General features: G+C 47.3%; 54 protein-coding genes, 1 pseudogene and 2 other annotated features. Of the genes and pseudogenes, 8 read left to right on the top strand and 47 right to left on the bottom strand.

Going from position 1 to position 48,299, the window contains the following annotated elements; all coding sequences use genetic code 11:
- The 10 genes from B4F99_RS01120 to B4F99_RS01075 all read right to left on the bottom strand — a co-directional run.
- Positions 1-549 (bottom strand): anthranilate synthase component II (locus B4F99_RS01120; RefSeq protein ID WP_290754842.1); only part of this gene is annotated, 549 nt, incomplete at its 3' end.
- The gene (gene trpE / locus B4F99_RS01115) at positions 546-1,940 is read right to left on the bottom strand and encodes an anthranilate synthase component I (RefSeq protein WP_214855107.1); all 1,395 of its coding nucleotides are present in this window, start codon (positions 1,938-1,940) and stop codon (positions 546-548) included. The genes trpE and B4F99_RS01120, both read right to left, overlap by 4 nt.
- Before the next feature lie 49 nt (positions 1,941-1,989).
- Positions 1,990-2,239, bottom strand: a binding site (T-box leader).
- 48 nt (positions 2,240-2,287) lie between these two features.
- Positions 2,288-2,539 (bottom strand) — a binding site (T-box leader).
- A gap of 56 nt (positions 2,540-2,595) precedes the next feature.
- On the bottom strand, positions 2,596-3,864 hold the full coding sequence (locus B4F99_RS01110) for a dihydrolipoamide acetyltransferase family protein (protein WP_290754839.1): 1,269 nt from the start codon (positions 3,862-3,864) through the stop codon (positions 2,596-2,598).
- 14 nt (positions 3,865-3,878) lie between these two features.
- Positions 3,879-4,862 (bottom strand): alpha-ketoacid dehydrogenase subunit beta, encoded by a 984-nt coding sequence (locus B4F99_RS01105; protein ID WP_214855101.1) that lies wholly within the window; start codon positions 4,860-4,862, stop codon positions 3,879-3,881.
- Positions 4,859-5,872: a thiamine pyrophosphate-dependent dehydrogenase E1 component subunit alpha gene (locus tag B4F99_RS01100; protein WP_056060235.1), complete on the bottom strand. Its 1,014-nt coding sequence runs from the start codon at positions 5,870-5,872 to the stop codon at positions 4,859-4,861. Before B4F99_RS01100 ends, B4F99_RS01105 begins: the two co-directional genes overlap by 4 nt.
- 13 nt (positions 5,873-5,885) lie before the next feature.
- Positions 5,886-7,307 carry a dihydrolipoyl dehydrogenase gene (gene lpdA, locus B4F99_RS01095; protein ID WP_214855098.1) on the bottom strand — a complete coding sequence of 474 codons (1,422 nt, stop codon included), beginning with the start codon at positions 7,305-7,307 and terminating at the stop codon, positions 5,886-5,888.
- Positions 7,277-8,380, bottom strand: coding sequence for a butyrate kinase (gene buk / locus B4F99_RS01090; protein ID WP_290754834.1), 1,104 nt, complete (start codon positions 8,378-8,380; stop codon positions 7,277-7,279). The genes lpdA and buk overlap by 31 nt, the downstream gene beginning before the upstream one ends.
- Positions 8,381-8,396: 16 nt before the next feature.
- Complete coding sequence (locus B4F99_RS01085) at positions 8,397-9,521, bottom strand: Leu/Phe/Val dehydrogenase (protein WP_290754832.1); 1,125 nt, start codon at positions 9,519-9,521, stop codon at positions 8,397-8,399.
- 13 nt (positions 9,522-9,534) lie between these two features.
- Complete coding sequence (yqiS, locus tag B4F99_RS01080; protein ID WP_214855093.1) at positions 9,535-10,455, bottom strand: phosphate butyryltransferase; 921 nt, start codon at positions 10,453-10,455, stop codon at positions 9,535-9,537.
- 144 nt (positions 10,456-10,599) lie between these two features.
- Positions 10,600-12,255 (bottom strand): sigma 54-interacting transcriptional regulator, encoded by a 1,656-nt coding sequence (locus B4F99_RS01075; RefSeq protein WP_290754830.1) that lies wholly within the window; start codon positions 12,253-12,255, stop codon positions 10,600-10,602.
- Positions 12,256-12,377: 122 nt separating this feature from the next.
- Here B4F99_RS01075 and B4F99_RS01070 point away from each other — a divergent pair, with 122 nt between their 5' ends.
- From B4F99_RS01070 to B4F99_RS15480, 3 genes are all read left to right on the top strand, one after another.
- Positions 12,378-12,632, top strand: coding sequence for a DUF2627 family protein (locus B4F99_RS01070; RefSeq protein ID WP_023467590.1), 255 nt, complete (start codon positions 12,378-12,380; stop codon positions 12,630-12,632).
- Positions 12,633-13,306: 674 nt separating this feature from the next.
- Positions 13,307-13,660 (top strand): dihydrofolate reductase family protein, encoded by a 354-nt coding sequence (locus B4F99_RS01065; protein ID WP_290754828.1) that lies wholly within the window; start codon positions 13,307-13,309, stop codon positions 13,658-13,660.
- Between the two features lie 18 nt (positions 13,661-13,678).
- Positions 13,679-13,891, top strand: coding sequence for a dihydrofolate reductase family protein (locus B4F99_RS15480; protein ID WP_396202431.1), 213 nt, complete (start codon positions 13,679-13,681; stop codon positions 13,889-13,891).
- 157 nt (positions 13,892-14,048) lie between these two features.
- On the opposite strand, the gene spo0A is transcribed toward B4F99_RS15480, so the two are convergent.
- The 15 genes from spo0A to aroQ form a co-directional block, all read right to left on the bottom strand.
- Complete coding sequence (gene spo0A, locus B4F99_RS01060) at positions 14,049-14,771, bottom strand: sporulation transcription factor Spo0A (RefSeq protein WP_290754826.1); 723 nt, start codon at positions 14,769-14,771, stop codon at positions 14,049-14,051.
- A 3-nt stretch (positions 14,772-14,774) separates the two neighbouring features.
- Positions 14,775-16,481, bottom strand: a complete 1,707-nt coding sequence (gene recN / locus B4F99_RS01055; protein ID WP_290754824.1) for a DNA repair protein RecN — start codon at positions 16,479-16,481, stop codon at positions 14,775-14,777.
- A gap of 12 nt (positions 16,482-16,493) precedes the next feature.
- Positions 16,494-16,943 (bottom strand): transcriptional regulator AhrC/ArgR, encoded by a 450-nt coding sequence (ahrC, locus tag B4F99_RS01050; protein ID WP_214855085.1) that lies wholly within the window; start codon positions 16,941-16,943, stop codon positions 16,494-16,496.
- 154 nt (positions 16,944-17,097) lie between these two features.
- Complete coding sequence (locus B4F99_RS01045) at positions 17,098-17,904, bottom strand: TlyA family RNA methyltransferase (RefSeq protein ID WP_214855083.1); 807 nt, start codon at positions 17,902-17,904, stop codon at positions 17,098-17,100.
- 6 nt (positions 17,905-17,910) lie between these two features.
- Complete coding sequence (dxs, locus tag B4F99_RS01040) at positions 17,911-19,797, bottom strand: 1-deoxy-D-xylulose-5-phosphate synthase (protein WP_290754821.1); 1,887 nt, start codon at positions 19,795-19,797, stop codon at positions 17,911-17,913.
- Between the two features lie 118 nt (positions 19,798-19,915).
- Complete coding sequence (locus B4F99_RS01035) at positions 19,916-20,785, bottom strand: polyprenyl synthetase family protein (RefSeq protein ID WP_290754818.1); 870 nt, start codon at positions 20,783-20,785, stop codon at positions 19,916-19,918.
- Positions 20,782-21,003 carry an exodeoxyribonuclease VII small subunit gene (gene xseB, locus B4F99_RS01030; RefSeq protein WP_023467583.1) on the bottom strand — a complete coding sequence of 74 codons (222 nt, stop codon included), beginning with the start codon at positions 21,001-21,003 and terminating at the stop codon, positions 20,782-20,784. The genes B4F99_RS01035 and xseB overlap by 4 nt, the downstream gene beginning before the upstream one ends.
- Before the next feature lie 2 nt (positions 21,004-21,005).
- Positions 21,006-22,328, bottom strand: coding sequence for an exodeoxyribonuclease VII large subunit (gene xseA / locus B4F99_RS01025; RefSeq protein WP_035409097.1), 1,323 nt, complete (start codon positions 22,326-22,328; stop codon positions 21,006-21,008).
- Entirely contained in the window at positions 22,325-23,158 is an 834-nt protein-coding gene (gene folD / locus B4F99_RS01020) for a bifunctional methylenetetrahydrofolate dehydrogenase/methenyltetrahydrofolate cyclohydrolase FolD (RefSeq protein WP_081780391.1), read from the bottom strand. Before folD ends, xseA begins: the two co-directional genes overlap by 4 nt.
- A gap of 71 nt (positions 23,159-23,229) precedes the next feature.
- Entirely contained in the window at positions 23,230-23,631 is a 402-nt protein-coding gene (nusB, locus tag B4F99_RS01015) for a transcription antitermination factor NusB (RefSeq protein ID WP_035409747.1), read from the bottom strand.
- A 123-nt stretch (positions 23,632-23,754) separates the two neighbouring features.
- Positions 23,755-25,107, bottom strand: coding sequence for an acetyl-CoA carboxylase biotin carboxylase subunit (accC, locus tag B4F99_RS01010; protein WP_214855077.1), 1,353 nt, complete (start codon positions 25,105-25,107; stop codon positions 23,755-23,757).
- Positions 25,108-25,122: 15 nt separating this feature from the next.
- Positions 25,123-25,572, bottom strand: a complete 450-nt coding sequence (accB, locus tag B4F99_RS01005) for an acetyl-CoA carboxylase biotin carboxyl carrier protein (RefSeq protein WP_214855075.1) — start codon at positions 25,570-25,572, stop codon at positions 25,123-25,125.
- Between the two features lie 168 nt (positions 25,573-25,740).
- The gene (gene efp / locus B4F99_RS01000) at positions 25,741-26,307 is read right to left on the bottom strand and encodes an elongation factor P (protein WP_023467577.1); all 567 of its coding nucleotides are present in this window, start codon (positions 26,305-26,307) and stop codon (positions 25,741-25,743) included.
- Between the two features lie 35 nt (positions 26,308-26,342).
- The gene (locus tag B4F99_RS00995; RefSeq protein ID WP_023467576.1) at positions 26,343-27,407 is read right to left on the bottom strand and encodes a M24 family metallopeptidase; all 1,065 of its coding nucleotides are present in this window, start codon (positions 27,405-27,407) and stop codon (positions 26,343-26,345) included.
- Complete coding sequence (gene aroQ / locus B4F99_RS00990; protein ID WP_214855073.1) at positions 27,404-27,850, bottom strand: type II 3-dehydroquinate dehydratase; 447 nt, start codon at positions 27,848-27,850, stop codon at positions 27,404-27,406. The genes B4F99_RS00995 and aroQ overlap by 4 nt, the downstream gene beginning before the upstream one ends.
- Before the next feature lie 156 nt (positions 27,851-28,006).
- Between aroQ and B4F99_RS00985 the strand changes: the two genes are divergently transcribed.
- The gene (locus B4F99_RS00985) at positions 28,007-28,939 is read left to right on the top strand and encodes a DUF1385 domain-containing protein (protein WP_290754814.1); all 933 of its coding nucleotides are present in this window, start codon (positions 28,007-28,009) and stop codon (positions 28,937-28,939) included.
- Between the two features lie 20 nt (positions 28,940-28,959).
- On the top strand, positions 28,960-29,361 hold the full coding sequence (locus tag B4F99_RS00980) for an SA1362 family protein (protein WP_023467573.1): 402 nt from the start codon (positions 28,960-28,962) through the stop codon (positions 29,359-29,361).
- Between the two features lie 57 nt (positions 29,362-29,418).
- Here B4F99_RS00980 and hpt read toward each other — a convergent pair whose 3' ends face one another.
- The 3 genes from hpt to B4F99_RS00965 all read right to left on the bottom strand — a co-directional run bounded on the left by hpt (position 29,419) and on the right by B4F99_RS00965 (position 31,375).
- On the bottom strand, positions 29,419-29,946 hold the full coding sequence (hpt, locus tag B4F99_RS00975) for a hypoxanthine phosphoribosyltransferase (RefSeq protein ID WP_035398306.1): 528 nt from the start codon (positions 29,944-29,946) through the stop codon (positions 29,419-29,421).
- Positions 29,947-30,097: 151 nt separating this feature from the next.
- Positions 30,098-30,520, bottom strand: a complete 423-nt coding sequence (gene mntR / locus B4F99_RS00970) for a transcriptional regulator MntR (RefSeq protein ID WP_035398709.1) — start codon at positions 30,518-30,520, stop codon at positions 30,098-30,100.
- Between the two features lie 24 nt (positions 30,521-30,544).
- Complete coding sequence (locus B4F99_RS00965; protein WP_074668436.1) at positions 30,545-31,375, bottom strand: lipoate--protein ligase family protein; 831 nt, start codon at positions 31,373-31,375, stop codon at positions 30,545-30,547.
- A 138-nt stretch (positions 31,376-31,513) separates the two neighbouring features.
- On the opposite strand from B4F99_RS00965, the gene B4F99_RS00960 reads away from it, so the two are divergent.
- A complete protein-coding gene (locus B4F99_RS00960) occupies positions 31,514-31,894 on the top strand; it encodes a rhodanese-like domain-containing protein (RefSeq protein WP_023467569.1) in 381 nt (126 codons plus the stop codon).
- Positions 31,895-31,960: 66 nt separating this feature from the next.
- On the opposite strand, the gene gcvPB is transcribed toward B4F99_RS00960, so the two are convergent.
- The 12 genes from gcvPB to B4F99_RS00900 all read right to left on the bottom strand — a co-directional run bounded on the left by gcvPB (position 31,961) and on the right by B4F99_RS00900 (position 40,765).
- The gene (gcvPB, locus tag B4F99_RS00955; RefSeq protein WP_290754810.1) at positions 31,961-33,430 is read right to left on the bottom strand and encodes an aminomethyl-transferring glycine dehydrogenase subunit GcvPB; all 1,470 of its coding nucleotides are present in this window, start codon (positions 33,428-33,430) and stop codon (positions 31,961-31,963) included.
- Positions 33,423-34,769 (bottom strand): aminomethyl-transferring glycine dehydrogenase subunit GcvPA, encoded by a 1,347-nt coding sequence (gene gcvPA, locus B4F99_RS00950; RefSeq protein WP_290754808.1) that lies wholly within the window; start codon positions 34,767-34,769, stop codon positions 33,423-33,425. The genes gcvPB and gcvPA overlap by 8 nt, the downstream gene beginning before the upstream one ends.
- 13 nt (positions 34,770-34,782) lie before the next feature.
- Positions 34,783-35,865: a glycine cleavage system aminomethyltransferase GcvT gene (gene gcvT, locus B4F99_RS00945; RefSeq protein WP_214855059.1), complete on the bottom strand. Its 1,083-nt coding sequence runs from the start codon at positions 35,863-35,865 to the stop codon at positions 34,783-34,785.
- Between the two features lie 184 nt (positions 35,866-36,049).
- On the bottom strand, positions 36,050-36,364 hold the full coding sequence (locus B4F99_RS00940; RefSeq protein ID WP_214855057.1) for a hypothetical protein: 315 nt from the start codon (positions 36,362-36,364) through the stop codon (positions 36,050-36,052).
- Positions 36,361-36,846, bottom strand: coding sequence for a shikimate kinase (locus B4F99_RS00935; protein WP_214855055.1), 486 nt, complete (start codon positions 36,844-36,846; stop codon positions 36,361-36,363). The genes B4F99_RS00940 and B4F99_RS00935 overlap by 4 nt, the downstream gene beginning before the upstream one ends.
- Positions 36,839-37,111: a hypothetical protein gene (locus B4F99_RS00930; protein ID WP_251137904.1), complete on the bottom strand. Its 273-nt coding sequence runs from the start codon at positions 37,109-37,111 to the stop codon at positions 36,839-36,841. The genes B4F99_RS00935 and B4F99_RS00930 overlap by 8 nt, the downstream gene beginning before the upstream one ends.
- A gap of 282 nt (positions 37,112-37,393) precedes the next feature.
- Entirely contained in the window at positions 37,394-37,753 is a 360-nt protein-coding gene (locus B4F99_RS00925) for a type II secretion system protein (RefSeq protein WP_290754803.1), read from the bottom strand.
- Between the two features lie 5 nt (positions 37,754-37,758).
- Positions 37,759-38,220 (bottom strand): prepilin-type N-terminal cleavage/methylation domain-containing protein, encoded by a 462-nt coding sequence (locus B4F99_RS00920; protein WP_290754801.1) that lies wholly within the window; start codon positions 38,218-38,220, stop codon positions 37,759-37,761.
- Entirely contained in the window at positions 38,189-38,500 is a 312-nt protein-coding gene (locus B4F99_RS00915) for a competence type IV pilus major pilin ComGC (protein ID WP_023467559.1), read from the bottom strand. Before B4F99_RS00915 ends, B4F99_RS00920 begins: the two co-directional genes overlap by 32 nt.
- 17 nt (positions 38,501-38,517) lie before the next feature.
- Positions 38,518-39,459 carry a type II secretion system F family protein gene (locus B4F99_RS00910; RefSeq protein ID WP_290754799.1) on the bottom strand — a complete coding sequence of 314 codons (942 nt, stop codon included), beginning with the start codon at positions 39,457-39,459 and terminating at the stop codon, positions 38,518-38,520.
- Positions 39,460-39,473: 14 nt separating this feature from the next.
- Positions 39,474-40,316: an ATPase, T2SS/T4P/T4SS family gene (locus B4F99_RS00905; RefSeq protein ID WP_056060197.1), complete on the bottom strand. Its 843-nt coding sequence runs from the start codon at positions 40,314-40,316 to the stop codon at positions 39,474-39,476.
- A 62-nt stretch (positions 40,317-40,378) separates the two neighbouring features.
- Positions 40,379-40,765, bottom strand: a complete 387-nt coding sequence (locus B4F99_RS00900) for a Spx/MgsR family RNA polymerase-binding regulatory protein (protein WP_214854906.1) — start codon at positions 40,763-40,765, stop codon at positions 40,379-40,381.
- A gap of 224 nt (positions 40,766-40,989) precedes the next feature.
- On the opposite strand from B4F99_RS00900, the gene B4F99_RS00895 reads away from it, so the two are divergent.
- Entirely contained in the window at positions 40,990-41,253 is a 264-nt protein-coding gene (locus B4F99_RS00895) for a DUF2626 family protein (RefSeq protein ID WP_023467555.1), read from the top strand.
- Positions 41,254-41,296: 43 nt separating this feature from the next.
- On the opposite strand, the gene B4F99_RS00890 is transcribed toward B4F99_RS00895, so the two are convergent.
- Positions 41,297-41,914, bottom strand: a complete 618-nt coding sequence (locus B4F99_RS00890; protein ID WP_290754797.1) for an MBL fold metallo-hydrolase — start codon at positions 41,912-41,914, stop codon at positions 41,297-41,299.
- Between the two features lie 168 nt (positions 41,915-42,082).
- Here B4F99_RS00890 and B4F99_RS00885 point away from each other — a divergent pair, with 168 nt between their 5' ends.
- Positions 42,083-42,262 carry a DUF2759 domain-containing protein gene (locus B4F99_RS00885; protein ID WP_035409134.1) on the top strand — a complete coding sequence of 60 codons (180 nt, stop codon included), beginning with the start codon at positions 42,083-42,085 and terminating at the stop codon, positions 42,260-42,262.
- Positions 42,263-42,367: 105 nt separating this feature from the next.
- Here the strand turns inward: B4F99_RS00885 and B4F99_RS00880 are convergent, their stop codons facing one another.
- The 6 genes and pseudogenes from B4F99_RS00880 to ldh all read right to left on the bottom strand — a co-directional run.
- Positions 42,368-44,293: an LTA synthase family protein gene (locus tag B4F99_RS00880; RefSeq protein ID WP_035409136.1), complete on the bottom strand. Its 1,926-nt coding sequence runs from the start codon at positions 44,291-44,293 to the stop codon at positions 42,368-42,370.
- A 216-nt stretch (positions 44,294-44,509) separates the two neighbouring features.
- Positions 44,510-45,460, bottom strand: a complete 951-nt coding sequence (locus tag B4F99_RS00875) for an ROK family glucokinase (protein WP_214854902.1) — start codon at positions 45,458-45,460, stop codon at positions 44,510-44,512.
- Between the two features lie 83 nt (positions 45,461-45,543).
- Entirely contained in the window at positions 45,544-45,747 is a 204-nt protein-coding gene (locus tag B4F99_RS00870) for a YqgQ family protein (protein ID WP_035409139.1), read from the bottom strand.
- Entirely contained in the window at positions 45,731-46,768 is a 1,038-nt protein-coding gene (locus tag B4F99_RS00865; RefSeq protein ID WP_290754794.1) for a M42 family metallopeptidase, read from the bottom strand. Before B4F99_RS00865 ends, B4F99_RS00870 begins: the two co-directional genes overlap by 17 nt.
- Before the next feature lie 185 nt (positions 46,769-46,953).
- A complete protein-coding gene (locus tag B4F99_RS00860; RefSeq protein ID WP_290754792.1) occupies positions 46,954-47,445 on the bottom strand; it encodes a GNAT family N-acetyltransferase in 492 nt (163 codons plus the stop codon).
- Between the two features lie 255 nt (positions 47,446-47,700).
- Positions 47,701-48,299 (bottom strand): annotated as a pseudogene (gene ldh, locus B4F99_RS00855) (L-lactate dehydrogenase); the annotation flags it as partial.

Genomic DNA, 48,299 nt, shown 5'->3' with positions numbered 1-48,299 from the left:
AATGAATCGTTTAATCATCTGCTGTCCTTGTGGTGTTCCGACGGATTCAGGATGGAACTGGATTCCGAATGTCGGATGTGTCTTGTGCTCGAGCGCCATGATCGTCCGGTCATCCGTTTCTGCTGTGATGACGAGCTTCGTCGGTAAGTCGTTTCGAGCGACGATCAGCGAATGATAGCGCATGACCTCTAACGTTTCCGTCATGTCGTCGAAGAGTTGTCCCGATTGTCGAATCATCGATGTCTTCCCGTGCATGATGACTGGTGCTTCGACGACGCGTCCCCCGAATGCTTCGCCGATTGCCTGATGTCCGAGACAGACACCGAGAATCGGTACTTGCCCCGAGAATTGACGAATCAGATCGATGCAGATGCCAGCATCAGCCGGACGGCCAGGACCGGGTGAGAGGATGATACCGTCCGGTTTCATCTCGCGTAGTTCTTCGATGCTGACCGCATCGTTTCGAATGACGTGAACGTCCGTATAAACGGATGCGTATTGGTATAGGTTATAGGTAAAGGAATCATAATTATCAATTAGGACGATCATTTCCAAACCTCCAGTAGTGATTTCGCTTTGTGTAACGTCTCCTGGTACTCAAGTCGTGGAATCGAGTCGTAGACGATACCAGCCCCTGCTTGAACAGAAGCGACACCATCCTTGATCACCATCGTCCGGATAGCGAGAGCAAAATCCATATTCCCCCGAATGTCGAAATAGCCAACAGCTCCAGCGTATACTTCTCGTTTGACCTGTTCGTACTGGTCAATCAACTGCATCGCTCGAATTTTCGGAGCTCCTGTGACCGTCCCAGCCGGTAGACAAGAGACAAGTGCGTCTGCTCCAGTCTTCCCGTCTGCTAACGTCCCTTCAACGACGGAGACGAGGTGCATGACGTTCTTGAATCGTTCGATTTGCATGAAGCGTGTCACTTCGACGGTACCAATCTGACAAATCCGTCCTAAGTCGTTGCGTCCAAGATCGACGAGCATCCGGTGCTCTGCCCGTTCCTTTTCATCGTGAAGCAACTCTTCTGCTAGCCGTTCATCTTCCTCTGTCGTCTTTCCCCGGCGACGTGTGCCGGCAATCGGATTCGTCGTCACTCGATCCCCTTTGACTTGGACCAAACTTTCCGGGGAGGCCCCAAGTATGATTGCTTCGCCTAAGTCGATATAAAAGAGATAGGGACTCGGATTATCCTTGCGGAGCTTCCGGTAAAACTGGAATGGGTCACCCGTAAACGTCGCATCGAGGCGTTGCGAGAGAACCAGTTGGAAGACGTCTCCTTGGCGAATATGTGTCTTCGCTTGCTCAACTAGCCCTTCAAACATCTCTTGATCCATCAATGGTTCATAGATGACATCCTGGAGTGGTCGCTCGATATCCGTTCGTTCTCGCGGTTGCTCGAGTTGCGCTTTTCGTTCTGCTAAACGTTGACGAAGGACGTCACGATCAGTGATGCCGCCAAGTGACGTTTGAATCAAATGAACACGATGTTCGAGATGATCGAACAGGATGATTTGGTCGTAGACGGCGAGCAGCGCGTCCGGTAATTGGCGCGTTCGTCTCGGAATCGCTCCGAGTGTCTCATACGCCCGCATCATATCGTATCCGACATATCCGATCCCGCCTGCTAAAAACGGAAGATCTTCTTCGACGCCCTCCCGGAGGATCATTTGTTGCATCAGCCGTACTGGATCACCTGTTTCTTGTGTCAATCGACCTGTCTTCAACTGTTCCCGTGTCACGGTTCGTCCTTCTGCGCGGATCATTTCCACCGGATCGACACCGATGATCGAATACCGTCCATGATCCGTATGCGCTGAACTTTCAAGCAAGCATTTCTGTGTTCCACTCAGTTGTTGGAAAATCATGATTGGCGTCATCTCGTCGCCGTTTAGTTCAAGTTGTTCGATGATAAGTGTGTCTGTCTGAACCATCCCTGTTCGCCTCCTAGAATAAAAAAAGTCCCCCACACAGCTATGCTGTATGGAGGACGATGATCTCGCGGTGCCACCTCTCGATTGGAACGGTTCGACCGTTCCCACTCTGTCTGATGCGTCTAAATAAGAGACATCATAGCCTACGATAACGGGGGCATCCGTCGTGACATACTTCTTCGTTCAGCCACGCTCTCATGAGACCATTCACGAAACCTCGCCGTACGGAAGTCGCACCATTCTTCCGCTCTCTGAAACGCCGATGTTGTCTCGCTACTTAACTCACTCTACGATTTATTCGATTCGATTGTATACGAAAAGGGTCTTCTCGCCCATTCATGTAGAACATGAAGGACGGGAAGACCCGCGGTACCACCTTCGTTGACGATGCTGACACCGTCCCCTTTGAAACGAACCGGACCGTTGTCCTGATTCGTCGACCCCGATAACGGGAGGAACCCGTCAGAGCCTACTACCCATTGAAGGGATTCGGTCTGAAGCTCAGAAGACCATTCGCTTGTTGCCCGATACTGATTCGCACCACCCATCAGCTCTCTTGAATCGTTTCACAAGTTACTTCTCTTCGTCTTTGCTATCGTGTGTTGAATTGTTTCTTATATTACGATGCTTCTACTTCCCTGTCAACTGGAAAATCTCAGTATAAGGAAAGTTGGTTTGGATCGATGGATTCGAGCGCTTGTTTGACAGTTTGTAGGAACTGTCCGGCGACGAGTCCGTCGAGCACCCGGTGATCGATCGACATACAGAGGTTGACCATGTCGCGTGCTGCGAACATGCCGTTCACCCAAACTGGACGTTTGACGATTGATTCAACGGATAGAATCGCCGCCTGCGGGAAGTTAAGGATCGGTGCTGATTGGATTGAACCGAATGAGCCCGTATTGTTGACCGTAAACGTCCCGCCCTGCATCTCTGCAGACGACAACGTGCCGGCTTGTGCCCGTTTCCCGAAGTCATCAATCGCGCGTGCGATCCCTTTGATGCTTAGTTCATCCGCATTCTTGACAACTGGTACGAACAGAGCGTCCTGTGTCGCGACAGCAAGTGATAGATTGATCGCTTTCTTTTGAATGATCTTATCTCCCGCCCATGTCGAGTTCATGATCGGATGTTTCTTCAATCCTTCGACCGTCGCCTTCATGAAGAACGGCAAGAACGTCAATTTGACCCCTTCTTGTTTGAAGAACGCATCTTTATGACGATTACGTGCTTCGACCAAGTTCGTGACATCGACTTCAATCATCAACCAGGCGTGTGGCGCTTCGTGTTTCGCGCGAACCATGTTCGAAGCGATTGCTTGACGTACGCCGGCAGTTGGAATCTCGATGTCGCCTGTTTCAGTCGCTTGTGGTGCGCTGACCGGACGTTTTGGTGCGGATGGCGCTTCTGTTGGAGGCGCTACCGGAGCCATTTTCGCTTCCGGTTTTGGTTCAGTTGTTTGTGGTGTAGGAACAGCGCCGGACTCAATCAGTTTCAACAAATCTTTCCGAGTAATCCGCCCGCCGGCTCCTGTACCCGTCACTTGTTCGAGATCGATGCCATGCTCACCCGATAGTTTCAAGACTGCTGGTGAATAGCGCTTTTTCATCGAAGTATCAGCCGTCGTTGTCTCTTCGACAGCCGGTACTTCTTGTTCAGTCGCAGCGACTTCCGTTGATCCCCCGTTGACTTGCATCGTGACGATTGCGTCACCGACTTGCAACGTATCGCCTTCTTCTGCAAGAAGTTTTTCGATCACACCATCAAACGAAGATGGGACTTCTGCCGTTACTTTATCAGTAATGACTTCTGCAATCGGATCATATTTTTTGACAGTGTCACCTGGTTTGACCAGCCACATCGAAATCGTTCCTTCAGTAACGCTTTCCCCGAGTTGTGGCATCGTAAGTGTTTCAGTCTTCATCGGTCAGTTCCCCCTTAGTATGCGTGTAACGTCCGGATTTTATCTTCAATTTTCTCACTTGAGATGTTGAAGAACTTCTCCATCGTCGGAGCGTATGGCATCGCTGGTACGTCTGGACCACAGAGTCGTTCGATTGGTGCATCAAGATCGAACAAGGCTACTTCTGCAATGATCGCCGATACTTCACTCATGACGCTACCTTCTTTATTATCTTCCGTGACGAGCAAGACTTTCCCCGTCTTTTTCGCTGCTTCGACGACTGCTTCGCGGTCGATTGGATAAACAGTCCGCAAGTCAAGGATGTGAACATCGATTCCGTCTTTTTCAAGACGTGTTGCCGCCTCGAGTGCCATATGGACACACAGTCCGTAGGTAATAATCGTCACGTCTTCGCCCTCACGCTTGACGTCTGCTTTACCGATTTCAACCGTATAATCGCCTTCAGGGACATCTCCCTTCAATAGACGATAGCCCCGTTTATGCTCGAAGAACAAGACCGGGTCATTCGAACGAATGGCTGCCTTTAGCAATCCTTTCGCATCGTATGGATTAGACGGGATGACGATCTTCAGACCTGGCGTCGAGTTGAACATCGCCTCGACCGATTGGGAATGATAGAGCGCCCCGTGAATACCACCACCGAACGGTGCGCGGATGACGATCGGACACGTCCAGTCATTGTTCGAACGGTATCGAATCTTTGCTGCTTCACTGACGATTTGGTTGACCGCTGGCATGATGAAATCAGCGAATTGCATTTCAGCAATTGGACGCATACCGTACATCGCAGCTCCGATTCCGACACCAGCAATCGCACTCTCAGCGAGTGGTGCATCGATGACACGTTCTTCTCCGAATTGTTCAAGCAACCCTTGTGTCGCCCGGAAAACACCACCACGGACACCGACATCTTCGCCGAGGATGAAGACGGACTCGTCGCGCTCCATCTCTTCTTTGATTGCACTATTGATCGCTTCGATTAAACTTAACGTCGTCATTTCGTTTCCTCCTCGTCGTACACGTAACGTAATGCATTTTCTGGTGCATCGTAAGCCGCTGCTTCAGCATACGCCGTTGCTTCATCGACTTCTTTCTCCATCGCTTGTTCGATTTCAGTCGCTGTTTCTTCCGTCAAGACACCCATTTCAATCAGACGCGCACGGAAGAGTTTGATTCCGTCACGTGCTTTTAAGGCATCGAGTTCTTCAGCAGAACGGTATGATTTATCGTCATCATCGGATGAGTGTGGCACGAGACGTTCGACTTCAACTTCGATTAAGGTTGGACCTTCTCCCCGTAATCCACGTTCGCGTGCTTCTTTGACGACTTTGAAGACAGCAAGTGGATCAATACCGTCCACTGTATATCCTGGCATACCATAGCCAATCGCCCGGTCAGCAACGTGTTTAGCTGACAGCTGTTTCGAAAGTGGTGTCGAAATCGCGTATTTATTGTTTTCACAGAACAAGATGACAGGAAGCTTATGAATTCCGGCAAAGTTTGCTCCTTCATGGAAATCACCTTGGTTTGAAGAACCTTCACCGAACGAGACGTAAGCAACGAGTGGCTCCTTACGCATCTTCGCAGCCAGTGCAATCCCAACAGCATGTGGTACTTGCGTCGTAACCGGACTTGAACCTGTCACGATGTTCAAGGCACGTGAACCGTAGTGTCCTGGCATTTGGCGACCACCTGAGTTCGGATCTTCTGCTTTGGCGAATGCCGATAGCATGATATCGCGTGACGTTTGACCGAAGTGCAAGACGACACCTAAATCACGGTAATACGGCAAAATGTAATCTGTTCCTTTTTCGAGTGCGAACGCTGCACCGACTTGAGCCGCTTCTTGTCCTTGACACGAGACGAGGAAGGGAATTTTACCTGCTCGGTTCAACTTCCACATCCGTTCATCGATTTTCCGCGCACGGACCATCGTTTCGAACATGTGAATCGCGTCTTGTTCCGTTAATCCGAGTTCTACCAATTCTTTGAATTCTATCTTTTCCATCCGTAATTCCTCCTTAGGCGTGAACCGCAAGTCCGTCGACTGCAAGTGCTGCTTCTCCAAATGCTTCTGATAAGGCCGGGTGCGGATGCACGAGCTGTCCGACTTCCCATGCCGTTGCATTGAGTACGAGCGCTAACCCACCTTCACTAATCAGTTCCGTTGCTTTTGGTCCGACGATGTGAACGCCGACGAGATCATCTGTCTTCGCATCCGAGACAAGCTTGATGAAGCCTGCTGCTTCTCCTTCAATCCGCGCTTTTCCTAACCCATTGAACGAGAAGCTCCCGACCTTAACGTCCATTCCGGCACGTTTCGCTTCGTCTTCCGTTAAACCGACCGATGCCGCTTCCGGTACGCTGTAGATACAACGTGGTACGAACGCATATTCAAGTGGTGTCGTCGTTCCGTTTACGATCGCCTCGACTGCTTTGACGCCTTCTGCTGACGCGACGTGCGCGAGTTGCAAGCGACCGATGACATCGCCGATTGCATAGATATGTTGATCCTTCGTCCGGAAATGGTCATCCACTTGGATGAAGCCATTTTCGACGACGATATTTGTGTTTTCGATTCCGATACCTTCGACATTCGCCATCCGACCGATGGCGACGAGCAACTTATCCGCTTCAAGCGTCGTCTGTTCTCCGTTACGGTCGATCGCGATCGATACGCCGTCTTCTGACATACGGAACGTATCACTTTGTGCAGCTGCGCCCGTATGAATCTTGACGCCCCGCTTTTTTAATTGGCGGGCGACTTCACGACTGACTGCCGCATCTTCTGTCGGTAAAATCCGGTCGCTGAATTCAACGACCGTTACTGCGACGTCAAAATCTGTCAACATCGATGCCCATTCGACACCGATGACGCCGCCGCCGATGATGACGATTGATTTTGGCAAATCTGCCATATCGAGCGCATCATCCGAACTGAGGATATACTCTGAATCAAAAGCAAGACCGTTCAGTGGACGTGGACGTGATCCTGTAGCGACGATCAATTGGCGTGGAAGAATCAACTCGCCTTCGCCTTCTTCCGGCTCGACACTGATTGTTCCGGGCATCGGTGAAAAGATACTTGGTCCAAGAATCGAACCCCGACCATGAAAGACTTCAATCTTTCCTTTTTTCATCAGGTGCTGAATGCCTGCCTCTAATCCATCTACGATCTCTTGTTTACGTTGTTTGACCTGTTCGAATCGTAAAAACGATTCCGGTACGTCCACGCCATATGTAGTAGCGTGTTTGACCGTCTGATAGACTGCTGCTGATTTCAAAAAGGCTTTAGAGGGGATGCAGCCACGATGTAAGCATGTCCCGCCTAATTTTCCTTGTTCTACGATTGCTACCGACTTCCCGGCTTGTGCTGCACGGATCGCGGCGACATATCCACCGGGTCCTCCACCTAGGACAACGACGTCGAATTCTCTAGCCATGTTGGTTCGCCTCCATATTCCTTAACTTCCTCTTCCCCACGTAATACACGCAACACTCCTTCTGCGAGCGCCTGCAACTCATCTTCACCAGGACTACGCACGACTTGACCAAGGTGGGCGACGCGTTCTTCGATCACACGCGTCAACCGATCACTATAAGCAAGTCCGCCTGTTAGAATGATCGCGTCGATCTGACCGAACAAGACAGCACTTTGACCTGCGATTTCTTTCGCGATCCGGTATGCCATCGCGTCATATAACAATGCCGCTTTTTCATCGCCTTCTTCAATCCGGCGCTCGATCTCAACCGCGTCAAACGTACCTAAGTGCGCAACAAGTCCGCCTGATCCAACGACCAGACGCTTCATCTCTTTAAGTTTATACTTGGTACTATAACATAGTTCTACTAGTTGACCAACAGGTAGCGACCCGCTTCGTTCTGGCGAAAACGGTCCTTCTCCATCGAGTCCATTGTTGACATCGATAACACGCCCCTCATGGTGTACGCCGACTGTAATGCCGCCACCCATGTGTGCAATGATCAGGCGCAGTTCCTCGTATGGACGTCCGATTTCCTTCGCGTACCGTTTCGCAACAGCTTTCTGATTCAAGGCATGGAAAATACTTTTTCGTTCAAGTTCAGGTAAGCCTGTAATACGCGCAATCGGTTCTAGTTCGTCAACGACAACCGGATCAACGATAAATGATGGGATGTCGAGTGTCCGAGCAATCTCATCCGCAAGGAGTCCACCGAGGTTCGATGCATGAACGCCAAAAATACCGCTGAGTAAGTCTTCTCGCATTTCTCTGTTGACCGCATACGTACCGCTGACAAGCGGTCGGAGTAACCCACCACGACCCACGACTGTAGTAAGCGCTTTCAAATCAATCTGTTCTTCAGCTAACACTTCGAGTACTACATGACGACGCATCTCCAGCTGCGCTGGAAGCGGTCCTCTGACCGCTTCAGCTGGATGGCGTAACGTCTTCGTGAACACCGGGTTTGATCCTTCGAAGATACCGATCTTCGTCGACGTCGAACCGGGATTGATCGTCAAAATACGTTCGCTCATGGATATCCTCCTCTGATCAGCCACGTGATCCTAGAATGTTTTTATCACGACGCAAGAATTGGCTGCGAGCACTGCGCATCGTTGCGATACGCTCTTCTGCCATTTTCTCAGCCGCACGATATGTCGGTAAATGATCGCGTTTTGCGATTTCAAATACTTTCGTGACCGCATCGTAGACGAGTTCAACTTTTTTCATGGCACGATCACGGTTGTATCCGTCGAGTTCATCGGCAACGTTGATGACACCACCCGCATTGATGACGAAGTCGGGTACGTATAAGATATCGCGTTCTTCGAGCATGTCACCATGACGGTCTTCTTTGAGTTGGTTATTTGTTGCACCAGCGATGATTTTGGCTTTCAATTGTGGAATCGTTTCATCGTTTAATGTCGCACCGAGGGCACATGGCGCAAAGATGTCCGCTTCGACGCTATAAATGTCTTCTGGTGCGACGATCAAGGCACCGAATGCTTCTTCTGCACGTTGCAGTGCTTCTTGATTGATGTCCGTGACGATCAGTTTCGCCCCTTCTTCATGCAAATGACGGCATAGATTGAAGGCAACGTTACCGACACCTTGGATCGCAATCGTTTTTCCACCAAGTGAATCTGTTCCGTACACTTCTTTTGCTGCTGCTTTCATACCACGGTAGACACCGTATGCCGTAACTGGTGATGGGTTACCACTTGATCCGAATGCTGGGCTGACACCAGTGACGAAGTCCGTCTCCATATGGATGTAATCCATGTCTGCAACCGTCGTATTGACATCTTCTGCTGTAATATAACGACCGTTCAGTGACTGGACGTAACGTCCGAATGCCCGGAAGAGTGCTTCTGATTTTTGTGTCTTCGCATCGCCGATGATGACAGCTTTGCCACCACCAAGGTTCAAACCAGCGGCTGCATTCTTATACGTCATCCCTTTTGATAAACGAAGCGCATCAATCAATGCTTCTTCATCTGATGCATAATTCCACATACGAAGTCCACCGAGTGCCGGTCCGAGTGTCGTGTCATGAATCGCGATGATTGCTTTTAATCCAGATACTTTATCGTGGCAAAAAACGACTTGTTCGTAATCTTCCATCTCCATTGTTTCAAAGATACTGAAGCGTGATTCTACATTTGTTTCGACCATTTTAAGTTCCTCCTCAGATTGTTTGTTTTACTTTTTTCGTCTGTTGAGCATTTAATAGCGCAAAGGCTAGTGAGTACATTTTTGCTTCTGCTGTATCGGCGCGGCTTGTCAATACAACTGGAGCCCGTGCTCCAACGAGAATCGCCGCCACCGAGGCATGTGCGAAATACATGAGCGATTTGTAGATGACGTTCCCGACTTCGATTTGCGGAACGACGAGTAAATCCGCCTGCCCTGCTACGTCTCCCGTCAAGCCTTTTTGCTGGGCAGCGGCGAGATTCACGGCATTGTCGAGCGCGAGTGGTCCGTCTACAAGGCAATCCTTGATTTGACCACGTCGGTTCATTTGCGTCAGTAGGGCAGCGTCTATCGTTGCCTGCATCGTCGGATTGACGACTTCGACAGCTGCTAAGACTGCGACTTTCGGTAATCCGTACCCTAGCGCTCGTAAGGCGGAGACACCGTTTTCGATAATTTTTACCTTATCTTCGAGTGACGGTTGGATATGAATCGCTGCATCGGTCAATCCGATCGCTGATTCACGCCCTGGTACTTCGAACAACGCGACATGCGACAGGACATTCCCTGAACGCAGACCCGTTTCTTTGTTCAAGACAGCTTTCATGAACGTCGCTGTCGGAACAAGACCTTTCATCAAGACGCTCGCATCCCCTTTACGAACGGCATGAGCAGCACGTTCTGCCGCTTCTTGTGATGAAGAGGTGTGAGTAATCACGAACTGCGACTCTCGTAATGTCCGTTTTTGAATCATCTGCTGAATCCGTGTCGCATCCCCGAACAAATGAAAACGCGCTAAATCGTTTTCAATTGCTAATGCGACAGCATCCATCACTTCTTCGTCATCCGCAGCTGCAATCGCAACGACGGAATCTTCGAGTCGAGCTGCTTGCTCGACCATTTCACTGAATCTCACTGTATTCCCCCCTTACCTGTCATACATAATTAGTAATAGCAATTTTCGTGCCAATTCAAAAGAGACGGTAGGATAAGCAAGAACGTCTTTAATTTTGCACGCTTTTGCATTTTTTGCAATATATTGCACGCAAAAATTTGCGTTTCATGAATAAATGTTAAATCGTTCCACTTTGTAATAAAGTGCCCGAAGAGAAATCCCAAGTTGTTTTGCGGCTTCTGTTTTGTTGCCGTTAAAAGCAGTAAGCGCTTCCCGGATCAACCGTTCTTCGACGTGAGACATCTCGTCGGATAAATGTTTGATTTCCTTTTTCTGTCTCGTCGTGACTTTTGTTGTTTGTGGCACGACAAGTTGAAGATGTCCTTTTCGTAACACCGTTTCTGTTTTATCCGTAAAAATCAACGCGCGACCGATGACATTTTCAAGCTCGCGGACATTTCCTTTCCACGGTTGCTTCTTCATTGCTTCGAGTACATCATCCGATATCCGTCCGACCGATCGTCCATAACTTTGATTCAATTTACGGAGTAAATGTAAGGTTAATGGTACGATATCATCCGGTCTCTCACGTAGTGCCGGTATGTGAATCGGTAAACGATTGATCCGGTAGTAGAGATCCTCTCGGAACTCATTCATGATGATTTTTTGCTCTAGATTCGCATTCGTCGCCGCGATGATCCGGACATCGACTGGAATTGCCTTTGTGCCACCGACACGAACGACTTCATTCTCTTGTAGCACCCGTAACAGTTTGGCTTGGACATCAAGTGGCAGCTCGCCGATCTCATCTAAAAACAGCGACCCTCCGTGTGCTTCTTCGAAGTATCCCGTCTTGCCGCCACGCCGTGCTCCTGAAAATGCGCCTTCCTCGTAACCGAATAGTTCACTTTCGAGTAACGTCGGTGCAATCGCCGCACAATTGACACGGACGAATTGTTCGTATTTACGTTCGCTCGCTGCATGGATCGCATGTGCGAACAGTTCTTTACCGGTTCCGGATTCACCGCGAATCAAGACGTTGACTGGCATCGTTGCCGCAAGCTTCGCTTGATCGACGACGAAGCGCATTGCTTCACTCTCGGCGATGATATCATCGAATGTATATTTAGCTTCGAGTGTCCGGATTTTTTGTCGCGCTGCCTTTAATTCTTTTGCTAGAGCCTTCATTTCCGAAATATCTCGAATGACCCCAACGGAACCGCGGACTTGTCCATCGACGATGACAGGTGCCGCGTTGACGATGATATCGCGTTGATCTTGTCCGATCTTCATACGAACATCTCGCACGTTCTCGCCCGTATTCAAGACTTTCAAATGAACGGATTCCTGCATTCCGATATCGGCACTTGCCGGTTTTCCGACGACGTCTCGCTCCGTGAAACCGGTCATGCGCGTATACGCTGGATTGATCAGCATCGTCTGTCCGTCTTGATCGGCGACGGAAATCGCTTCGCTCGTACAATGAATGATTGCTTCGAGCATTTTCTCTTTTTCAGTCAGACGCTCAAGTAATACTCTGACGAATTCACCCGGTAAGACCGCCGCTCCCGGAAAATCATGGATTAATTGTTCGAGTACGCCACTTTCTCCCGTAGCGTCAATGATGAAATCGACGTCTGCTCCTTCGAATGCTGCCCAGTTCGTTTCGATCCGAATGTCCGCGCGCCGTGCAAGCGCTACCCCAGGCGCCTCCATGTTTGGATCAACAAGACCAATGACCGTTAATAGTGGTGAACGTTGAAATGCGTGCAAGACCTCTGTTCCCCCTTGACCTGCTCCGACGACGAGTAGATGATGCATATAAATTCCCCCTTTGAAACTGCTTACATTTCTATCCTACTCGGAATAAAAAAGGGAAGCAAACCCGATTCGCAGAACGGTCGATTTTTTGATACAATACGCTTGGAAAGGAGTGGTGTCCTATGCGTATCATTGGTTTGCTCTCATTATTAATCCCTGGCATCATCGGCGCGATTGGTATTAAGCTCATGCGCGACAGTGTCTTTCTAATTGCGCAAGTGCCGTTTAAATACTTAGGCGATGCGGCTTACGTATATGTATTGCAAGGTCTCGTTGGGTTGATTCTTGCGATGGGTGGTATTGGATTTGTCGCAGGATATGTCTTTTATCGCGATCGAAAACGTGGAAAAGTCTCTGACCGCTATCAAAAAAAATAAACACAGAAAAAGGTCCCCATCTCTTGAACTCATTTCAAGCGCGGGACCTTTTACTCGTATAAAATTGGTTTCACTTACGGATGAACTCCTCTCATAGTTAGAACTATTCGTGTACTCCAAAACCTTAGGTGTTCCTCTTAATGAAGAGGTGGAAAGAAATCAGATCTGGCTATCGAGCTAACGATAGAATGGTATTTCAGTTCCATCATCTGACTGTACTCGGGACCTAGGTGGAGCGTAATGTCATCCGCTTGAAGCAGTCAAACATTCGGTTGCTAACAATCACTGCTAGACAACACTCCTTTTCACGAACTGTACTTTTCATCTTAGACGATCCGTTACCTTCCACTTTTCCCTAGCTTCGAAATCATGGAAGCTCCCATTCATTCGAGATATCCCATCTAGAATGAACAAGATACCTTGGTACGACTTCTACCAAGAGAATGTCGTCCGGCATTCTTGAGCCATTTACAGTTGGCGTTCTGAGATGATATTCATCAACGGGATTTCCGGAGTCCTCGCCGACTCGACGTTCATCTGACGTCTTGCCAAATCATTTGGTACCTTTATTATAACGAACATTTCAGTTTATGCAATATTTATTTGCAATCGCTTTTATTTTTTTGACCTCTACCGTATGCTGTAGAAAGAGTGCATTCGAAAGGAGATCTTGTATGCGAAAAATCATCGCATTCGAACATCTATCTTTAGATGGTGTCGTTCAAGCACCGAGTGGAAAGGAGGAGGATGTAAGCAACGATTTCGAACATGGTGGCTGGACCGTTCCGTTTCAACATCCTGAGATCGGTCAAGTCATTCGCGGATGGATGCATGAGGACTGCTCTTTGTTGCTCGGTCGAGCGACTTACGAACAATGGGCAAGTTATTGGCTACTCCACTCAGATGTCTGGCCGGTTGCCGATCATGCCATGAAGTATGTCGCCACGCGTCATGCACTACCTGTCCTTTGGCAGCCGACAACTTGTTTGAAGCATCCGACTTCTGAACTAAAGCTTTTGAAACAATAGGATGGCCCACCGTTTCATATCTGGGGCAGTAGTGAACTCGTTCATACACTTTATCAAGCGGATTTGATCGATGAGCTTCGATTGATCCATTATCCTGTCATCATCGGTTCCGGCAAGCGTCTCTTTCCCGATCAAAGAATGGTTCCCCTCACTTGGAACGTCATAGAACAACACACGTTTGATAACGGAGTGTCAATCATTCGCTATGAACGAAATAAGAATCAAATATAAACCGTTTATTGTATAGATACTTCCTTTTACCAGAAAGAAAGAGGAAAGAAGCGTAGCGATTCGAGATGGACAAAAAAAGTGCAATCTTTCTCGTCAAGAGAAAAACTGCACTTTGTCTTCAGTCTGGCACCGTTTATGAATTAGACGGTATATGGCTTCAACCGGATTGTTCTTGATTCATATGACTCGATACATACGAGATGAATTCCGAGTTCTTTGGACTCTTCTCCTGTTCGATCCGACCGTTGAACAACTCGTGTTGCTGCATTCCTTCGTTCCAGGCGGACTTGATGGCATGACGCATCGCTCGTTCGACGCGAGAGGCTGTTGTTTGATGTTTTTTCGCAATCGTCGGATAGAGTTCCTTTGTGATCAATCCGAGTAGGTCTTCCCGTTCAAGCACCATTAAGACAGCGTCTTTTAAATACGTAAACCCTTTGATATGCGGAGCGATTCCCACTTCTCGAAGTGTCGAGCCGACTTTTAGATCAATCGTTTCGATCGCCGGAGCTTGTCCTTGATTCGTCACGAGACGAATTTTTTGAACGAGCTGATCCATGCTGAACGGTTTAAGTAAGAAGTATGATGCTCCAAGGGTGACCGCCTGTTGTGAGACCTCGTCCTTACCGAAAGCACTCAACATGATGACAGCAGGATTCTTCTTTTCTTTCATCAATTCTTCGAGCACACCAAGCCCATCTAAATGAGGCATGATGATGTCGAGGAGCAATACATCCACCTCATGTTCTTTCATGCGTTCGAGACAACTCTCGCCATTGTAGGCGACGCAAACGACTTCCATGTCTTCTTGCGCAGAGATATGCTGGCGAATCAGTTCGACCATTTCGCGATTATCATCTGCTATCCCGACTTTAATCAATCCTTACACCCCATTTTTAAGCGATTCTTTCATCGTCTTCGCCTGATCCATCAATTCCTCGGCATGCCGTAATGTCAAATCTGTCATATGGGCACCGGAAATCATCCGTCCAAGTTCGTTCCCTCGATCTGCTTGAGACAAGACGTTGACTTGGGTCGTCGTACGATCCGTCTCCTCAATCTTTCGAATATAGAGATGTTGATCCGCCATCGAAGCGACTTGTGGTAAGTGCGTAATACAAAGCACTTGTCCGTCTACCGACAAACGATAGATTTTTTCAGCCATCGCTTGTGCAACACGACCCGAGACACCCGTATCAACTTCATCGAATATGATTGAGGCGACTCCGACCGAGCGCGAGAAGATTGACTTCAGTCCGAGCATGATACGAGATAATTCCCCACCCGACGCAACTTTTCCGAGCGACTTAAATGGCTCTCCCGCATTCGTCATGATGAAGAATTCCACATGATCGATCCCGTTCTTGCGTAGCATCGGTGTCTTTCCGTCTTGAAGAAAACGAATTTCAAACCGCGCCTTCTCCATGTATAGCTCATGTAACTCCAAATGAATCGCTTCACTTAATTGAACTGCCGCTTTGCGACGCTGTTGTGAGAGTCGACCTCCAATTTCAAACAATTCGCTTTCGAGCTGTTCGACTTCGGTTTTTAAGCGTTCAATTCGTTCATCTCGATTTGTCATCGTATCAAGTTCAATCCGAATTTTCTCACCGTAAGCAATGACTTCCTCAATCGTCGCCCCATATTTTCGTTTCAGCTGTTGGAAGACGGACAAACGTTGTTCGATCTCATCGAGTCGATTGGAATCGAACTCAAGTGTTTCGAGTTGATCTCGAATCGCATAACCGACTTCTTCTAGTCCATAAAAGGCGCTTGCGATCGCGTCACTTTGCTGAGAAAACTGTTCGTCGATGCTTGATGCTTGTTGTAGTTCACGCATCGCGTCTCCAACGGAATCGATGCCGCGCATCTCATCGTGTAAGGCGTCATAGGCTGTCTTCAACGACGCATATAACTTCTCGAAGTTCGCAAGACGATTTCGCTCGACGAGTAACTCATCTTCCTCATGTGCTCGAAGTTTTGCGCCCTCGATCTCTTCGGTCTGAAACGATAACAAATCGATCCGTTGGGCGAGTTCTTGCTCGCTTTGTGCGAGCGATTGTAGCGCTGTCCGTTTTTCTTCATACGTTTGATAACCGGACTGATAGGCTTGAAGGAGTGGCGCGATCGCCTCTTGCGCGAAGTCATCGAGAATCGCTTGATGGTACGTACTGTCCATTAAATGCTGATGTTCATGTTGCCCGTGCATATCGACGAGGACACGTCCGAACTCACGTAAAATCGTCAGTGTGACCAGCTTATTGTTGACGCGACAGACACTTTTTCCTGTCGCGAAAAGATCACGTCGCAAGATGATCAATCCGTCTTCGATATCGATGCCATACTCTTCTGCAAGATCATAGACGAGATGATCGTCTTCAATCAGAAACAATCCTTCTAGTTCCGCCCGATCTTCCCCGTATCGAACGAATTCCGCGGATCCACGTCCACCAATTAATAATCCGATCGCATCGAGAACGATCGATTTACCGGCACCTGTTTCCCCAGTCAAGACGGTCATTCCTTTTTTAAAGTCGATCTGTAGCTCGTCAATGATCGCAAATTGTTTGATCGATAATTCAGCTAGCATCCTGTCAACTCCTTACAGCATTTCTAAAATTCGTTCCGTCACTTCTTTCGCTTGTTCCTCACTTCGTGCAATCAATAGGATCGTATCGTCCCCACACACCGTTCCAAGCAGTTCGCTCCAGCTCAAATGATCTAGTAAGACAGCGACTGCATTCGCATTTCCCGGCAGGACATGCATGACAATCAGATTTTGCGCAGAATCAATCGAGATGAAGCTATCTCCGAGCAGACGCCGCAATTTCCCGAGTGGGTTGAAGCGTTGGTCGGCGGGTAAGCTATATTTATAACGTCCATCATTCAACGGGACCTTCACGAGATGGAGTTCCTTGATATCTCGTGATACCGTTGCCTGTGTCACCTTATATCCTGCATTCCGTAATTCCTCTACCAATTCATCCTGGGTTTCTACTTCTGATTGGGTGATGATCTCCCGAATCTTAATCAACCGTTGCCCCTTTGTCATTCCTGCACCTCACAGTATTCTTCGATGTTACTATTGTAATCCAATAAATCATCAAAAGTCCACGTTTCCCATTTTATTATCCGGTTTTCATCTTGTCACACAACAAGGAAGACGGACCCATGAACCGGATCCGTCTTCCTTATCATCTTTTCGTTTAAAGACTAGCATGCGCTAGCTTGACCGTCTCCGCCGCATGAACGGACGGATCAAGCCCTGGTTGACCAAGGCGTGCATGCAACAAGAACTCAATGTTGCCCTCTCCACCGGTAATCGGAGAATAGTCGAGCTGCTTGACATAGAACCCTTGTTGAATGAAGAATTCGATCATCTCATCGAGAACTCGGACATGAATCCGCTCGTCACGCACGATGCCTTTTTTACCGATATCCTCACGACCTGCTTCGAATTGCGGTTTGACGAGCGCCATGACGTCTCCTCCTTCAACGAGGATCATCTTCAATGGCGGAAGCATCAAACGTAATGAAATGAACGAGACATCGATCGTCGCAAACTGCGGCGCGACAGGGAACATGTCTGGTGTCGCATGCCGGAAGTTCGTTTTTTCCATCACCGTCACGCGGTCATCCGAGCGAAGCTTCCAGTCCAGCTGATTGGAACCGACATCAAGTGCATACATATGTGCTGCTCCATTTTGTAAGGAGCAGTCGGTAAAACCACCTGTCGACGATCCGATATCAAGACCTGTTTTACCCGTGACATCAAAATCGAATACTTGAAGTGCCTTTTCCATCTTAAAGCCACCACGCCCCACATAAGGCATCAACTGACCTTTTACGTGCAAATCGATATCGGACTTAACCTTTTCACCGGCCTTCTCCAATCGTTCCGTGCCACTAAAGACGAGTCCAGCCATGATCGACCGTTTCGCTTTTTCACGCGTTTCAAACAAACCGCGCTCGACGAGAAGAACGTCGAGGCGGATTTTCTTTACATTTTCCATGAATCTTCACACACTCTGTTTCTTTCCTTGATTGACGAAAGCGCGTACTTCTTCTGCGATTTGTCCAGGTAATAGTCCAATTTCTTCCAGTAACTCATTCACACCGCCGTGCTCGATATACCAATCCGGAATACCGAAGCGTTTGACGCGTGGGAATGCTTCCTGCTCATTCGCATGCTCAAGGACAGCTGATCCGAATCCACCTTTTAGGACGGCTTCTTCCAGTGTCACAAGCGGAATTCCCTCTGCGTAAAGAGCGTTCAGCATCTTCTCATCAAGCGGTTTGATCGTCCGGGCATTGATGATACGAACTGATAATTCGCCTGCTAAGAGATCCGCGATTTTGAGCGCGTCTTGCACTTGTGGTCCGAATGCAAGGATGGCGACATCTGTTCCTTCACGTTCAACTTCCCACGTATCGAGCGAAATTTCATGCAATGTCTCATCCATTGGTACACCAAGTCCTTCGCCACGCGGGAAACGAACGGCGATTGGTCCTTCGTATTTAACAGCTGAATAGAGCAAGTGCTGTAGTTCATTCTCATCCTTTGCCATGACGATTCGAATATTCGGCACGTGGCGCATGAAAGCAATATCGAAGACCCCTTGGTGTGTCTCTCCATCTGCTCCAACAAGACCTGATCGGTCAATCGTAAACGTTACGTCCAGATTTTGACGCGCCACGTCATGCACGAGTTGATCGTATGCGCGCTGGAAGAACGTCGAGTAGATTGATACAACGGGTTTCATGCCTTGCGTCGCTTGACCAGCTGCGAACGTAACAGCATGTTGTTCCGCGATCCCAACGTCAAACATCCGCTCTGGGAATTCTTTTTCAAAACAATCAAGTTTTGAGCCAACACTCATCGCTGGTGTGATCAACGTCAGCTTTTCATCGTCGCGTGCCATCTTCGTCAAGGTATCCGCTACCGTAAAGGAATAACTTGGTGCTTTTGATTTTCCTTTAATGACTTCGCCGGACTCCATCTTGTATGGTCCAAGACCGTGCCATGTACCGACCCCGTCAAACTCTGCCGGACGATAACCTTTCCCTTTTTTCGTGATGACATGAAGCAGGACAGGTCCTTCTTCTTTTTTCACGTAATTGAGCTGTTCGATCAAATCATTAAGATCGTGTCCATCGACCGGACCGTAATAGTTGAAACCAAGTTCTTCAAAGAACATCCCAGGAACGAGCGCTCCCTTGACGGCTTCTTTCAATTTCTCGCTTCCTTTTTCCAAACGTCCGCCAATGACCGGAATCTTTTTGATCAATGCTTCAAGCTCGTCTTGCGCAAAACGTACTTTTCGAGATGAACGAATCCGTCCTAGCATTTGATGCATCGCACCGACGTTTGGTGCAATCGACATCTCGTTATCATTTAAGATGACGATGACGTTTTGTTGCTCTGCTCCGATGTGATTCAATGCTTCGAGGGCCATACCGCCTGTTAATGCCCCATCACCGATGATCGCGACTGCCCGGTCATCCTTACCGCTCAATTCGTTTGAAACAGCAATCCCCATTGCTGCTGACAAGGACGTCGAGCTATGCCCTGTCTCCCAGACGTCATGCACGCTTTCATTGCGTTTCGGAAATCCACAAAGTCCTTTATGCTGACGGAGCGTATCAAACTGGCTCGCGCGTCCTGTGAGAATCTTGTGCACGTAGGCTTGGTGTCCGACGTCCCAGACGAACTTGTCATTTGGACTGTCGAATTCACGATGCAGTGCAAGCGTTAACTCGACGACTCCAAGATTCGGTGCCAAGTGCCCACCTGTCGTCGCTAATTCTTCAATCAAAAAGCGCCGAATATCGCCTGCGAAAACTTCGAGTTCGGAGACCGACATACGCTTTAAAAATGACGGATCCTGTATTTCTGTCAATTTCATACCTTACCGCCTCTTTTCCTTACAATCTTATAGGGTTTGTACCCTACATTGTACTAGAACAATCTATCGAGCGCCATTGTCAGCATAGAAAAAGACGACGCACGATGCGTCGTCCTGCTTAATGGTCACGCTTGACCACGAAGTCTAGCAGTTCCTTAAGTGTCGTCGCTTCGACCGATAGTGCTTCAATCGCCTGTTCTGCTGCTTCTACCTGAGCTGTCAGTGCACGTTTCGCACCTTCAAGACCGAAGAGTTTCGGATACGTCGCTTTTTCATTTTCTTCATCGCTACCAACCGGCTTGCCGATTTTTTCAGCATCTCCTGTCACGTCTAAGATGTCATCTTGAATTTGAAAAGCAATGCCGAGATGGCGACCATATTGATGCAGGTGCTCAAGATCTCTCGGACTAACTGCGGCGAGCAACCCGCCTGCTTCGACCGCAAAGACGAGAAGTGCTCCTGTTTTTCGACGATGAATCGATTCTAGCTCCGCTACATCATTTATGCCACCACGCTCACCGAGCATATCATCGAGTTGTCCACCGACCATACCAGAAGCTCCTGCCGCCGCCGCTAATCGTTCGACGAGCGCAAGCTTCACTTCTGGCGAAGCTGGTGTCTCGAGGAGGCAGCTGAATGCGTTCGTGAGCAATGCGTCCCCTGCTAAAATCGCTGTTGCTTCATCAAAAGCGATATGATTCGTCGGACGACCTCTACGGAGATCATCATCGTCCATTGCCGGAAGGTCATCATGAATCAGCGAATATGTATGAATCATCTCAAGTGCCGCAGCAGTAGCATCTCCTTTTGAGCGGTCGATTGAGAAGGCATCGAGTACTGCATAAATCAAGGCCGGACGAATCCGTTTCCCACCGGCATCAAGTGAATACCGCATGGAGTCACGTAAACGGTCGGGTGCATCGAGTCGCTCCATGAACTCTGCCATTTTGTTTTCGACTTGTGTCTTCCATTCATGCAAGGCAATCATTGTGCTCCTCCTTTTTCCCGCAGCGTACCATCTTGCTCCAGGATCTGATCGAGTTTTTTCTCAGCAACGGATAACTTTCCTTGGCAAAGAGCTGTCAGTTTGACGCCCTCTTCATAAAGAGCCATCGCTTGTTCTAGCGGAGCTTCGCCCTCTTCGAGTAACGTGACGATCTCTTCTAGTCGTTCTAGTGCTTCTTCAAAAGATTGTTCCGTCTCCATCCTTACTCCCCATCCTCTCGTTTGGCACGAATCGTTCCATCATGGAATCGGATATCGAACGAAGACGCTGTTAATGCCTTCGCGGAACGAACAATTTGTCCATCCTGTTCGACATACGTATAGCCGCGCATCAGGACATGCGTCGGACTGACGGAGTCGAGTCGCGCGAGCACATGACGCACTTGTTGTTGTTTCGATTGCAAAAGCCGACGCACGATTTCGAGTCGACGACGCGACTGTTCAATCGTTGCTCGTTGTTGTACGAATCGATCACGTACTGGTATTCGCATTAAGCGTGTGTGAAGACGCTCCACCTGCTGTCGGTTTTGGGTCACGATATACTGCATCTCTTTTTGGAGCAACATTTCCGTCCGGTCCAGTTGTTCCTGCTTTAGTCCGAGTAAAACACGTGGCGATTTAAGACCGTAACTCGCAGCTAGACGTGTCACTTGCTCCTGTTTACTCTTAAGGAGTTGTGTATACGTTCGTTCCAAACGTCGCTCTACATCCTGGACACGACGGACGAGTGCCTCTGCTTCCGGAGTGACAAGTTCTGCCGCCGCTGTTGGTGTAGCAGCACGAACGTCGGCGACGAAATCACTGATCGTAAAATCAGTCTCATGTCCGACAGCAGAGACGATTGGGATACGTGATTCAAACACGGCTGTCACGACAGACATTTCATTGAATGCCCACAGCTCTTCGATTGAACCGCCACCACGACCAATGATCAACACATCACAGGCAGCATGCTCGTTCATCAGTTGAATAGCACGACTGATTTGAGGTGCCGCGTCTGCTCCTTGTACAAGAACTGGCGCGAAGACGATGGCTGCTTGCGGATAACGACGCCGGAGTGTCGTTGCAATGTCATGAAGCGCCGCTCCTTTTGGCGATGTGATGATCCCGATCCGATCCGGAAAAGCAGGCAACGGTTGTTTGATCGCAGGATCAAACCAACCACGTTCTTCAAGATCCATTTTCAGGCGAGAAAACGCCTCGTATAACGCGCCCACACCATCTTCCGTCATCCGTTCGACATAGAGTTGCATTTCTCCAGAAGAGACGTAGACGGATAAGCGTGCCGTGACGACGACACGCATGCCGTCGCGTATGTCTGTCTTGACCCGACTCGCATCCCGAGCAAACATGACGGCTTTCATCCGTGACTGTTCGTCCTTCAACGTAAAATAAAGGTGACCGGAAGAGTGTCGTTTAAAGTTCGACACTTCTCCCACCACCTGGACTTGTTGAAGAAGGGCGTCGCCTTCTAGTTCACGTTTGACATAGTGGACTAAATCGGAAACGTGAAGAGGTTCACTCATTGCGCGGCCTCGATCGTGTTATGCAGTAACATCGTGATCGTCATTGGACCAACGCCACCCGGAACAGGTGTAATCATCGATGCAACGTCTTGTACCGTATCAAAATCAACATCACCGACGAGTTTACCATCGACACGGTTGACACCGACGTCAATGACGACGGCATCCGGTTTCACCATATCTGCAGTAATCAGCTTCGGTACACCGACTGCGACGATCAAGATATCCGCTTGGCGTGTCATCGCACCGAGGTCTGCAGTTTTTGAATGACAGTATGAAACGGTAGCCGATTCATTCAAGAACAACATACCGACGGGTTTTCCGACGATTTGACTCCGTCCGACGACAACGACGTGCTGACCCGCGATCGGTACATTCATTTCTTTTACGAGATGGAGAATACCGTTTGGTGTACATGGTAAAAATGTCGGTTCACCAATCATCATCTTCCCGACAGAGACAGGATGGAAGCCATCGACGTCCTTTTCAGGAGAAATCGCAAAAATGACCTTGCTCTCATCAATATGGTCTGGCAACGGCAATTGAACGAGAATCCCGTGGACACTCGCATCTACGTTCAGGCGTTCAATCAAATGAAGGAGTTCTGATTCCGTTGTTTCTGCCGGAAGTCGGATCAACTCTGAATCCATTCCGATTTCCTTCGCTGCCTTCTCTTTTCCGCGTACATAAGATTGACTAGCTGGATCTTCACCAATCAAGATGACAGTCAATTGCGGTTGAATCCGCTGTTCTTTCAGACGTGCGACTTCTTCTTTCAGCTTCATACGATATGAATGGGCTACCTGTTTTCCATCGATTACTACTGCCATGATTTGTCCACTCCCCCAAAAAGTTCGATTCACTCTTCTGTCTGTTTGTCTCTATTCGGTTTTAAATCGGTTTATGAATTTTCTTTGACGACGCCTTGTGCCACTTTACCAAGAACACCGTTCACAATTTTCGTCGCTTCTTCATCTGCGAACGCCTTCGTCAATTCGATGGCTTCGTTAATCGTTACTCGAACCGGAATGTTCGTTTCGAACAACAATTCGTAGACGGCCAAGCGAAGAATCGTCCGCTCGATGTTTCCAAGTCGCTCGAACGACCAGTTGACGAGTGCTTCTCGAATATGCTGATCAATTGTTTCTTTGTTCGTTTCGACACCGTTCACCAATTGCTCGACGAATGTATCGTATTCCTTACCTTCTACCGCGAATTCAATGGCCTCTTGTGCAGTCAGATCCGAAAGTTCCATTTGGAACAAAGATTGGACTGCGAGTTCGCGTGCCATGTGTCGTTTCATCATGATTTTGCGTGCTCCTTTTTTTGTCGTTCTCAATCAGTTAGTTTAGCACATTCCTCTTTTAAAAAACATAGAGAACGCCAAAAAAAGACGGGAGTTCGTCGCACAAACTCCCGTCCTGATTCAGTTTACCATCGTACCTTTTAACTCACGCTCTGCGAATTTCGTCGTAAATGTACCACGACGGAATACCGGGTGACTGAGAACCCGTTCGTGGAACGGGATCGTCGTTTTAACACCTTCGATCCAAAATTCAGCTAGCGCACGTTCCATTTTCGCGCATGCTTCTTCCCGTGTTTCTGCATGAACGATCAACTTCGCAACCATCGAGTCATAGTATGGTGGAATCATGTACCCTGGATAGACCGCGCTATCGATGCGCACGCCCATTCCGCCCGGTGTCACATATTGTGTGACACGTCCAGCAGACGGACGGAAATCATGGTCTGGATCTTCGGCATTGATCCGGCATTCAATCGAATGACCATGGAACTTGATATCCTTTTGTTTAACGGCAAGTGGATGATCGAGCGCGACTTGGAGTTGTGCTTGAACGAGATCGAATCCTGTGATCATCTCCGTTACTGGATGTTCCACTTGAATGCGCGTGTTCATCTCCATGAAGAAGAATTCTTCCGTTTCTTCGACGAAAATGAATTCGATCGTTCCAGCTCCTGTATACTGAATCGCTTTTGCTGCTTTTACAGCAGCCTCGCCCATCTTCAACCGTGTCGTTTCACTGACCGCAGGAGATGGTGCTTCCTCAATCAGTTTCTGCATCCGGCGCTGAACGGTACAATCTCGTTCCCCGAGGTGAATGACATTACCGTGCCGGTCAGCAAGCACCTGTACTTCAACATGGCGGAATTCTTCGATGAAGCGTTCTAAGTATACGTCTCCGTTTCCGAAGGCTTGTTTCGCTTCACGGCGCGTCTCACTTAGACCATTGATCAACTCTTCTTCCGAACGAGCGACCCGAATCCCTTTACCACCGCCACCTGCTGTCGCTTTGATGATGACCGGATAACCGATTTCTTGCGCTAGCGCGACCGCTTCTTCGTCCGTGACCGTTCCATCTGAACCAGGTACGACGGGTACTCCGCATTCGATCATCGTTTTCTTCGCAACGTCCTTGATTCCCATCTGACGGATCGCATCTGACGTCGGACCAACAAATTTGATCCCACACGCTTCACACATCTCAGCAAAATCGACGTTCTCAGCTAAGAAACCATAACCCGGGTGGATCATCGTGACTTGACGGTTCGTTGCGATCGCAAGGATGTTTGTAACGTTTAAGTAGGATGAAGCAGAACTTGCTTCACCGATGCAATATGCCTCATCTGCTAAGCGAACGTGTAACGCTTCCTTATCCGCCGTCGAGTAGACAGCAACGGTCTGTATTCCAAGTTCCTTTGCCGCTCGAATGATACGGACGGCGATTTCTCCACGGTTGGCAATCAATAATTTTTCCATGCTGTTCACCCCCGTTTACGGACGGATCCGGAAGAGTGGTTGACCGAATTCAACGAGATCTCCATCGGCGACAAGAATCTCGACGACCGTTCCAGATACTTCCGAGTTTAAGTTATTGAAGAGTTTCATTGCTTCAAGGACACAAACGACTTGACCGACTTCGATCTGATCCCCGACTTTGACGTATGCCGGTTTATCCGGATTCGGACGAGAATAGAACGTTCCGACCATCAAGGCATTGATCGTGACCGTATCGTCAGCGACTGCTTCTTCTTCAACAGGTGCCGCTGTTTGTTTCACAGGAGCAGGTGCCGCCACTGGAGCAGCGGGTGCTTGGTGCGAGACTGTCACTGTTTCTCCTTGTTTCTTCAACTTTAATTTATACGTATCCGTTTCGAGTGAGAGTTCATTTACACTCGACTGATCGAGCATTTCGAGTACTTGTTTCAACTGATCGATTTTCATCTGTCATTCTTCCCCCATCTATGCTGTATTCACAATTATTATACCAGGTGCTAATGCCTACTCAAATACTTATATTAACTGGTCATACCATTGGATGCAAGTCATGCCGGATGAAAAAAGACGTCTCTCGACCTGATAAAAGGTGAGAGACGTCTTGTCGTTTCAATATTATCCGTTGTAACGACCTGTGAAATCACCTGTACGTGTATCAACCGTTACTTTTTCGCCTGCTTCGATGAAGAGTGGAACTTGAATGATATGACCTGTCTCAACTGTCGCATTTTTCTTGACGTTCGAAGCTGTATCACCCTTAACGCCAGGCTCTGCTTCAACGATCGTCATGACGACTGTGTTCGGCAATTCAAGACCGAGGATTTCGCCGTTGTAAACCGCGATTTGAACTTCCATGTTTTCAAGCAAGTATGGAAGAGCTGCTTCGACTTGTGCCGTCGTCAATTCCAATTGCTCATACGATTCTGTGTCCATGAAGACGTAAGTCTCGCCCATTGGGTAAAGGTATTGCATCTTGTTACGCTCGATGTGTGCACGCTCGACACGCTCACCACCACGGAATGTCATCTCTTGGATGTTTCCGTTACGGATGTTACGCATTTTCGTCCGAACGAACGCTGCCCCTTTACCTGGTTTAACATGTTGGAATTCAAGTACTTGCCAAATCATACCGTCTGAAGTCTTAATCGTTAATCCTGTTTTTAAATCGTTTACTGATACCATGAATGGTTCCTCCTAAAATGTCCCGTCACTCTGAATTAGAGAGTGATCAGTTCTTTTGGTGAAGACGAAAGAATTTCTCGACCTGTTTCCGTGATCAAGACGTCATCTTCAATCCGGCATCCGCCAACTTGCGGCACGTAGATACCTGGTTCGACCGTAACGATCATGCCCGGTTCAAGTTTTGTCTCAGAGCGGAACGACAAGCCAGGTCCTTCATGTACTTCTAGACCAATACCGTGTCCCGTCGAGTGACCGAAGTACTCGCCGTATCCCGCTTCTTTGATGATATCACGCGTCAATGCGTCTGCTTCGATCCCAGTGATGCCTGGTTTTAAGCCATCGACACCCGCTAGTTGCGCTTGCAAGACTGTATCGTAGATTTTCTGCAATTCAGCATTGATCGGACCGACTGCGACAGTCCGTGTGATATCTGAAACATAACCGTTCAAGAGCGCTCCGAAATCAAGCGTGACGAGTTCGCCTGTCGCAATGACCTTCGAACTGGCAACACCGTGCGGCAAGGCAGAACGATAGCCCGATGCCACGATCGTATCGAAAGAAGAAGACGTCGCTCCATGCTTACGCATGAAGAATTCTAGTTCATTTGATACTTCAAGTTCCGTTCGTCCTGGTTGAATGTACGTCAAGATGTGTTGGAAGGTCGCGTCTGCGAGCTCCACCGCTTCCTTAATCATCTTAATCTCTGACGAATCCTTAATCAAGCGTAGGTTTTCAATGATTCCTGTCGTCGGAACAAGCTCGATTGCCGAAGCTTGATCGTATGCTTCAAAAGCACCGAGTGTCATCGCATCCTTTTCGACACCAACCGCGCGAACACGCGCTCCTGCCATCAATTCGCCCATCGTCTCTGGAATCGAACGTTCGATTTGAACGATCTCCATTCCTTTGACTTGGTCTGCCGCTTGCTCCGTGTAACGGAAATCCGTCACGAAGTACGCTTGCTCTTCTGTTACGAGACATGCACCGCTTGAGCCTGTGAAGCCGGAAATGTATCGAATGTTCTCTGCCTTCGTGACGAGTAATCCTGGAAGGTCCCGTTCCTTTAAAGCTGCTTGTAACGCCTCGATCCGTTGTTTCATGATTGATTTCCCCCTTGTTCCGATTGTTGTAAAGCTTGGAGTGCTTCCGTTGCCAGACGATATCCCGTCATGCCAAGTCCAGCGATGATTCCTTGGCAGACAGGTGCAATCATCGAATGATGCCGGAAGGATTCACGCGCATGGACATTCGATAGATGAACCTCGATGACGGGTGCTTCGATCGCAGCAATCGCGTCACGTAACGCGATACTCGTATGCGTGTAGGCAGCCGCATTGAAGACGATACCGTCCGCTCCCCGTTCCTCGTGAAGAACATCAATCAATCGTCCTTCATGGTTCGATTGCTCGAACCGAAACTGAATGTTCGGAAAATAAGCGCGAAGCTCGTGTTCTAAGTCAGCTAACGTTGCCGTTCCGTATGTATCCGGTTCGCGTGTTCCGAGTAAATTCAAGTTTGGTCCGTTTAATATCAAGACACGCAAAAAAACACCTCCTCGAATTCTTTTTCATTGTATCATAACCCGATTTCCGACTCCTAAAGATTACCTCTTTTTGACGAGTCGAACATAGTTTTTTTGTCGTAAATCAAGTACACTGACGATACACCTAATTTTAATGAAGACGGGATGCGTTCTATTATGAAAACGACTAATCCGCCGGTCGGTGGTCAAGCCATCGTCGAAGGCGTCATGTTCCAAAATGCGACCCATGCGGTCTCTGCGATTCGTCGAAATGATGAATCGATCGAGACGTTCGCCCAACAAAAACCGATTCGACCACGAATCGCCAAAGGCAAAAAAATCCCACTTCTGCGTGGCTTGTTCGCTTTGATGGAGTCCTCAGCGAATGGCGCCAGTCATATGAACTTCGCAAGTGACCGATACGGTGTCAAACCTGGTGAAGAAGAGCCGGAAGAGACGACTGCCAGCCCTTTGACGAAATGGCTCGGCGTAGCTGTCGTCGGGATCCTATCATTCTTCTTCGGTAAATTACTCTTTACGTTACTACCGGCTTTCCTTGCGTCACTATTCGATGTGTTCCCTGCTTTATCGGGACATGTCATTCAAAATGTCATCGAAGCAACAATCAAATTAACGCTTTTGTTCAGTTACCTCTACGTGATTTCATTGACTCCGCTCGTCAAACGACTCTTTCAATATCACGGTGCAGAGCATAAGGTCATCAACTGCGTCGAATCAGGACGCCCACTCACGGTCGAAAACGTTCGCGTCAGCAGTCGTCTTCATTACCGTTGCGGCTCGAGTTTCTTGATCTTCACCGTCATCGTCGGATTTTTTGTCTATCTGATCGTGCCTACGGATCCGCTCTGGTTGCGTCTCGTCTGCCGGATCGCCTTATTACCGGTCGTCATCGGTCTTTCATTTGAAGTGTTACAGCTGACGAATAAAGCGCAGCACATCAAAGGACTTCGCGTCATCGCCTTGCCTGGCCTATGGTTACAATACTTGACGACGAAAGAACCGGACAATGCACAGATCGAGGTTGCGATTTATGCGTTTGAAGCATTGGAAAAACAGGAACATAACCTACATGAGAATGCACTGGGTTAATCGATAACAGGGGTGATATTATGATCAGACAACGCATTGGTTCTACATTTGCACTCGTCGTGTTACTGTTCGCTTTTGTCGGCTTCGGATATAAACTCGTCAATAATCCAAGTAGTCTGTTTTCACAATTGCTGTTCTTCGGGATTACCGCCGGGATCATCTTCTTGCTCTTTAAGTTCCTGACTCGTAATCGAAGCGTCGGAACGGGCGCAAATGCTCAGTACCGAAAATCCGTCGCTCAATCAAAAAAAATGCATGGCTCTTCGAATTCTGTTCGCCGGACAGACTTTAAGAAAAAACCGGTCAAGTCCTCAAAAGCGCCGGCATCGAATAAAGTCAGACCGTTGCGCGATCGTTCAAAAGCGCCTCATCTGACAGTGATCGAAGGAAAAAAAGGCAAAAAGAAAAAACGTGCTTTCTAATTTCAGAAGTACATTAAAAAGGAGATTCGTCATGCGACGAACCTCCTTTTTTCGTGTTCAATCCGTTTCAACCCAACCGATATACGGTAGATTGCGGTATTCCTCCGCACAATCGATTCCGTACCCAACAACGAAGTAATCCGGAATCTCGAAACCGACATAGTCTGCGTCGAGTTCTACTTCACGACGTGCCGGTTTATCAAGCAATGTACATACTTTGAGAACTCCGGGTTGATGTAATTTCATGTGATCACATAAGAAATGGAGCGTCCGCCCTGTGTCGATGATATCTTCGATGACGACGACATATTTCCCTTGCACATCGAGATCGAGATCTTTCTTCAACTGAACACGCCCGGAAGAGACGGTCTTTGTTCCGTAAGAAGAGCACGCGACTGTATCAATTTGAACGCTTCCTTTGATTTCACGCATCAAATCGGCAGCAAAGACCATCGACCCTTTTAACACGACGACGAGAACGATTTGACGCCCAGCCGCATCCACTTCGATCTGTTGTGCTAATTCACGAACCTTTTCTTTCAGTTGTGACTCCGACACTAATTTTTCTTTAATCGTGATTTCCATGACAAGGTGCGAACACCCGCCACCCCCTTCGTCCATTTTCAGGCTCAGTATAGCATATCTACCTTGAAATGCGCACTTTATCATAAAAATGTAATGAATCGTTCGTGTTTGAGAACTTTTTTTTTAGCAAGGAACTATAAAAAAACAAGCCTCAATCCTCTGGATGGGCTTGTTGATAGCGATGCAGTTCTTCTTTCAAACCAGGACGTTCCGCAAAGAACTGAATCATTCCGTTAATCTTATCCAACGCTTCGATACTAATATGATGCTCGATTCCTTCGACATCCTTATAGATCAGTTCTTCATCCACACCAACGAGACGAAGAAAATCTTCAAGTAAGGCGTGTCGTTCCACGAGACGCTTTCCGATTTTGCGTCCTTTAGGTGTCAGCATGAGACCCCGATACTTTTCATAAACAAGGTACGTCTCCCGGTCGAGCTTTTGAACCATCTTCGTTACCGAGGACGGGTGAACTCCTAACGACTCCGCTATATCCGATACGCGAGCGTATCCTTTATCTTCAATCAGTTTATAAATTTGTTCCAAATAATCTTCCATACTCGGAGTTGGCACGACATCACCTTCCCATTTCATTCATTAGCGTTTCCAGTTCCACTCATCACTACGGTATTTCTCGGCAAGACGCTCAATCTCCTGCCACTGCTCACTCGTGAATGTCAACGGAACGAACGACAAATCAAGCGCCTCTTCGAAGCCTTTCGTGAACGCTTCTCGTACCTCGTCAAATGCGACAGCGCGACCTGCTAGCTCATTCAAAGCGACAGCTTTTCCTGAAAAACGCGCTTTCATCCGCTCGCGCGTCGACTCATCATCATACAAGAAACAATCAAACAATTCACCTTCATCGACAGAGAGTGGGACCGAACCGTGCTGTAAGACAACGCCTTGATGGCGGACTTGTGCACTTCCTGCGACTTTCCGTTTTCCGACAGCGAGTTCATAATACGATGCTGCATCAAAACAGACGGCTGATTTCGGCTTCCGTAATTCTTCTTTTTCCTCTTCCGTCAACGGAACGGAAAATTCGACCGGAATGCCGAGGTGATGATATCCTTTGCGAATCCCTTCCGTCAACATCCGATAACTTTCGATGACCGTGCGTGGTAAACCTTCTGTATCTTCCGGGATGACGACACTGTATGTCAACTCGTCCGCATGCAAAACAGCGCGTCCTCCTGTCATCCGACGCACGATCGGAATCCCGAGCTCTGCAATCCGCTTTCGATCGATATCACGGGTTGCCCGTTGAAAATGACCAACACTTAATCCACGTGGTTCCCATGAGTAAAATCGAAGCGTCGGTGCGATCTCCCCCCGCCCGACGAACTGAATCAATGCTTCATCGATTGCCATGTTCATTGCCGGCTCCATCGCCGGCGTCGTCAACACTTGCCACTCTCTGTTCACTTGAGCACCCCCAAAACGTTTCCGTCTTAGTGTATCAAACCCATTCTCGGTCGCGCAATCACGAGTCGATTGCCGAAATCGATTTCGTTGACTATAATGAAACAGAGGTTAAACGAACGAAGGGGTTGGAAGTCGAATATGGAAACTGGAACTATCATTACGATCGTATTATGGGTCGCGCTGATCGCCTACATCGCTTGGCGTTTCATGCCGGTCAAAGGCATCACGAAATTGTCGCAAGAAGAATTCCGTGCGAACTACCGTAAAGCACAAATCGTCGATGTTCGCGAGACACAGGAATTCAAAGGTGGACACATCGTAGGTGCCCGTAACATCCCGGTCAGCCAAATGAAGATGCGCTCGAAGGAATTACGAAAAGACATGCCGATTTACTTGTATTGTCAAGGTAGCATGCGTTCTTCACAGGCTGCAAAAGTCTTGAAAAAAGCAGGCTATACGAATCTGTATCAGTTAAAAGGCGGATTCAAGCAGTGGTCAGGAAAAATCAAACGGAGCTAATGCTTCGTTCATCGCAAAAAGAGGATCTCTCCTTCGTCGGAGAGGTCCTCTTTTTTATGAAACAGCTTATGCGTGTACTTCTTGTTTTGGTTCGTAGCGTAAGACGGGTTTTCGAGCAGCAAGTGTCTCGTCCATCCGTTTGACGACCGTCGTGTGTGGTGCGTTCAAGACGACATCCGGTGTCTCTTCGACCTCTTTTGCAATCTGGAGCATCGCATCACAGAAGGCATCGAGTGTTTCTTTCGACTCTGTTTCCGTCGGTTCGATCATGATACACTCCTCGACGTTCAACGGGAAGTAGATCGTTGGTGGATGGTATCCAAAGTCAAGCAGACGTTTAGCGATGTCAAGCGTCCGGACACCTAGTGCTTTTTGACGTTTACCCGACAAGACGAATTCGTGCTTGCAATAGACGTCGTATGGCGCGTCATACGCACCTTTGAGACGAGCCAACATATAGTTCGCATTCAAGACCGCTTCTTTTGAAACGCGAGCAAGTCCTGCGCCACCCATTGTCCGAATATAACTATACGCACGAACGTTGATGCCGAAGTTACCGTAGAATGGTTTGACGCGACCGATTGCTTCCGGGCGATCGTAGTCGAGGACATAACGCTCTTCTTCTTTTCGGACGATTGGTTTTGGCAAGTATGGAATCAAATCTTGTTTGACACCTACTGGACCCGATCCTGGTCCGCCACCACCGTGTGGTCCTGTGAACGTCTTATGCAAGTTCAAGTGGACGACATCAAAGCCCATGTCCCCTGGACGAGCGATGCCCATGATCGCATTCGAGTTCGCACCATCATAGTACAGCTTTCCGCCTGCTTCATGAACCGCTTGTGCGATTTCGACGATATCCGACTCGAATAAACCAAGCGTGTTCGGATTCGTCAACATGAGTGCCGCTGTATCGTCACCGACTTTTTTCTTTAAGTCCGCTAAATCAACAAGACCACGTTCATCCGATAAGACCGTCACGGTATCGAAACCAGCGACAGATGCCGATGCCGGATTCGTTCCGTGCGCGGAGTCTGGAACGAGAACCTTCGTCCGCTTGAAATCACCACGCGCATGATGATATGCCTTAATCAGCATCAAACCTGTCCATTCACCATGTGCCCCCGCAGCTGGCTGAAGCGTCACTTCATCCATTCCTGTGATGACCGCAAGTTTTTCTTGCAGATCATACATCAAACCGAGTGCACCTTGAACACTTTCGACTGGTTGAAGAGGATGAATGTGTGCAAACCCAGGAAGGCGCGCCATATCTTCATTGATTTTTGGATTGGATTTCATTGTACATGAACCAAGTGGATAGAATCCAGAATCCACACCATGATTACGGTTCGAAAGCGCCGTGTAGTGACGAACGAGATCAAGTTCAGACACTTCCGGTAGCGCCACGTCTCCCTTCCGTAACATCGACTCTGGTAACAATTCTTCTACTGCCACCTCATCGACAGTCGGAAGCGGCAAGCTATAGGCGATACGACCCGGTTTGGAAATTTCAAAGATCAATGTTTGCTCATTCATGTGTGAGTCCCCCTAATGCTGTCACGAATTGATCCAACTCTTCATTCGTCCGTAATTCCGTTGCACAGACGAGCATCTCATTTTGACGCGCCGCGTCATAAGCACCTAACGGTAAACCCCCGATGATTCCGTGCTCGAGCAATTGTTGACTCGCTTGTGTCGCGTCGATTGGTAATGTAACAACGAATTCATTGAAACTCGGTCCATCGTCAACGATCGTCAAGCCAGCTTGTTTCAGCTTTTGCTTTAATGCATACGCCGTTTGCAAGTTGCGTGTCGCGAGTTCTCGGATTCCCCGTTTTCCGAGTGCGCTCATCGCGATCGAAGCAGCGAGTGCATTCAACGCTTGGTTCGAACAGATGTTAGATGTCGCTTTGTCACGGCGAATGTGTTGTTCACGTGCTTGTAACGTCAGAACGAAACCGCGTTTCCCATTCTCATCGACGGTCTGCCCAACGAGACGTCCCGGAATCTTACGCATTAATGCTTTTGTCGTCGTAAAATAACCACATGTCGGTCCTCCAAAACTTTGTGGAATTCCGAACGGTTGGCAGTCTCCGATCGTAATGTCGGCGCCAAGTTTACCTGGTGCTTCTAAGATACCGAGTGCCAGTGGGTTCGCAGAAACGATGAAGAGCGCACCACGTGCATGTGTCGCATCGGCCAATGCTTGTAGTTCTTCGACACGACCGTAGAAGTTCGGATACTGCACGATGACACAGGCAACGTCTTCGATGGCATCGAGTTGATCGATCCGTGTGACACCATGCTCAAGCGACAACGTCTCGACGTTTAATCCTGGACCATTCGCATACGTCTGGACGACATCGTGTGCTTCCGGGTGAACGCCATCTGAAAGAACGATCGTCTTTTTCTTCGTATGGGAACACGCAAGCATGGCCGCTTCCGCTAACGCCGTAATACCGTCATACATTGACGAGTTCGCGACGTCCATCCCTGTCAATTCACAAATCATCGATTGGAATTCAAAAATCGCTTGTAGTTCACCTTGCGAAATTTCTGGCTGATACGGTGTATAGGCAGTGTAAAACTCTGAGCGCAGCAACATATGGTTGACGACAGCAGGTGCATAATGATCATAGATGCCAGCGCCAAGGAACGATGGATATTGTTTCGTATTCATGTTTTGGTCGGCAAGCTTCGAGAGTGTCCGAATCAAATCCGTTTCCGGAAGTGGTACACCGACTTTTTCCAATGTACCGTTATCACGGACGGATGCCGGGATATCAGCGAGTAAATCTTCAATCGATGCTGCACCGATTGTCTGTAACATCGCCTGCTCATCTTCTGTTGTCATTGGTAAATAACGAAAATCCATAGAAATATCCCCCTTATTTCGTGCGACGATAAAACGGTGTCGCTGTTCGTTTCGCTGCTAGACGTTTTCCGCGTACTTCTACTTCAAATTCTTCTTTCTCCGCCACTTCAGAAGGAACGAGCGCCCAAGCGATTGCTTTTCCGACTGTCGGCGGTAACGTACCCGTCGTCACGACACCTACGACTTCTCCGTCATGCCAAACCGGTGCATCTTGACGCGCAATCCCTTTATCAAGTAGTTCAAGACCAATCAATCGTCTCGGTGCACCTTGTTCTTTCTGTTGTAACAAGACTTCCGAACCAACGAACGATTTGACTTGTGGTTTGACCGCAAAACCCATTCCGGCTTCGATGGGTGAAATCGTTGCTGATAATTCATGTCCATACAGCGGAAGACATGCCTCAAAACGTAATGTGTCACGTGCCCCAAGCCCGCATGGTACGACACCTTGATCAAGCAATGCTTGCCAGACAGCAGGTGCGTCACCAGCTGCCATGTAGAGTTCGAATCCATCTTCCCCTGTGTACCCACTACGTGAGACGATCATTTCCACTCCTGCAATCGTCCCTCGTTGGAACTTGAAAAATCCGATCTCCGATAAAGCAAGTGGTGTCATACCGGAAAGGATGGCTTCCGCCCGTGGTCCTTGGACTGCAATTTGACCATATTGTTCCGATTGATTCTCAAGCGTGACGTCCCCTGTTAGATAGTGGCGTAAATGTTGTTCGTCTTTTTCAATGTTCGAAGCATTGACAACGAGAAGATAATCCGTTTCTGCTAAACGATAGACGAGTAAATCATCCACTGTTCCACCGTCTTCTTGGCATAAGACGTTATATTGCGCTTGCCCCACCGCAATCTTTGAAATATCATTTGATAACGTGGCTTGTAAAAATGTCAGAGCATCCGGTCCGCTGACGAACAGTTCACCCATGTGCGAGACATCGAACATGCCGACGTTCTCTCTTACTGCAACGTGTTCTTCTTTAATCGAGGAAAACAAAACTGGCATTTCAAACCCCGCAAAATCCACCATCTTACCGGTTTTCGAAACCGTTTCGAATAATGGTGTTCTTTTCAATGTCGTCTGACTCATACAAATCCCCCTATTAACGAACGTTTTCACTCTCTCTTCTCATTAATGTTCCATTTTCAAATTTATCTTACCAATTTAAATCATAATTATCTAGTATTATTCGGAAAAAGGAACATACGAAAAAGAGAGAAAGGACCCTGTCCCTTCTCTCCTATTGTTTCATATTCTTCCCATGAAAGCCATTTCAAAATTGTTTGATTCCGGCAGTTCGTTTGATTTCCTCCTGGAGTCGACGACCTTCCGTCACCAATTGGCTTGTTCCTTGCTTCACACGATTTCCTTCTTCAGTGATTCGATTGATATTTCCTTTGATTTGATCGATTCGCTGCGTCGTATGATCAATGTTCGTCTGCAAGGTTTGCTGACGAATCGTAAAGCGCTCCATCAATTGCTTTAATTGTTGAATATCCTGAGATAGCTTCTTCTTGTAAAGAATGAATCCGAACAACACAAGTCCTACGATGGACAATAAAATAATACCTAACGTAATCCAAATCATGACTTTTCCTCCAATACAGTTTCAATCGCATGAACCAACTCTTCGATTGATGTCGTTCCTTCAATGCGAACAGTGGCAACTCCAGCATACAAAGAATAGCGACGATCGAATAAATGCTTCACCTGTTCCCGTTCTGTCACGAGTGGACGATTCGAGTCAGAAGCAATCCGTTTCCAGATGACATCAAATGGCGTATCAATCCAAATGACTGTCCCTGCCTTTTTCATGAACAGTCGGTTCTCTTCTCGTTCGACGATTCCACCACCTGTGACGACTACCTCCGCTTTGCTGTTCCTCAACAATTCGCTCTCGTGTGTACGAAATCCTGCTTCGCCATGCTCAGCAAAAAAAGAAGGAATCGTTTGTCCATGTTTCTGTTCGAAGTGTTCATCCAATTCGTCGACCGTGTATCGTCCACGTAATCGATGTCCGACGGCTGATTTACCAGTTCCCATAAAGCCAATCAAATAAACCTTACTCATGTGTAACGACCGCCTCGATTCTTTGACCATTCTCTAATCTCGCTTCCATTTTAAAGCCTTTATCGGTCACTGTACAGCTGACTTGCCCGATTGGATAGCGGAGGGTCTCATCCTTCGTACAATCTGCTTTTGCCGCGCGGATGAGAGATTCGAGTTGTAGTGCTTCTTGTTCCAACTGATGATGGCGCATTTCTTCGTCAATTTGCTGACAAGAAATCAAGAGCACGACTCCCATTCCTAGAAGTAACAGTAACGTTTGAATCAAGATGAATCCGTCTTGACGCATCGGAAGGAACGTTTGCTGTCGTTCAACTGAATTGAAAGGATCTCGGCAGTGCTTGTCACAGTGTAATGTTTGACATCGCGAGCGTATGTCAGTTCACCTCCTTGTTCTTTTTTGAGGCGTAGTTGATCTTGCACACGGACGAGACGCCATTTTTCAGCCGTCTCTCCCGGATTAACGTCCATTCCGCGAATCTCATCTCCAACGCGTTCACACATCGTACTCCGCCACATGAGCCGTTCTACGGTATGAAAGAACAGTTCTTCATTCATTCGATTGACTTCTGGTGGGTGAACGAGTGGTGTCAGCGTCAAAATCGCCAACAGGAGCAACGGACTGATCCACAGGACGAACGATAGTTCGAGGAGGGTCATTCCGGATTCCGCTCGCAAGACATGTCGTTTCATTGCACCACGCTCCTTGCTTCAGAACATAGGACACTGTTCGGTTTTCAACTTGATCCGTCGCCATCTGCTCAAGCTGTTTCGTCTCTTGTTCCCAGTTGATTTGTTTCGTTCGTAAATCGAGATAAGGATCGATCGCTAGCATCACGAAGACACCCATCGCAACGATAGAGAGAATCACTTCGAGCAAAGAGAAACCCGCTTGTCGTTTGTCCTGCATACTTCTCACCTCACTTTACGGATTGCCATTTGATAGTTCCCAAGTAAGAATTTAATTTCATACTCGGCTGTTGCCGAACGGCAAGACCACGTCGCTGCATAAATCGAGTGATAACTCTTAAAGTAGATGATGCGGTTTGACGGGGGAACGGCACATGTATGCCCATTCTGGAACGTTCGTTGCCATAACAGCCGGTCATCCGCAAGAACAAGGTATCCTGTCCCGTCTCCTCGAAATCGAAACTGCATCAATGATTGATCTTGCTTTGAGTACTGCATGAGCCGAAGCGTCTGAATATCTTGTTCCATTAGACGAACCTCTTGTTCAAGCGGAATCCAGTCCGGTCGTTTTTCAAACAGTGCCGGTAATAACAAAACAAGTAAACAAGCAATGATTGTCAGTACCGCCGTCATCTCAAATAAGGTAAATCCTTGTTCACTTCGTAAGTTCGCCAGTCTTCGGATCATACGTATACGTCTCCTGATCACAGACGAGGGCATTCGGTTTATCAGCTGTTCCGCGATTGATCGTCTGAAGTGATTCTGGATACTTCTTCTCTTTGGCATAGTAAAGGTTTACTTCTGACCGAATGACTCGAATGTTCGCCTCACAACTCACACCTTTCGCCTGGTCCTTTCCACTTGTCATCGTTGGAATCAAAACGAGCAGTAATAACGAAATGATCAATAAGACGGCTGCCATCTCCAGTAAGGTGAATCCGTCCTGTCTTTTTAAGAATTGTTTCATCGTATCGTCTCCTCTGTTTAGAATGGAAGCTGCTGTATCGCTAGCTGAATCGGATAATACAAGATGAGAAACAATGTTCCCGTCATGATCGTCAATCCGCCGTACAAAATCGGCTCGATCCATAACAACTTTTTCTCTAGTTCCTCTTCCATCGACTCATGCAAGAGTGTCGCTTGTTCAAGCAATAACGGTCCAAGATCTCCACTTTCTCGCGCTAAATGGACGATTCCAATCGTCTCGGCTTCGATGATCTCATCTTCGCCAAGCGCTTCTGCAAGTGGTTCCCCTGCCTGTTGTTTAGCATGTAGACGAGCATAGAGATGCCCTTTTTTATTCGCTTGTCCTTGCTCTAGATGGCGAAAGGTCTCTTCGAGCGAAAAGCCAGCATCGATAAATGATCCTACTTCGATCGTGAATAAATAGCTGTAGTAGAGACGAATCAAACGCTGTAGCGGTTTCAGTCGTAAAATACGGTTTAATGGAAAGAAGCGAAAGAAGAAGTAACCGGAGGTTAACAAAATAACGGGAATACTTGCGAGCATATATTTCGCAGAGGGGTGAAGAAGAAGATGAAGAAATGAGGGGAGAGTTTTCGGGTCCGACATCTCGAGGAGAGATGGAAATACGTAGAGGGCGTAAAAGAAGAACAGCAGGAATAGACTGGTCGCTAGAACAAGCGGATATCGGATCATCTTCCAAAACTTCGATCGCATTTCTGTTTCGAGGTCGAGCAGTTTTACGATTTGGCGAAGAACAAGCAATGGTCGCTCTGTCCTTTCTCCAACAAAAAGAAGTCGTTTTAAGGTATTCGTTAACGCAAGCGGTTCAAGGGATGCTGCAAAGGAGTCTCCTTTTTCAAGACGTTGCTCCATTTCTCCGACCACTTCCGAGAACGGATGACGCTCGAATCGTTTTAAAATGAGTAGTGTCTCTTTCGCGGAAATTCCTTTTGATAACAAGCGATGATATCGTTTTAAGAACCGACTTTGATCGCGGCTTGTAAGTTTCTGACGGTACAGCGGACATCCTCTCCTTTTCGCTCGAGATGAATGATGCGTTGACAGACAGCTAGCTCTGACTCTTCGATACCTAAACTGCGCAATCGTAATCGCGCTTCATCAATACTACCAGCGTGTAGCGTGAACAACACGACGTGACCACTAAGGGCGGCATTCATCGTCAAACGTGCTGCCTCCCTTGTCCGCACCTCACCAAAAGCAATCCAATCTGGATCCGCTCGCAGTATTTCCTCAAAACATCGCGTAGCAGTGAAGCCTGCTTTTTCATTTAGTTCCAGTTGTAAGACGTTTGGTACCGTACATTCCACCGGATCTTCAATCGAGATGATTCGTTTTTCTTCCATTGCACTCATCAAGGAATATAACATCGTCGTCTTTCCTGCACCTGTCGATCCGGAAATGACGATACACCCATGTCGTTGTTCAGCTAACCATGCGAAGTCCAATTGATCATGTAACGTTTGTAAAGCCGTTTCTCGAGAGACTGTCGAACGATAAAAACGCCACGACATCGCATCCCCTTGTCGACTCGGTAACAACGAGACACGCATTCCCTTTTTCCCATGTGGATACAAGCCACTTTGCGGAATTCGTTCATTTTGTTCCTTTAAGTTCGCCTCATAGCGAATATGGCTGACAAGCGTCCGGTAACGTGTCAGTTCTACGTCATCTTGTTCACACAGCCCATCGCTCGTTCGACAAACGATTCGGACGCGAGTCTCGTTCGGAACGAAATGAACATCTGTTGCACCGAGTGCTTCGAATCGTTCCATGAGTTGTGTCGTCCATTCCTTCATTTCTACTCACCTCCCTACAGCAAACAATACACAAAAAAAAGAAGCCGACCAAACCGGCTTCTTTACGATACGTGTGCCATTGTCCGATGTTTACGCTTCGCTAATGTCTCAAGACCCGGTTTATCATACCCAATAACGAGTTGTTTTCCATCAGTGATGATTGGGCGGCGTAACAATTTCGGGTTATCACTCATGAGGCGTAATAACTCACTGAGTTTCATGTCTTCAATATCAATGCCGAGATCTTTGAAGGCTTGACTGCGTGTTGCGAGCAAACTTTCAATCCCGTCTGTCGATAATTTTAACAGTTCCATGAGTTCATCAACTGTTGGAGCATTTCTGAACAGATGACGTTCCTCTACATCAACATGTTCCTCTTTTAACCATGATTTCGTTTTACGACATGATGTACAGCTTGGATATGTGAAAAAGACTAACTCATTCGCCATTTTTGCTCCTCCTCTCAAAGTGTGGGGTTTCATTACAGTTACTATAGCACGACATTTTGACTTTGTACACCTTTTGTACAACTATTGTACAACTTTTTTTGAAACTTCATCTTTTGTTCACAGTTATTCCTTAACAATCACTAGAACAGGATAGACGAATGATTGTTTGCTTGGTAAAATAAGTACGTATATTGACTATCTGTCGGATTTAGGGGGTTATAGGAATGGGGAGAATGTACCGCGTACTCGGTTTCTGGACTGGTATCATCGCAGTCATGGCATTTATCGGCGCATTGGGTGGCGATGCAAGCTCAAGTGAGCATACGGATTCATTTTTAGTCATGGGCTTCGTCTTCTTGGCACAAACTGTCTTTTTTGCAGCGCTTGGTTACTTGCGTTTAACTGAAAAAACGTATGTCTATATCTTTGGAGCTTACTTAACTGTATTTTTCATCGTCTTTACGTACTGGTCGAACTTCCAGATGTAATGAAAAAAACTCGTCATCCTCTTGGATGGCGAGTTTTTTTTGCTTATAGAAACGGATTGGTTTTCATCTCTTGTCGAATCGTCGTATTTGGACCGTGACCCGGATAGACTGTCGTGTCTGCTGGTAGTTCCGCAATGAGTCGATCAAGCGAACGCATCAATACGTCTTGATTCCCACCATAAAGATCCGTTCGTCCGACGCCTTGTTGGAATAGGAGATCCCCACCGAATGCGATTCGTTCTCCCTTGAAATAGAACGTCATACTTCCTGGTGAGTGTCCTGGCGTCTCAAGTACATGCATTGAAAAGTTACCGATTGCCAATCGTCCTGGTTGTAACAGATGATCGGCTGGCTTCATGCGCATTGGCGGCATGCCGAATTTTGCCGAACCATTCCATTCTGGATTACCAAGCCAGCCTGCCTCTTCCGCATGAACGTAGACAGGAGCTTCCGTGAAGCGTCGTAACATATCCACACCACCAATGTGGTCAAAGTGAGCATGGGTCAAAAGGATTCCTTTTAAGGTTGCTCCTCGACTTTCAATTTCATCGAAAAAACGCATATCTTCTGTTCCTGGATCAATGACGAGACACTCCTTGTCCTTAAATAACAAGTAGCCATTCTCAGATGCCATACCAGAAGTGATCATGACGATTTCCATTCTATAAAACCCCTTTTCAATAGACTCTTCCCCTACTATACACGAAATTGTCGAAAGTTCCTGCAACGCCCTCTCGACTTTATCCCGAGAGTCGGATAAACTAAAAAGTGAGATTTAAGTGAAATCTTCGTGAAATTCATAATGTGATTGTTTAAGGGGGAGTACGTCATGCATTTGGATCAACCAATCGGTTGGCTTTTCTTCTTCGTCGCACTCGTCGGTGTTTGGGCCGTCGTTCGTTCACTTAAGAAACGCCAAATGTTTCCACTCGTATTCGCGGCCCTAACTGTCGTCTTATTCGGCTGGTTTGGGATTGCGACATTGATTTACGGCGGTATTCCATCGTAATCAGAGTACGCTAAAAGAGAGGTGCCTCGAGCATCTCTCTTTTTTGTTATTTTATAAAAAGAGTAGACCTACTAGAACGTAGACCTACTCTCAGTATTATCTTACTTATTTTGAAGTTTGAAGGAAACGTAGCAAGTCGCCATAGATGACTTTATCTGAGAGTCCTAATTCTTTCTCAGATTGTTTCGTAGATTGTTTACACATTTCCGCTTGTTCCCCGTCCTTCACTTCTTCTCCTGTCTTACGGTCATAACATGTTTCTTGCGTGTAGACCGTCTTATCTGTTACGACAGAACCGTCACGGAACAACGCATAGTCTTTATGTTGTTTTGAGAAGAGATCGGTACCGAACAAGATCTCATTCTTGAAATCATGACCTAACAGGTGAAGCAATGTTGGTTTGATATCGATTTGACTCGCAACATTTTCGTGTTTGACACCTTTCGTTTGACCCGGTAAATGAATGACGAACGGTACACGTTGCAGTTGCGCAACATCATATGGAGTCAACTCATCTTTGTTCATGAGTTCTGCCATCGCAGCATTATGGTTTGTTGAAATACCGTAATGGTCACCGTATACCATGAAGATCGTATCATCCCACGTACCATCTTTTTTGAGACCTTCGATGAACTTACCGAGTGCCATATCTTGATACGCTAGCGCCTGAACGTAGTGGTTCAGTGTCGTAGAACTCGTTTCTAGCGGTGGTACGAGTTCATCTTCTGGTTTTGGCATCTCAAATGGATAGTGGTTCGTTAACGTAATGAATTTCGAATAAAACGGACGTGGTAAATCTTTTAACATCGGAAGTGACTGTTCAAAGAACTTGTCATCGAGTAAGCCCCACTCCGTCAAATCTGCCGGATCCCCTAAATCATAATCCGTCTCCGAGAAGAAACGATCTACGCCGAAACTGTTGTAGACGATGTCCCGGTTCCAGAATGACTTGTTATTCGCATGGAAAACAGCTGAGTAATAGCCATCTTCTTTCAACATCTCAGGTGTTGCACGGAATTCGTTCTCTCCGTTCGTAAAGAATGCAGATCCACGACCAAGTGGATAGATCGAATTCTCAAGAATGAACTCAGCATCTGACGTTTTCCCTTGTCCTGTGTTGTGATAGAAGTTATCCCATGAATGGGATTCCTTGATCAATTTATTCAAGTTCGGTGTAATTTCTTGACCGTTTGGTGCTTTTAAACCAACGGCAAATGATTGAGCTGACTCAAACGAGATGACGATGACGTTCTTACCTTTATACTTGCCGAACATCGCCGGATTGGCTGCAGCATGCTTCGAATCGATGAAGTTTTGGACTTCTGATAACTCAGAGCTATCCGCAAGTGCTTTTTGCGCAGATGTCTTCGACTGGATGAGTGCGTCATACATATGGAAGTTAAATGTTCCGATGTTCTTAACGAGTAATTCCCGGTCAAAGGCACGTGTCAATAATTCTGGACGTTCTGTCTCAGCAAGCGTCAAGTTTCCAAGGAAGACGACGACTGCTGCGACGAATGCAAGAATCGCGCGTCCACGTGACGCGACGTTTTTAGACATATCCATTTTCCGTAAGAAAAATGGTAAGATGATCAAATCGCCGACGATCAGTAAATCAGCCCAACTTAAAAGCGATGCGAGTGAAGCTGAAACCGTCTCCGCATTCGAAGTTTGGAACAATACTGGCAACGTCAAGTAATCATTAAAGAAGCGGAAAAAAATGATGTCCGCATATAAAATGATGGTTGCGACGAACAGTGTACCGTAAATGAACCATTTTTGAACATTTCCTCGGAAGAAGAAGCTAAATCCAAACATGAAGAGCGCTGAACTAATAGGATTAATTAGTAGAATGAATGCTTGCGCGGAGTTCGTTACGGGAACGTTGAAGAAAAGTGTATACGCTAAATACGTTTTTAACCAAATCAATAAGGTCGCAATCCAAAAAAGCTTATGCTCTTTATAAGTACTGCGAACGCCTTGACCCATCTTTAGGCGCATTCGCGACCAGATGTTTGCGTCTTGCTGCATAAAAACCTGCCTCCTAATTTACATGTGCTTTCTGCTTTCAGTTCACACAACTTACATCATAATGTACATATACCCATATCACGTGAAAATTTTACGCTTAGTTTTACAAAAATGCAACCGGAATCCGGAAGATACTTAACAATCACACAATTACTATACGTTTGTAAACAAAAAAAAGATTCGCCGGAGCGAACCTTTCATTGAAATTGAATATTATCATTTTTTCAAGAACATTTGCTTAGCAAGCCATGCACAGCCGATGACTCCAGCATCGTTTCCGAGTTCAGCGATCTTGAACGTCGTTGATCCAAAGACACGGGGTAACGCAAACCGTTCAAATTGCTGACGTAGTGGTGCAAGCAGTGTTTCACCTGCTTTCGAGACACCACCACCGATGACGATGATTTCCGGATTGATACTATTTGCTAGATTCGAAATCGCAAGTCCGAGGTGGAACGTCACTTCCTCTACGACATCCGTTGCGATACGATCGCCTTTCTCATATGCTTCAAATACATCTTTCGCTGTCACTGCTTTAATGTCATTCAGTAGTGTTTCTTGTCCTTTACGTTTCTCAAGACCAAGACGGGCGATACCCGTTGCTGAAGCAATCGTCTCAAGGCATCCTTTACGTCCACATCCACATAGGACGCCACCTTCAGGCAACATCGTGATATGACCGATTTCTCCTGCCATTCCGACCGTACCGTGAACGATTTGTCCGTTCGTGATTAGACCACCACCAACACCCGTACCAAGTGTGACAGCGAGTAATTCTGTTGCGCCACTACCGGCACCTTTCCACATCTCACCGATCGCTGCTGCATTTGCATCATTTTCAAGTACTGCCGGTAAACCTGTCAAACGTTCGAATTCACCGACGAGTTCAAAATTATGCCAACCGATGTTGACCGCCTTTTCGACGACACCTGTATTGAAGTCGATGAATCCCGGCGCGCCGATTCCCGCTCCGACGAAATCCTCTGGTCGTTTATCGCTTTCTTGACACTTCTCAAAGAATGATTTTGCAATATCTCCTGGAATTTGTGCCCCATCATTCAGGATCACCGTCTCAATCTCCCATTTTTCCACGATGATGCCTTGTAAATCCAAAATTGCCATCTTCACTGTCGTTCCACCGATATCAATGCCGAGTAACCATTTCATTGCTCTGTCTCCCCTATGCTCATATAATGTCTACTTGTTCATTTTAACGGACACACTCGTATTGCGCAAAGGGTTGCGCAACCTTAAACATTATCGGATTGTGAACGTTTTAACTCATGTCGTAAGATGAGTTTTGCTGAATCATACTGACGTTGCTCTAAAACGCCTGCTTCTTGCAATTCATCAAGTTCGAGCATCATCATCGCAATATCTGATGCTCGATCTCCTAGATAGATGAATGTTCCGTACGTCTTAAGTAACTGTTGTACATCATACAGTGTCTTCATCGACCATCGGCTCCTTTACATACGCATGTAGCAAATCATAGGTCGCTTGTAATGACGTCTCATGTGTTCGCTCGTAAGAATGGCTCGATTCAATCCCCGGACCAAATAGTCCGTGTCGAACATCATGGCCCGCACGCACTGCTGCCGAAGCGTCCGAACTATAGAACGGATAAATATCAACTTTATATGGGATACTATTGCGTTGTGCTAGACGTGTTAGCTGATGACGTAACCCTAAGTCATACGGACCGGAACCGTCTTTTGCACAAATCGAGACCGTGAATTCGTCAGAGTGCTGACCATCTCCTAACGCACCCATGTCGACCGCGATATATTCTGCGACTTCTTCCGTGAATCCAGCATTTCCACCGAACCCAACCTCTTCGTAATTTGAAATCAGGATCTGGACCGTGTGTGGCAGGTCGATGGTTTTCCATTCTTTAATCAATTCGAGCAACAAAGCAACCGATGCTTTATCATCGAGATGGCGCGATTTCACAAACCCAGTTTCCGTATAGAGGAAACGCGGATCAAACGTCACGACGTCTCCTACTTCAATCCCCGCGACCCGCGTCTCTTCTGCTGTCGTCGAACGAATATCAAGTCGGACTTCGATATTATCAGCGGACCGTTCCGTTTTATTCGTCTCGCGTGACGTATGGACACTTGAATGATGGAAAACAATCGTACCGGAAATCGTTTGACCGTCCATCTTATGAATGAGACAGTTCTCTCCTTCGATCGCTGTCCAAGCATACCCACCTAACTGTGATAAACTGAGTCGCCCCGTTGGCAAAATCTCTTTTACCATTGCACCTAACGTATCGACGTGTGCCGTCAGCAATCGTGTTCGGTTTGAAGCGCCAGGCAAAGTCGCTAAGATCGCTCCCTTTTCAAGTTTGCGATACGTGATCCCGTCTGCAACCAAACGCTTTTCTACATATGTAATCGCTTCTTTCGTCGAACCTGTCGGACTTGGAATCGAGACCAGCTCTTCAATCGTACGTATGACTTCTTTCATGTTCATTCGCTCCCTTTCAATCGGACTACACCGTACTATCCGCTTTGTTTTCATGATAACAAATATTCATTCTTTGTCGGTACTGATATCCTATATGCACTACGCGAAAAAGCTGTAGCACTTTTTTGCTACAGCTTTTTGTCCACACCATATAATGAACTTAGACGTATTTTTTCATCCAAATATCATCGCGGTATGTGCCGTCTTCTAATTTTNNATTTTACAGAGTCTGGATCTTCGGCATATACTTCAAAGCCGAGCGATTCGTAAAGACTTTGCGCTGCTTCATTTCCTGACAATACGGCAAGAATGACTTGCTCAACGTCTGGTAACTTCTTCGCCTCGTCGATCAAGGCCTCCATTAGAGCACGACCGGTCCCTCCACGATATTCAGGCGAAACATATACTCCGGAAATCATCGCTTTGTGCGACTCACGTGACAGTTCGTATGGCTTGACCTGACCAAACCCAAACAATACATCGCCGTCGAACATACCGAGCCAAATCTCATCGGAGTCGGGTTCTCCTTCTAGACCTTCTCGTACTTCGCGGAGCGGGGTTTGCTGTTCATCGTCAAACGAATGACCGAAAGCATCTGGATGATTCTTTAATCCCTCAAGGCGTAGATTCCAGTATTGTTCTGCATCCTCTTTAGTTAATTTTCGAAAAGTATACATGACTGTCGATTCTCTCCTTTTTTGGGTTTCATGACGTACAAAAAATAACGGAAAAACGCTTCTATCTCTTACTTAACCTTTTTCTAGTAAAATAAAACCTAGATTTTTTCTCTTTAATTTCACTTAAATACAGTAGTGATGTTTGCCTCTTCTTTTTTCTCATAACAAAAACTCAAAGGTGGACACTAAGATACAGGATCACCATTTGAGTTTTTAAGCTCTCTATTTATGAGGTTTTCGTCATGCTTCGCGCCGTTAACCTTGCAAGACAGGTTCGAGCGTCTGACGCAATACATCAGCAGAATGATGAAACTTCTTCATTTCTTCTTCCGTCAACGCGACTTCAATGATTTCCCGCACACCTTGACGATTGATGATCGCCGGTACTCCGATGTGAATGCCGGAAATCCCGTACTGCCCATCCACATATGCCCCGACCGTCAACAAACAGTTCTCGTTCCCAAGGATGGCACGCACGATTCGAACAAGTCCAAGTCCAATCGCATAATAAGTTGCTCCTTTACGTTCGATGATATGGTAGGCAGCATCCCGAACGTTGATATAGATTTGATCAAGGTCTGCTTGAGAATAACGATTGTCCTCAGCAAGCAGTTCATCAATCGTTTTTCCGTAAATACGGCTATTACTCCAGGCAGCGAATTCCGTATCTCCATGTTCTCCAAGAATGTAGGCATGGGCATTGCGAGAATCGATGTGAAAGTATTCTCCAAGCATTTGACGCAGACGTGCTGTGTCGAGTACCGTTCCTGATCCAAATACGCGTGATTTTGGAAGACCGGAATACTTCCAAGCCAGATGTGCCATGATATCGACAGGATTGGAAGCCACGACGA

Source organism: Exiguobacterium sp. UBA3491, assembly GCF_002377745.1.
GTDB lineage: Bacteria > Bacillota > Bacilli > Exiguobacteriales > Exiguobacteriaceae > Exiguobacterium_A.
This window is presented reverse-complemented; position numbering and strand designations above follow the sequence as displayed.

Coding starts and splice junctions, on each gene's coding strand:
- efp (WP_023467577.1), bottom strand. CDS start 26,307: ATGGTATCAGTAAACGATTTAAAAACAGGATTAACGATTAAGACTTCA.
- B4F99_RS01045 (WP_214855083.1), bottom strand. CDS start 17,904: ATGGAAAATGTAAAGAAAATCCGCCTCGACGTTCTTCTCGTCGAGCGC.
- nusB (WP_035409747.1), bottom strand. CDS start 23,631: ATGAAACGACACATGGCACGCGAACTCGCAGTCCAATCTTTGTTCCAA.
- B4F99_RS00995 (WP_023467576.1), bottom strand. CDS start 27,407: ATGAAACAACGGATCGAGGCGTTACAAGCAGCTTTAAAGGAACGGGAC.
- folD (WP_081780391.1), bottom strand. CDS start 23,158: ATGGCAGTAGTAATCGATGGAAAACAGGTAGCCCATTCATATCGTATG.
- B4F99_RS01070 (WP_023467590.1), top strand. CDS start 12,378: ATGCGTATCATTGGTTTGCTCTCATTATTAATCCCTGGCATCATCGGC.
- B4F99_RS00890 (WP_290754797.1), bottom strand. CDS start 41,914: ATGGAAATCGTCATGATCACTTCTGGTATGGCATCTGAGAATGGCTAC.
- trpE (WP_214855107.1), bottom strand. CDS start 1,940: ATGGTTCAGACAGACACACTTATCATCGAACAACTTGAACTAAACGGC.
- B4F99_RS01100 (WP_056060235.1), bottom strand. CDS start 5,872: ATGGAAAAGATAGAATTCAAAGAATTGGTAGAACTCGGATTAACGGAA.
- B4F99_RS00865 (WP_290754794.1), bottom strand. CDS start 46,768: ATGAAAGAAGTCATACGTACGATTGAAGAGCTGGTCTCGATTCCAAGT.
- gcvT (WP_214855059.1), bottom strand. CDS start 35,865: ATGAGTCAGACGACATTGAAAAGAACACCATTATTCGAAACGGTTTCG.
- B4F99_RS01065 (WP_290754828.1), top strand. CDS start 13,307: ATGCGAAAAATCATCGCATTCGAACATCTATCTTTAGATGGTGTCGTT.
- B4F99_RS00985 (WP_290754814.1), top strand. CDS start 28,007: ATGAAAACGACTAATCCGCCGGTCGGTGGTCAAGCCATCGTCGAAGGC.
- B4F99_RS01085 (WP_290754832.1), bottom strand. CDS start 9,521: ATGGTCGAAACAAATGTAGAATCACGCTTCAGTATCTTTGAAACAATG.
- ahrC (WP_214855085.1), bottom strand. CDS start 16,943: ATGACAAAGGGGCAACGGTTGATTAAGATTCGGGAGATCATCACCCAA.
- gcvPB (WP_290754810.1), bottom strand. CDS start 33,430: ATGAATGAGCAAACATTGATCTTTGAAATTTCCAAACCGGGTCGTATC.
- B4F99_RS01110 (WP_290754839.1), bottom strand. CDS start 3,864: ATGAAGACTGAAACACTTACGATGCCACAACTCGGGGAAAGCGTTACT.
- B4F99_RS00960 (WP_023467569.1), top strand. CDS start 31,514: ATGGAAACTGGAACTATCATTACGATCGTATTATGGGTCGCGCTGATC.
- B4F99_RS00940 (WP_214855057.1), bottom strand. CDS start 36,364: ATGATTTGGATTACGTTAGGTATTATTTTATTGTCCATCGTAGGACTT.
- xseB (WP_023467583.1), bottom strand. CDS start 21,003: ATGGAGACGGAACAATCTTTTGAAGAAGCACTAGAACGACTAGAAGAG.
- B4F99_RS00915 (WP_023467559.1), bottom strand. CDS start 38,500: ATGAAACAATTCTTAAAAAGACAGGACGGATTCACCTTACTGGAGATG.
- B4F99_RS01075 (WP_290754830.1), bottom strand. CDS start 12,255: ATGCATCATCTACTCGTCGTCGGAGCAGGTCAAGGGGGAACAGAGGTC.
- gcvPA (WP_290754808.1), bottom strand. CDS start 34,769: ATGGATTTTCGTTATTTACCAATGACAACAGAAGATGAGCAGGCGATG.
- lpdA (WP_214855098.1), bottom strand. CDS start 7,307: ATGGCTAGAGAATTCGACGTCGTTGTCCTAGGTGGAGGACCCGGTGGA.
- B4F99_RS00935 (WP_214855055.1), bottom strand. CDS start 36,846: ATGAGTAAGGTTTATTTGATTGGCTTTATGGGAACTGGTAAATCAGCC.
- accC (WP_214855077.1), bottom strand. CDS start 25,107: ATGGAAAAATTATTGATTGCCAACCGTGGAGAAATCGCCGTCCGTATC.
- B4F99_RS01035 (WP_290754818.1), bottom strand. CDS start 20,785: ATGATTGCCTTGCATGAATGGAAGACACAAGTCGAAAACAAAATGGCA.
- dxs (WP_290754821.1), bottom strand. CDS start 19,797: ATGAAATTGACAGAAATACAGGATCCGTCATTTTTAAAGCGTATGTCG.
- B4F99_RS00980 (WP_023467573.1), top strand. CDS start 28,960: ATGATCAGACAACGCATTGGTTCTACATTTGCACTCGTCGTGTTACTG.
- B4F99_RS00870 (WP_035409139.1), bottom strand. CDS start 45,747: ATGAAGACACTGTATGATGTACAACAGTTACTTAAGACGTACGGAACA.
- accB (WP_214855075.1), bottom strand. CDS start 25,572: ATGAAAATCGATCAGTTGAAACAAGTACTCGAAATGCTCGATCAGTCG.
- B4F99_RS00880 (WP_035409136.1), bottom strand. CDS start 44,293: ATGCAGCAAGACGCAAACATCTGGTCGCGAATGCGCCTAAAGATGGGT.
- B4F99_RS00920 (WP_290754801.1), bottom strand. CDS start 38,220: ATGATCCGAAGACTGGCGAACTTACGAAGTGAACAAGGATTTACCTTA.
- B4F99_RS00925 (WP_290754803.1), bottom strand. CDS start 37,753: ATGCAGGACAAACGACAAGCGGGTTTCTCTTTGCTCGAAGTGATTCTC.
- B4F99_RS00885 (WP_035409134.1), top strand. CDS start 42,083: ATGCATTTGGATCAACCAATCGGTTGGCTTTTCTTCTTCGTCGCACTC.
- xseA (WP_035409097.1), bottom strand. CDS start 22,328: ATGAGTGAACCTCTTCACGTTTCCGATTTAGTCCACTATGTCAAACGT.
- B4F99_RS00875 (WP_214854902.1), bottom strand. CDS start 45,460: ATGAAATGGTTACTCGGCATTGATATCGGTGGAACGACAGTGAAGATG.
- recN (WP_290754824.1), bottom strand. CDS start 16,481: ATGCTAGCTGAATTATCGATCAAACAATTTGCGATCATTGACGAGCTA.
- hpt (WP_035398306.1), bottom strand. CDS start 29,946: ATGGAAATCACGATTAAAGAAAAATTAGTGTCGGAGTCACAACTGAAA.
- B4F99_RS00895 (WP_023467555.1), top strand. CDS start 40,990: ATGGGGAGAATGTACCGCGTACTCGGTTTCTGGACTGGTATCATCGCA.
- B4F99_RS00900 (WP_214854906.1), bottom strand. CDS start 40,765: ATGGCGAATGAGTTAGTCTTTTTCACATATCCAAGCTGTACATCATGT.
- buk (WP_290754834.1), bottom strand. CDS start 8,380: ATGAGCGAACGTATTTTGACGATCAATCCCGGTTCGACGTCGACGAAG.
- B4F99_RS00905 (WP_056060197.1), bottom strand. CDS start 40,316: ATGAAGGAATGGACGACACAACTCATGGAACGATTCGAAGCACTCGGT.
- B4F99_RS01105 (WP_214855101.1), bottom strand. CDS start 4,862: ATGACGACGTTAAGTTTAATCGAAGCGATCAATAGTGCAATCAAAGAA.